This is a genomic window from Nocardia cyriacigeorgica (assembly GCF_010868145.1).
Lineage (GTDB): Bacteria > Actinomycetota > Actinomycetes > Mycobacteriales > Mycobacteriaceae > Nocardia > Nocardia cyriacigeorgica_D.
On the sequence record NZ_JAAGUY010000016.1, the window covers coordinates 1 to 57,671 of the forward strand.

The window sequence follows — 57,671 nt, forward strand, 5'->3', positions numbered from 1 at the left end:
CCTTCCGCGATACCGATCACGCGGCGGCGCTGTTCGGGCTGGCCGAGCCCGGCAACATCTACACCCGCATCATGAACCCCACCCAGGACGTGGTCGAACAACGCATCGCAGCCCTGGAAGGCGGTGTCGCGGCACTGCTGGTCGCCTCCGGGCAGGCAGCCGAAACCTACGCGATCCTCAACCTCGCCGGCGCCGGTGATCACATCGTGTCCAGCCCCCACCTCTACGGCGGCACCTACAACCTGTTCCGCTACACCCTGCCCAAACTCGGTATCGAGGTCACCTTCGTCGACGACCCCGACGATCTCGACCAGTGGCGGGCCGCGATCCGCCCCAACACCAAAGCCTTCTACGGCGAAACCATCGCCAACCCCAGCAGCGCGGTGTTCGACATCCCCGGCATCGCCGCGGTCGCCCACACAGCCGGGGTGCCGTTGATCGTGGACAACACCGTCGCCACCCCCTACCTGATCCAACCCCTGACCCACGGCGCCGACATCGTCGTCCACTCCGCCACCAAATATTTGGGCGGGCACGGCGCGGCCGTGGCCGGGGTCATCGTCGACGGCGGCAGCTTCGACTGGACCATCCGCGACGAGAACGGCGCCCCACGGTTCCCCGGGTTCACCACCCCCGACCCCAGCTACCACGGCGCGGTCTTCGCCGACCTCGGCGCCCCCGCCTACGCGTTGAAGGCCCGCGTCCAGTTGTTGCGTGACCTCGGGTCGGCGGTGTCGCCGTTCAACGCCTTCCTCATCGCCCAAGGCATCGAAACCCTCAGCCTGCGCATCGAACGCCACGTCACCAACGCCACCGCGGTCGCCGAATACCTGCAAGGCCACCCCGACGTCGAATCCGTCGCCTACGCCGGCCTCCCCTCCTCCCCCTGGCACGAACGCGGCAAACACCTCGCCCCCAACGGCGTCGGCGCCATCGTGTCGTTCGAACTCCGCGGCGGCCTCGACGCCGGCAAGAAATTCGTCGACGCCCTCACCCTGCACTCCCACGTCGCCAACATCGGCGACGTCCGCTCCCTCGTCATCCACCCCGCCTCCACCACCCACTCCCAACTCACCCCCCAACAACAACTCACCGCAGGCGTCACCCCCGGCCTCATCCGCCTCGCCGTCGGCATCGAAAACATCACCGACATCCTCACCGACCTCCACACAGGATTCACGGCGGCGCACTAGATTCCGCGGAGGGGTTCGCGCCCGTCCAACGCGAATCCGCACCGCGGTCTGGTGATGGCGTCACCGGAAGTTGGATGCGCGCCGGTAGTTGAGGGGACCGGCACGCACAGTCAACCCTTCAGCCAATCGATCGCGATGGCAACCACGGCCACATTGAAAAAGAAGCTGAGAACGCTGTGCGCGGTGACCCGGCGGCGCATCGCGGTGCTCACGACCAACACGTCCGACACCGCGAACGAGGTGCCGATGACGAAGGAGAAGTACACGAATTCCGTCAGCCCGGGTGTCGGGCAATCCGGAAAGCGCAGACCTGCACCGGCGAAGAACGCGTGCGCGTAGATCTGCGCGAACGCCGTATGCAGCAACAGCCACGACACCAGAACGGTGGCCGCCGACACTCCTTGCGCGAGTTCGTCTCCCGCATTGGTATCGGCGACCATGACGAAACCCGCCGTCAGACCCGAGCCGCTGGCCACCAGTGCAAGCACGGTTGTGTACCAGCGGGGGCCGAACAGCTCTTCGGGGCGCGCGGCGGGCAGGTCGCGGCGAAGCAACAGCCAGCCCGTCACCATATAGACGATCGCCAGCCCGTTCCATATCACCAGCAGTTCGACCCCGGCCTCCGAGCGTATGGACGCCAGCAGCCAAGCCAGTCCCACCGCGGTCAGGCCGACCTCGAGTGCGCGGAGCAGCTTTCGGCTCACGAAACCTACCTTTACCAGGTCTGCCGCCGGAGTATCGCGGATTCGGCGAGGTTGTCGGCCGACAGGGAGGCAAGTGCCCCGGGCGGCGGTCACGCCGATTTCGGTGACATGAACTCATCGGCCTGGTCCGCGGCCAACACCGCGATTCTGGACCGAGTCCGCAGCTGATCGACCGGTTCGGCACCGCTACCATTCCCGCGTGAGCGGATACGAGCACCTCGACACCTCGACGCTGCCGCCGCGGCAGCGCAGCATCCTCGCCACCATTCAGCGCTGGGTCGTCGAGCGCGGCTATCCGCCGAGCACCCGCCAGCTCGGGGACGCGGTGGGACTGCGGTCGGCGTCCTCGGTGTCGCGGCACCTGAAGGCATTGGAGGAGAAGGGCTTTCTGCGCCGCGGCGATGCGGTGGCGCGGCCGATCGATGTGCGACTGTTCCTGCGCGACACCGAGCAGCGGGTGGCGGCCGAGGATACCGTCGCGGTGCCGGTCGTCGGTGATATCGCGGCAGGCGCGCCGATCCTCGCCGAGGAACACAGCGACGACATGCTCACGCTGTCGCGTGAACTTGTCGGACGCGGAACGGTATTCGGCCTTCGGGTGCGCGGTGACTCGATGATCGACGCCGCCATCTGTGACGGTGACATCGTGGTCGTGCGCCAACAGCAGGAGGCGCACTCTGGTGACATCGTCGCGGCCATGATCGACGATGAAGCCACCGTGAAGGTGTACCGGCGGCGCAATGGGCACGTCTACCTGGAACCGCGCAACCCGGCCTACGACGTCATCGACGGTGACCGCGCGGTAGTACTCGGCAAGGTGGTGTCGGTGATGCGGCGCATCTGAGCCGGTCAGCGCACGATGATCGTGCGGCTGTGCCAGCCTGTCGCGCCGTCGGGGAAAGGTGGTGTGCGCTGGTCGGTTTGGCGGTAGCCGGTGCGGTCGGTCGCGCGCACACGCAGGGTGTGGTTGCCCGGCTGCGCCTGCCACGGCCAGAACCATTGCCGCCAGGTGTCGGTCGAGTACTCGGTGGCGAGAGTGGCCGGCTGCCAGGGCTGGTCGTCGACCTGCACTTCGACCAGATCGATGCCAGCGTGCTGTGCCCAGGCGACTCCCGCCACCACGATCTGTCCGGCGGGCAGGGTGGCGCGGTGGCGCGGAACATCGATGCGTGAGGCGGTCTTCACCGGCGCGCGCTCGGCCCACCCGCGACGCGTCCAATAGGCCTGCGCCGCATCGAATCGGGTGACTTCGAGTTCGACGACCCATTTCGTCGCCGAGACATAGCCGTACAGACCGGGCACGACCAGCCGCGCCGGGTAGCCGTGTGCCACCGGCAGCGGTGCCCCGTTCATTCCGACCGCGAGCAGGGCGTCGCGGCCGTCGGTGAGCGCGGCCAGCGGTGTGCTCGCGGTGAAGCCGTCGGTGCTGCGGGACAGCACCATATCCGCACCGGACGCCGGGCCTGCCTCGGCGAGTAGTTCGGCCAGCGGGTATCCGGTCCACAGGGCATTACCCGCCAGATCGCCGCCGACTTCGTTGGATACGCAGGTCAGCGTGATCATCCTGGCCACCGCGTGCCTGGCGCGCAGATCGGTGAAGGTGTATTCGACCGGTCGCGCCACCATGCCGTGGATGCGCAGCCGCCAGTCGTCGCTGGTGAGGGCGGGTAGGCGCAATGCGGTGTCGACGCGGTAGAAGGTGTGGTTGGCGGTGACGAAGTCGGTGATGCCGTCGATCGGCAGCTGGGTGCCGTCGGGAACTGCGGGGGCGGGCGTCACGGGGGAGGGCACCGTGAACCCCGCCCGGTCCGCGGCAACGTCACGCAGGCGATCGCCGATCCAGTGACCGAGTGCGGCCGAGCCCGCCGCGACGGCGCCCGCGGTGGCGGCCAGTCGGAGGAATCGTCGACGCGAGGAATCGGTGTCGTCCGGCTGTCCGGGCGCCCGATCCAGTAGGAGGCGTAGTGCGCAGATGCCCGCGACCACGCCGATGAGGGTGGGTAGAGCCCAGCTGATCGTCGCGTCCGGTCGACGCACCGCCGCCCACATGACCGCCAGCCCGGCCACCGCGAGCAGCACGCTGCCGTACCTGTGGCGTCGGTCCAGCAGCCCGGCGACGGCCGCGGCGACCGTCATCACCACCGCCATTGCCAGGAACAGCACCGCCTTGTCACCACTGCCGAACTCCCGGATGGCCCATTCCTTCAGGGCATGGGGTGTGGTGTCGACGACGGTGGAACCGATCACATAGACCGGCGAAGCGTCCGGGGCGAAGAGAGCGGCAACCAGGTGTCCGATGCCGAGAACGATCGCGCCCGCCAGGATTCCCGCCAGGGCCGCGGCTGCCGGGCTCGGTGTCCGCACGGGCGAACCGAGCTCGGGTTCGGGTGTGGCCGAATGGATTCGATTGTTCATGATGGCCTCGCCCAAGGTTCGCCGATGGCCGATGGATCCGATCCTACGGACAGTACTCCCGTGCCGAACCTCCTGGCAGTGCCGGCAGAGACTCACCCGATAGGGGTAGATAGCTAATTTCGAGCAAGCGCACCTGGCGATTACTTGCGGGTGGATTTCAGGCAAAGGTTAGGCTAACCTCTTGGCTTTGGCCCGCTAGATGCAAGGTAGAGCACGATGAGATCGTCCGGCGAAGTCGGTGAGTCCCTGCCGTTGGCGTCGGCGCAGCGCGAGGTGTGGTTTGCCCAACAGCTGCTGGGTGACGTGCCACTCACGACCACCCAGTACATCGACGTCGTCGGTCCGCTGAATCGGATCGCCTATCAGGACGCGGCCCGGATCGCCGCCCGCGAGATGGGTGCCTATCTGCGATTCGACGTCGAGTTCGACGGCCAGGTCCGCCAGTGGATCGACTACGACCAGGACGACGAGATCGGCTATCTCGATCTGCGTGCCGAGCACGACCCCGAGTCGGCCGCGCGCGACTGGATGCGCGCTGACCAGTGCACACCGTTCGACCTGCGTAATGACCCGCCGCTGCAGTCGACGATCCTGCACATCGGCCCGGACCGGCACTTCATCTACAGCCGCGCGCACCACATCGCCCTCGACGGCTACGGCGCCATGCGGCTGCAGCAGCGGCACGCCGAGCTGTATGCGGCGATGGTGCGTGGCCAGGAGCTGCCCGCCGGGACGGAGCAGTCACCGGCCACCCTGGTCGACATCGATATCGCCTATCGGCAATCCTCGCGCTACGAGACCGACCGCCGCTATTGGGCGGACAAGGTCGACGACCTGCCCGAACCGGCGACGCTCGCGACCCGCCCCGGCGCCCCGGCCGCCCAGGCAACCGTCGTCGGTGACGTACTAGAGCCCCGGCTGCACGCGGCACTCGAACGAGCTGCCGCCGGCGCGGGTACCGCCGGAGTGCTGGTCGCCGCGCTGGCCGGATATCTCGCCAGGATGACCGGACTGCCCGAGGTGACGTTGAGTCTCCCGGTCACCGCACGCACCACCGCTGTGCTGCGCCGCGGCGGCGGCATGGTGACCAATGTGGTGCCGCTGCGGGTGGCCACCGGACCCGCGGCCACCACGGAGGAGATCGTCGCCGCGGCACGGCGCGAGCTGAGCGGAGCGCTGCGCCATCAGCGTTTCCGTGGCGAAGACGTCGCCCGGATCGCCCAACGCGGATCGGACGAGCGGGGATTCGGCCCGGCGGTCAACATCATGAACTTCCGCGCCGGCGTCGATCTCGGCGCAGCCACCGGCACGCTGCATCTGCTGTCCACCGGCCCGGTGGCCGATCTCGCGCTCAATATCTACCCGGCCGCCGATACCGGCCTGCGGATCGAATTCGAGGGCAACCCGAACAGGTATACCCGCGATGAGCTGATCGCTCACCACGGGCGCTTCGTGCGATTCCTCGCCGACCTCGTCACTCTGCCCGCCGACACCGTCGTGCAGTCGCTCGAGGTGCTGCGGCCGGCCGAACGCGCGCAGCTCGTGCCATGGCAGGGAACCGATGCGGTATCCAGTGTGCCGTTGGCAGAGCTGATCGCAGCCGCGGTGGCGCGCAACCCGCAGGGAACGGCGGTCGTACACGGCGACCGGCGCTGGACGTACACCGAGTTCGACGCCTGGACCGACCGGCTCGCGCGGGCCCTGATCGCCGCGGGCGCGGGGCCGGAGACCCTGGTTGCCATGGTACTCGAGCGCTCCGCCGAATCGGTGGCCGCGGTGTGGGCGATCAGCAAGGCTGGCGCCGCGTTCGTGCCGATCGATCCCGGCTATCCGCCCGAGCGCATCGCTCATATCCTCGGCGACAGCGGCGCGGATCTCGGTGTCAGTACCGAACCGTTCCGCGCCGAACTCCCCGATTCAGCGACCTGGCTGCTGCTCGACGCTCCCGCCGTCATCGCCGGTCATGCCGCCGGACCGATCACCGACGCCGACCGCCGCGCGCGGCTCGACCCTGCCCATCCGGCCTACCTCATCTACACCTCCGGCTCGACTGGCCTGCCCAAGGGCGTCCTGGTGACCCACGGCGGCCTGGCGAATCTGGCCACCGAACGTCGCGACCGCTACGACCTGCATCCGCAGGCCCGCACCCTGCACCACGCCTCGCCGGGCTTCGATATGGCGGTCGGCGAGCAGCTGTGCGCACTGGCGGGTGCGGCAACGCTCATCGTCGCGCCGCGCTATGTGGTGGCCGGTGCGGATCTGGCCGAGCTGATGCGCCGCGAAGCGGTGACCAACGCGATCATCACCCCCGCCGTGCTCGCCACGCTGGATCCTGCGGCGCTGCCGTCGCTGCGCGTGCTCGGCGTCGGCGGGGAGGCCATCCGATCTGATCTGGTCGACGCCTGGGCGCCCGGACGGCTGATGCGCAACGGCTACGGCCCCACCGAGGCCACCGATATCGCCACGATCGGCGAACTGGTCGCAGGCAATCCGGTCACCATCGGTGCCCCGCTGCGTGGCTTCCGCGCAGTCGTGCTCGACGCACTGCTGCGCCCGGTACCGCCGGGGACACCCGGTGAGCTGTATATCGGCGGGCCTGCGCTGGCGCGCGGCTACCACGGCAAGCAGGGGTTGACCGCGACCCGTTTCGTCGCCGACCCGTACCGGCCCGGCGATCGGCTGTATCGGACGGGTGATCTGGTGACCATCACCGACGGACCGGATCCGGCGCTGATCTACCACGGCCGCACCGACTTTCAGATCAAGGTGCGCGGACATCGGATCGAACCGGGGGAGATCGAGACCGTTCTGACCGCGCGCAAGGAGATCGCCCGTGCGGCGGTCACCGTTCACACCGATCCACGCACCGGAGCGCATCTGGTGGCGTACCTGGTGCCAACACCCGCCGCGCACATCGACATCGACACGATGCGCGCCGAGCTGGCCGACGCGCTGCCCGCCTATCTACGCCCGGCCGCCTACATGGTGCTCGAGGCGTTGCCGCTGACCCCCAACGGCAAGCTCGATACCCGTAAGCTGCCGGCACCGGTCTTCGGCCGCACCGGATTCCGCGCGCCTGCCACTCCCGCGGAACGGCAGGTGGCCGCGGTGTTCGCCGACGTGCTCGGCGTCGAATCGGTCGGTGCGGGCGACGACTTCTTCGCACTGGGCGGCACCTCGCTGACGGCGACTCAGCTCGCCGTGCGCCTCGGCACCGGAGTACGCACGGTCTTCGACGCACCGACCGTCGCGAGCCTGGCGCTTCGCATCGACTCCCGTCCCGGCGAATCGCTTGTCCCCACCGCAGGTCCACGCCCGGAACGCATTCCGCCGGCACCCGCCCAGTTGCGCCTCTGGTTGCTCAACCAGCTGATGCCGGAATCAGCGGCCTACCATTTGCCGGTCGCGCTCACCCTGACCGGTCCACTGGATTCGGTGGTCCTCGAAGCCGCCGTTACTGCGGTTCTCGACCGTCACGAGGTGCTGCGCACTGTCTATCCGGAGACGCCTGCCGGGCCGTATCAGCGAATGCTGCCCACCACCAGGGCTGCCGAGCTGATCGACCTCGCGCCCGTCGACATCGACCGCGCGGACCTCGGCCAGCGACTGTCCGCGATCACCAGCGCGCCGTTCGACGTCACCCGCGATCTCCCGGTGCGAGTGCGGCTGCTGCGACTCGGCGCCACCGAGCACGTCCTTGTGCTCGTCGCCCATCACATCGCCGCCGACGGTTGGTCGTTCGGGCCCCTGGTCGCAGACCTGACCACGGCCTACGCCGCACACGCCGCCGCCTTTGCGCCCGCATGGACGCCGTTGCCGGTCCAGTACACCGATTACACACTGTGGCAGCAGAATCGGCTCGGCGGCAGTGCCGACACCGGTTCGGTGGCCGCTCGTCAGCTCGCGCACTGGACCAACACCCTCGCAGGTACTCCCGGCCAGTTGGCATTGCCAGCCGACCGCCCCGGCGCGAGCGAAGGCCCCGGCGCCACGGTTGATGTCGAGATCGATCGGTCGACCGCGGCCGCGCTCACCGAACTGGCCTCCCGCAACGAGGCCACCGTCTTCATGGTCACCTACGCCGCGTACATCATGCTGCTGCACGAGTTGTGCGGCAGCAGCGATATCACCGTCGGCACGCCGGTGGCCGGTCGCGGCCATCCCGCGCTGGACCACCTGGTCGGCATGTTCGTCAACACCCTGCCCGTGCGGGTGCGGGTCGAGCCCGGCGAACCGTTCACCGCGCTGCTGGCCCGCGTCCGGGCGGCGACACTGGACGCCTTCGACAATGCTGATGTTCCGTTTCACCAGATCGTCGAGGCGGTGAATCCGCCACGCGTCGAGGGGCGTTCGCCGCTGTTCCAGACGGTGTTCTCCTTCGAGAACCTGCCCGCGCTGCCACAGCTGGAATTGGATGGGCTCCGCGTGGCAGCGCTGGACCTTCCGCGCGAGAGTACACATTTCGAACTCGCGCTCACGCTGCGTCCCCAGCCCGCAGGTGAGGGGATCACCGCCGAATTCCGTTACGCGACCGAACGGTACGACCGGGCGACCGTGGCGGGCATCGCACGGCGCTTCCAGGATGTCGTGGCTCGGATCGTCGGTGATCCGGCGAGTGTCCTCGGTGGGCAGGAGGGCTCACCGGAGCACGGGCATGCACTGCAGGATCAGGGCAGGGCCGCTGCCATCGCGGCCAACGCCCCTACCGCGAGCGACTCGAGCGCCGTACCCACCACCGAACGCGAAATCGCCGTAGCCGCGGTCTTCTCCGATGTCCTCGGTATCGACACGATCGGTCTCGACGACACCTTCTTCGATCTCGGTGGCACCTCGCTGCTCGTGTTCACCCTGCGTACCCGGCTGGCCGAAGAACTCGGCATCGAGGTCGATCCGCGCACCGTCTTCGAACAGCCGACGGTACGCGCGATCACGGCCCTCGAACCGGCCGCCGAACGTGATGACCGGTGGGTCGCGGGCCTCGTCGCCGACACGCGCCTCGACCCGGCCATCGATATCGCCGACCTGGTGCCGCCGGTGGACACCGGTGACGTCCTGCTCACCGGTGCCACCGGCTTCCTCGGCGTGCATCTGCTGCGGGAACTGCTCGACCGCACCGATTCCCGCATCTGGTGCCTGGTGCGCGGCCGTGATCGCGCAGACGGGTTGCGCCGAATCACGACCGCGCTGGCGCGCTACCAGTTGCCCAACCACGATCTGGCCGAACGGGTCGTCGCGGTGCCCGGTGACCTCGAGCAGCCGCGACTCGGGCTGAGCGAGGCCGACTTCGCCGATCTGGCCGCCCGGATCAGCGTCATCCACCACAACGGCGCCCGGGTCAATCACCTGGAGTCCTATGCCGATTTGCGCGCGGCCAATGTCGGCGGCACCACAGAGGTCCTGCGGCTGGCGACCACCGTCCGGATCAAACCGGTGCATTTCGTCTCCACCCTCAACGCCGTACTCGGCACCGAGACCAGCGGAGTAGTGCTGGAGGACAGCGATATTCCGGCGGCCGAGGTCACCAGGCACGGCTATGTGGCCGCGAAATGGGTGGCGGAGCAGTTGGTGCTCCAGGCGGGCGCGCGCGGTGTTCCCGTCGCGGTGTACCGGCCCGGTCTCATCTGCGGTTCCGTCGATACCGGCGTGATGAGTGCCGACGACTCGATGTGGACCATGGTGCGCGCCGCCGCGCTGCTCGGTGTCACGCCGGATCTCGGGGACACCGCGGTCTCGCTCGCCCCGGTCGACTACGTGGCTCGTGCCCTGGTTGCCATCGCCAACACCGGTCTTCCCGATGCCGACCGCTATCACCTGGTGAACACCACGCCGACCCGGGTGGCCGACATCGTGGCCGGGCTGGTCCGGATGGGCTATCGCATCGACACCGTCGATCTGGACGAAGCGAAGCAACGCCTGACCGAACAGGCCGTCGGCCATGACGACCTGATGCGCGCGACCCTGCTGCTCGGCAACTACGCCGACCTGGGCGATCCTGGTGTCGCCGATGTGATTCTCGACGACAGCGCGGCGCGTTCCGCCCTCGATCCGGCGGGGATCGTCTGCCCGGCGATCACCTCCGAGGTCATCGACCGGTACCTCGCCGCGTTCCGCGCGGACGGAGTGCTGCCGGAGCCGCGGGACGCCGAGCGCGCCACGACGTAGCCGACCGGTGTGCGGGTAGCGGGCCTACTCGCACACCGGATGCTCAGGCGCTTCGATCGGCCGTCAATGATTCGGCGCCCGGTTCCGCGGATGCCTGTTCGGTCCGCGACCGCGCGAACATCACGGTCGCCACGCCCGCAGGAATATTCATCAGGAAACCGTAGACGGCGGCGGGCACGGCCATCGTGTCGTTGTTCAGCACCGTCGCCGCGACCGCGATGGCCAATGCCGCATTGTGCACACCGATTTCCATACTCGAGGCGATCGCATCCCCGTGGCGCACACCGAACAGCCGCGGCACTCCGTAACCGATGCCGAGCCCGATCGTGCACAGCAGCAGCGCGATTGCCCCGAGCTCGCCCACATGGTCGGTGAAGGCGTCGAATTCGGAGAACAGCGCGGCGCAGACCACCAGGACGAGTACGACGCCCGAACCGATCTTCACTGTGCGCTGCCTACGGAGCGCCCACTCGGTCCACCGGCGGCGCACCCACATACCGAGCGCGACGGGCACCAGCACGATGGCGAAGACCTGCAAGAACTTGGCCGGTTGCAACCCGAGACCCGCGCCGTCGTCGAGAAAGACCGCATACGACAGGCCGACCACAACCGGAAGCGTGAACACCGCGAGCACCGAATTGATCGCGGTGAGCGTCACGTTCAGCGCCACATTGCCGCCCGCGATATGGCTGAACAGGTTCGCCGACGAGCCGCCGGGTGAGGCGGCAAGCAGCATCATGCCGACAGCGAGTGCGCCGTCGAGCCCGAAGGCCTTCACCAAGCCGAAACAGATGATCGGCATCACGACCAACTGGCAGGTCAACGCCACCAGCGCCGCCTTGGGATATTTCACCACCCTGGCGAAATCCTCGACGGTCAGCGTCAACCCGAGACCGAACATGACGATGCCGAGTGCGACCGGTAGCGCGACCGCGAAAACAGTTGAGCCCATGCGCATCCTTCCGCCCGCCGATCGTGTCGGCCCGCCGATCGTGTCATATCGCGGTGACCGACGCCGAACGGCGGCCATTGCCACCATGGGCGAAACCCTGTGACCCACCCCATGTCACGTCACTGTGATTGGAATCACGTTCCACCGTCGATTCGCAGGTCGGCGTGGCGGTTCGTAGGGGTGGTCGGGGTAGCGGAATGTTTACTACCGAGCAGAAGCGGGTATCGAAGTTCTTCGTGTCGAGCCCTCGGCCACAGCTGTGGCCGATGGGCTGAACGAATCAGTGCCGGTCGAGCCAGCAGGGGTGGTTCGGCGGGCCGGAGAGGACGTGCTCGTGACGGACCGAACACCGGAAGCCGGGCGAATCAAGAGATCGGTCGCCGCGTCGGCGATGGGAAATGCCACCGAGTGGTTCGACTACGGTGTCTACGCCGCGACGGCCACCTACCTCACCGACGCCTTCTTCCCCGGCGAACTCGGGACGCTCGGCACCATGCTCGGCTTCGCCATCTCCTTCGTGCTGCGGCCGCTCGGCGGCATGGTGTGGGGTCCGCTCGGCGACCGCGTCGGGCGTAAAGCCGTCCTCGCGACGACGATTCTGTTGATGGCCGCCGCGACCGGTCTGATCGGTGTGCTGCCCACGCACGGTCAGGTCGGTGTGCTCGCGCCGATCCTGCTGATCCTGCTGCGCGTGATCCAGGGCTTCTCCACCGGCGGCGAATACGGTGGTGCCGCGACCTACCTGGCCGAATGCGCCAACGACAAAAGGCGCGGTTTCCTCGGTAGCTTCTTGGAGTTCGGCACCCTCGGCGGGTTCGTCGGCGGCTCGGCCGTCGTGCTGGCCTGCCAGCTGGCCATCGGTTCGGATGCCATGCACGACTGGGGCTGGCGGATCCCGTTCCTGCTGGCCGTCCCGCTCGGCCTGATCGGCTGGTACCTGCGGGCCCGGCTCGACGAGTCGCCGGTCTTCACCGAGGTCTCGGAGAACCCGCACCCGCCGACCGGTCTGCGTGAGCTGGTGACCTCCTACCGGCGCGAACTGCTCACCCTCGCCGGGCTCGTCGTCGCGTTGAACGTGGTCAATTACACCCTGCTCACCTACCAGCCGACGTATCTGCAGAAGACGATCGGCCTGGACGAATCGACCACCACCACGATGATGCTGATCGGCCAGCTGGTGATGATGGTGTGCATCCCGTTCTTCGGCGGGCTCTCCGACCGGGTCGGGCGGCGGCCGCTGTGGCTGGTGTCGCTGGTCGGGCTCGCCGTGCTCGCGGTGCCGATGTACTGGCTGATGGGTGTGGGCACCGCATGGGCCGTGCTCGGCTTCGTGGTGCTCGGACTGTTCTATATCCCGCAGCTGGCCACCATCTCCGCGACGTTCCCCGCCATCTTCCCGACTCATGTGCGCTACGCCGGCTTCGCCCTCGCCTACAACGTGTCGACGGCGGTGTTCGGCGGTACCGCGCCACTGGTCAACGAGGCGGTCATCGAATCGACCGGCTGGTCGTTGTTCCCTGCTTTCTACATGATCGGCGCCGCACTGATCGGCCTGGTCGCCTGGGCGTTCCTGCGAGAGACGGCAGGCACCTCGATCCGTGGTACCGAGGTGCCCGATGCCAGCACCGACGAGATTCCGGCGACACCGAAGGCTGTGGTCGCCTGACCCGGTCAAGGGCCGGAGGCGGTAGCGCAGCGTCACCACGCAGGCCCTCCGGGGCAGGCGAATTCGACACCGCCTGACCTGGTCAAGGGCCGGAGGCGGTAGCGCAGCGTCACCACGCAGGCCCTCCGGGGCAGGCGAATTCGATACCGCCTGAGTGGTCAGTGGGCGAGCTTCAGCCCGACCACACCCCCGACGATCAGCACCAACAGGGCGATCTTCAGCACCGACACGCTCTCCGAGCCGGTGGCCATCGCGTAGAGGACGGTGAGTGCGGCGCCGATGCCGACCCACACCGCGTACGAGGTGCCCACCGGCAGGGTGCGCATCGCGTAGGCGAGGCCTGCCATGGACAGCACCAGCGCGACACCGAACACCGCCGACGGTGCGAGTCGGGTGAACCCTTCGGATTTGCCGAGTGCGGTGGCCCAGACGGCTTCCAGAATGCCGGACGCAACCAAAATTGCCCATGCCATGGCGGTTATTCCTTTCGGGAATACCGTCTTGTCGCTGCCCGGGTACGGTTTCGATCGTCCGGTCGGCCGCGGGAATGGGCGACCTCGATACAGATGATAGCCGTCTTTCGCGGACAGCTCAGCCGTGCCAGTATTGGCGATGTGCCAATATCGGGCTCGTTCCGAGGGCACGCCCATTGTCCGGCTGTCGCCGGACGCTCGAATCTGTTGAAAGGACGGTTTGCCCATGGGCGACGTTGAAACGCCACCCTTCACCGAGATCGTGAACGGGGCGATGGAATACACCATCCCCATCGCGCACACGATGGGCGTGCAGGCGGTCGAGGTGCGGCGCGGGTATGCGGCCACCTCGGTGCCCGCGGAGGGCAACGGCAATCACTTCGGGGTGATGTACGCAGGGGTGCTGTTCACCGTCGCCGAGATCCTCGGCGGTGCGATCGCGATCGCCACCTTCGACAATTCGGAGTTCTATCCGCTGGTCAAGGATCTGCACATCTACTTCCGCAAACCGGCCAAGACCGATGTGCGCGCCGAGGCGACCCTCTCCGAGGAGGAGATCGCCAGGATCGTCGATGAAGCCGCCGCCGCGGGCAAGTCCGATTTCACACTGAAGGCGGTCGTCACCGACACCAACGGTGTGGTGGTCGCGGAGACCGAGGGGCTCTATCAGCTACGCGCGCACGGCAAGTAGCCGAGGCGAGGGCCGCCTGACCCGGGTGCCTGCGTGGTGACGCTGTGCTGCTGTCAGTTGTCCTGGCTCAACCGGATGCGCAGGACGTCGCCGCCCTCGGTGCCCGCGAACACCGTGGCATCCGGGCCGGGCGATACGGCCAGAGCGGTGATCGGCTGGGTCGCGGCCACCGTGCAGGTGCTGCCCGTGGCGGCATCGACACGAGCCAACCGGCCGGTCGCCGTGCTCACATAGAGCATGCCGTCGGGGCCGACGGTCAGATCGTCGGGCAGCGCAGGGGGATTCGACTGAGGAGACAGATCGGTCACCACACTCGGATGCGCGGGGTCGGCGATCGGGACGCGCAGGATCCGCGCCGTCGGGCTCGACAGCAGCGTCACATACAGCGCGTCGCCCTGCACCACGATGCCGTTGAGGCCGAAGTCCTGTGGCGCGGCGGCGGTCCACTCACGGTCGATGCTGCCGTCGCGGCGCACCCGGATGATGCCGCCGCCGGTATCGGTGATGTAGAGGTAGCCGTCGTCGTCGAAAGCAGCGCCGTTGGCCATGCCGATGTTGTCGACGAAGACCTCGGGCACCGGGTTCGGCGCGGACGGGTCGAAACGGACGACACCACCGGTCTTCATGATCGTGCTCGTGGTGATGTTGCCGAAGTTGACGTACAACAGCCCGTCCGGGCCAGGGCGTACCGCACCGGGAAAGGTGACCGGGACGGTGGCGGTGAGGTTGCCCGCCCTGTCATAACGCTCCACCACATTGCGGAAGATGCGCGAGACCCAGAGGTTTCCGTCGGCATCGAAACCGACGTTCTCCGACCAATCCAGCAGCGGTACCCGCGCGGCCGTTGCGGTGGACACCGCGGCGGGCGGGCAGGACGCGGGGTCGGCGAGTGCGGGAGCCGGTGCCAGGAAACCCGCGGCGACCGCGACCAATGCGGCGGCGGGTGCGCCGAGGAAACGGCGGCCGGTGAAGCGGCGGCGCGGACTGTGGTGTCCCGGATGCGCGTTCGGCAAGACAATCCCGTCTCTGCTGGTGTTCGGTGGGCCGAGCGGGATCGTAGGATGCCGAGCGATGCCCCCGCAACCCGTCGGTGCGAGCGAGCGGGCGGACGCGGAGTTCGCGGAAAGGTTGCCGCCGTGCCGATTTGCGCACCGCCCGGACCTGCTCCCCCCTCTCGGAACAGGTCCGGCCGGCACCGATGACGATGCCGTCGTGATCTTGACGCGGCCTTAAGGCGGACTTAAAGGGTTGTTCGGCTCCGGCTCAGAGCACGGCTTGGGTCTGGGTCACTTTCGCGACGAGTTTGTCGGCGTCGTCGTGGATTTCGGTTTCCACCACGATGAACCGACGACCGGGGTGCAGTGCCGTGCTCGAGGCGACCGCGTGACCCGACCGGATGGCGCGCAGGAAGTTCGACTTGGACTCCACTGTCGTCGTGCCGGTCGCGCCCTCGGGCAGGTTGAGGAACGCACACACCGCGGCCGTCGCATCCGCCAGCGACATGAGCACGCCGCCGTGCATCGCCCCGCCGAGGGTGCACAGCGACTCGTCCCATGCCAGTCTGCTGCGAACCAGCCTCGGACCGTGCTCGAGTACTTCGACGCCGAGCCGTTCGGTGAACGGCATCGTCTGGTGGAACAACCTGGTGCCCTCGGTATCGATCATGATCACGAGTCTGCCCGAAAGCGATCAGCTGAACTTGGCGATCACCGCACGCGGAAGCCGGGGTAACACGAGATCGAACAGCCGCCACGGCCATCCGGGGACGCACGCGCGCACCCGCTCGGCCTCGATCGCCTCGACCATCGCGCCGACACCCTGCTCGAGCGGGGCGACCAGCCGAGTGTCGCCGGAGGTGGCCACCATATCGGTGGCGATGAAGCCGGGCAGCAGGGTCGTTACCGCGATCGGTGATCTCCTCAGCTCGACGGCCAGCCCGTCGCCGAGTGCGGCCAATCCGGCCTTGCTCGCCGAATAGGCGGCCCTCGTGCCGGGGAACCCGCGGACCGCGCTCATTGAGGAGACCAGGACCAGATGGCCGGAGTTCTGTTCCCGGAAGATCGCCAGCGCGGCCTCGGTTTGCGCCAGTGCGCTGACGAAGTTGGTGGTGGCGGTGGCGAGGTTGGCATCCGCGCGCCCGGTGCCGATCTTGGTGCCCTTGCCGATGCCCGCGTTCACGATCACCCGGTCGAGGCCGCCGAGTTCATCACGCAGTTCGCCGAACACGCGGGGAACCGCGTCGTGATCGTCGACGTCCAGCGCGCGCACCGTGACCGTGATGCCGGGGTAGGCGGCGGTCAGCTCGTCGCGTAATGCTTCGAGCGCGTCGAGGCGCCTGGCGCACAGCGCCAGATCGCGGCCCTTCGCGGCGAATGCCCGCGCCATACCCGCGCCGAGCCCCGCGCTCGCGCCGGTGATCAGAATCTTGGTCCTCGTCATGGTCCGACCCTAATGCTGTTGAACGGCGCTCGATAGCGCGTGATCGGGGCAGCGGCTCACGATGTGGGCCGGCCGCTTCGGTCAGCCGCGGGTCGGCAGGGTGCCGGCGGAGCCGCTGTTCGGCGGCGTGGGCAGCTGGCGCCATGGCCCGCAATTCACCGTCCGGAACGCCACATCGTGCGCTTCGATGAGGACTCGGACCGGGGTATCGCGGGTGTAGTTGTTGGCCCGGACATAGCGCATATCGGTGTTGTCACCCTCGACCTTCCACAGCCGCCGCCAATCACAACCATGCGCTTGATCCGGCGTTCCCGGTGCTTCCCACAGTCCGGGGGAGATATCGACACCGACGATATAGACGCCGTCCTGCGGCATCACCGGGGCTGGTGCGGCGGCAGCGGTACCACCGCCGAGCAATGTGGTGACCGATGCAATGGCCCCGGCAATGACCAGCGTGCCTGCCCGCATGACGATGTCTCCTCGAATCCCGCTTATTCGCCGCACGGCGCGGCCTGTCTCGAGAGATCCCCGAATCTCCCTGCGCAGATCTACCAGAATGGTGTGCGCCATTCGGTCGAATCGGGGATTTCTGTCGATTCGCACAAATCAATGTCGTGAGAGTGATGTCACTGAGACTCTCGGCTGCGATAACTCTTACATGACAGGTTGTCGCTCGGCTCGAATGGTTTCCGGATCCGCGTGCGCGGCAGGCTGTGCCCGATTGTGCACCGATGACGGACTTGCGTCCGTGCTGGCCGAGGATCGCGCACTATTGCACTGGCGGGCGATGCACGCGCTGGGCGATCAGGGGCTGGCCGAGCAGGCCGTACAGGAGACGCTGCTGCGGGCCTGGCGATCATGTGCCCGCTTCGATGAACGCAAGGGCAGCATCCGGACCTGGCTGCTGGCCATCGAGCGCAACGTCATGATCGATATGGCACGGGCGCGTGCGAGCAGGCCAGGCGACACCGGCTGGGAAGAGGTGTCCGAACTCAGCGACGTCCGTTACTCCCATCCCGACTTCGCCGATGGCCTCGTCGACGGTTTGCTGGTCGACGATCTGCTGGCCCGGCTGCCCGATTCGCAACGCGCGGCGGTCGTCGAAGTGATCCTGCGTGACCGGGCCTATCAAGAGGTCGCGGCCGATTTCGGGATCCCGGTCGGCACGGTCAAGACCCGGGTCCACTATGCGCTGCGCGCCCTGCGGCAATTGCCGCGAGTGGCCTGACCTGCGCTGACGTCTCTTCCTTCGGCACTGACGGTAAACAGTCATGTCTCAGATCACACTTCGATAACGGGGGTTGCGCTGCGGTTGCCGCTGTGACCAGAGTGAACCACTGGGTTTGGTGTTGCTAGTGGGAAGCTAGTGGGAAGGGAGGGGCGCTCCGTCCCGGGGCGCCGACCGCACATGAAGCCGAACATCGTCAAGGCCGGTATCTGCGCCGCCGTCAGCGCGGCGATGACGGTCACCCTGTCCGGTGTCACCGCGTCCGCCGAACCGATTTCGCCGGACATGGCCACCAAGCTGGCGGGCAAGACCGTTTTCCTCGATCCCGGCCATCAGGGTCCGAACCACACCGAGAACTTGTCCCGCCAGGTCAGCGATGGCCGCGGCGGCACCAAGGACTGTCAGACCACCGGCATGACCTCACTCAACGGGGTCGCCGAACACACCATCAACTGGAATGTCGCCCAGTTGGTCAAGACCTCGCTGGAAAGCCTCGGTGCCGAGGTGCTGCTCAGCCGTCAGGACGACAGCGGCTGGGGCGGCTGTATCGATGAGCGGGCCAGGGCCGCCAACGAATCCGGTGCGGCCGTCGCGGTCAGCATCCACGCCGACGGAGCTCCCGCGCAGTATCGCGGATTCCATGTCATCGTGCCGCAGCTGCCGATTCCGGATGCCGCTGCCGACCGGGCGCAGTCGACCGGCGGTCTGGCGGCGTCGAAGTCGATGCGCGATGCCTACCTGTCGTCGGGGTTCCCGTCGGCGAACTACGCGGGCGTGGTCGATGGTCTGCAAACCCGCGCCGATGTGGCCGGACCGGCATTGACCACCGTGCCCGATGTGTTCATCGAAATGGGCAACGGCGCCAACCCGGAGGACGCCGCACTGCTCGAAAGTGACGATGGTCAGCTGAAGCACGCCATTGCCATCACCACCGGCCTGGTCGGCTACCTGCTCGGTGCGCCCCCGGCGGGCGACACCCCGGTGGCGGCGCCCGAGAGCGGTGTCGACAGTCCGGCGGTCGCGCCGGCTCCGGCGCCGCAGACACCCGCGGCCGCACCCGAGAGCCCGGCGCCGTCGACGACCACGACGCCGTCGACGACCACGGCGCCGACGACCGAACCCGCTCCGGCCGGGGCGCCTGCGCCGTCCACCTCCCAAGCGCCGACCACCACGACCACCACCACGGCTCCGGCCGCGCCAGCGCAGCGACCGGGCATCAACAACTCCCGGACCGCTCCCGGCGCGAACGCACCGCAGTCGACGCCCTCGACCACTACGCCGAAGGCGACGCCGGGCACCACCACACCGCCGAGCGGATCGAGCAGTAAGACGCCCGAGCCGGAGTCCGACAACGGTGTGGTCGGCACGGTGATGGAGTTGCTGATGCCGCTGGCCAAGGCGCTCGGCATGGACGACACCGCGATCACCGCGGAACTGATCAACCTCGCCTACACCCTGGCCGCCGCGCTGTTCTCACCGACAGACTGAATCCACGGCCTACCCGGATGCCCACCTGCCCGTAGCCGGTGGGCATCCGGCTGTGCGGAAGGTGTCGGCCGGTGCCAGTAGGGTGTCCGGGTGGCCCAGTCGATTCCTGTCGTGATCGTCGCCGGGTTTCTAGGGTCCGGCAAAACGACGTTGCTCAATCATCTGCTCCGCGACAACCGCGGCACCCGGATCGGAGTCGTTGTCAACGACTTCGGCGCGATCAATATCGATGCGATGCTGGTGGCGGGCCAGGTCGATGCCATGGTCTCGCTCGGTAACGGCTGCGTGTGCTGCGCGGTCGACGTCAGCGAGCTGGATGAGCTCTTCGATCGCCTGGCCCAGCCCAGTGCCCGAATCGATGTCATCGTGGTCGAGGCCAGCGGCCTCGCCGAACCGCGCAACCTCATCCGGATGGTGGTCGGCAGCGATAATCCGCGTATCCGCTACGGCGGGCTGGTGGAAGTGGTCGACGCCGAACAGTTCCCGGACAACCGTGCGCGGCATCCGGAACTGGCCGACCATCTGCGCCTGGCCGATCTGGTGGTGGTCAATAAGGCCGATCGCGTCGATCAGTCCCGGCTGATGAGTCTGCGCGAAGAGATCGCCGCACTCATCGACCCGGCACCGGTATATGCGACTACGCACGGCCGGATCGAACCCGGGCTGCTCTTCGACGAACCGTTGCGCGAAGCGCCGCGGGCGGCGCAGCAATTGAGTTTCGACGAATTGCTCGCCGAACATCACCACGATCCCGCCGACGGGCATCGTCATCTGCACGACGAATACGACACGGCCTCGTTCACCAGTGCAGGCGATCTCGATCCGCGATTGCTGGCTCGTTTTCTGGAGGATCCGCCGGCCGGTCTGTTCCGTGCGAAGGGTTTCGTATCATTCGCAGTCGCGGGCGAACACCGAAAGTTCGTGCTGCATATGGTAGGTCGGCATATCGTGTGTGGGCCGACGAATTGGCGCCGCGGTGAGGAACGCACCACCCGGTTGGTGCTCATCGGTTCGGGTCTGGATACCGAGCTGGCCCTCGAGCGTTTGGGCGAGGCCGTGCACGCAGGCGATGAATTGCTCGACGCACAATCAATGCTGCCGATCTGGCGTCACGTGCCGCACTGAATCCGAAATTGGCGCGTTTATCACTAATCTGGCGCAATAGGCGCTGGCGTCGCCGCACTCATCGCACAAAACTCGAAACATGTTCGCTGTGTCGCCGCGCTAGGCGTGTCGCCTAGCGATAGCCCCGGTGCAATGCGGACAGTACCGAGTTCGCTCGACGAGGGGAGAGTGCCATGTACGCCACCAGGGAGACCGCCACCGCCTATGTGATTGCCGCGCTGGAAGCCAAGGGAACGGCGACCCGCTACGATTTCGACGTACCCGCCATCGTCGCCGCCTCGCACGCTGCCGCCAGAAGCTGGGACTTCCGGTCCATCGAGGGTGGAACCTTCTGGCGCATCGCCGCCCGTTTCCTGAAGTAGCGCCCACGGCCGAACGCCGCCGGCCGGCCGGCGGCGTTCAGTCCAACTGCTCGCAGCGGCGGTGTGCCGGGGTGACCGACCAGCGCTGTGCCGCACGCCGAATCGAACCCGGATCGGTGTAGCCGAGCAACTGGGCCTGGCGGGCTCGGGTGAGGGGACCGGTCGCGGTGGCCTCCGCCAATCGGATCGCGCGCGCCCGGTCCACCTCTTGACGCCACGTCGTCCCGGCCTCCATCAGTCTCCGCTGCAAGGTCCGTGGGCTGGTGGCCATCCGCCGGGCGACGGCCTCGAGCGATATCTCACCGACCTCCAGCGCCTTGGCCAGGGTTGTCGCGACCTGGTCCGCCCAGGTGGTGGCCAGCGGGGGCGGCGGCGGCAGCGCGTCGGCCAGTGGTCGCAGCACCGTGGCAAGCGATGGGTCGGTGGACGTCAGCGGCAGATTCATATCGGCCGCCCGGAACGTGACCGTATCGACGGACGCGTTGAACTGGATATCGGTTGTGCCGAATACTTCGACAAACGTGTCCAGCGACCTCGGTGCCGCCTGGCGCAGCCGAACTCGGACCGGGATCACCGGTGCCGCGATCACCAGGCGGCTGCGGGTCACGGCCGCCGCCAGTGCCCACAGATGGATTTGCTGACGGCTGTGGCCGTCGGTATCGACCATCTCGATGGAGAGGGTGATTTCGTCGTCGCCCTCGGGGACCAGGCCCCAGCGGTGATTGGTGGTCACCGCGGTGACGTACGGTCCGAGGGTGTGTAGGCCGGAGCCGAGGTCGGGCGCCGTGGAGAACAAGTAGTCGTAGAGGCCCAGGCAGCCAAGGCTGTATCTGTTCGCCACTCGTAGTGGGACATTCGGATCACCGAGTTCGTGTTCGGCGACTTCCCACAGCCGTGCGAAGATCTCGCTCGGAACATGTGCCTCCGGGCTGGCCAGTGCCCACCCGGGAAGGCCGATGTCGCGGATCAGCTTGTCGCGGTCGAGTCCGGCCGCGGTGAGCTCGCCGATGACGAAGCGATGCAATGAGATCTGGTCAGTTCGCAATGCCCCTCTCCTGTTCGGGAGACCGTTCAGCGCCTGGGGGCAACCGTATACGGACATCCCACGATTCGTCATGAAAAAGGGCGCAAAGTTTACCCGATGGAATCTCGGGGTAAACATGGAAAAACTGTCGCGTGTGCGACATCTCGAGCTATGGGCGAGTGTCGCGCCGTTGACATCGTCAGCCGCAGGCGTTGACCCACTCCGACAGTCCGTCGGCGAACAGCTGCCGCTTCCAGATCGGCACCTCGTGTTTGATGCGGTCCACCAGCTCGGCGCAGGCAGTGAATGCCTCGGCCCGATGCGGTGCCGCGACCGCGACGACGATGGCCAGATCGCCGACCGTCAGATCGCCCACCCGATGAACGGCGGCCACCGGAAGTCCCGACGATGCGGCCTGCTCGGCGCAGCACCGATGCAGGAATCGTTGGGCTTCGGGGTGGGCCGAATATTCGAGCGCCGAAACCGCCTGCCCACCATCATGGTTGCGCACCACGCCGGTGAACACGACGACCGCGCCGTGCTCGGGACCGGCAACGGCGGCATCCACCGCGACCGGATCGAGCGGTTGATCACTGATCTCGGCCAATCGCACCAGATCATCCGTTGTCATGGTCACCGCCTCCTGCGACCTGTGCGAGCAGATGCTCGAGCAGCGGCTCGAGCACTGCGATACCGTCCTTGACGCCGCCGGGTGAGCCCGGCAGATTCACCACGACCGTCCGCCCGGCCAGACCCGCGACACCTCGGCTGAGCGCCGCGAGCGGGAACTTCGCGGTGCCACGCTGCCGGATGGCTTCGGCCACGCCGGGCAGTTCCCGATCCAGCACGGCAAGGGTGGCTTCCGGAGTGGAATCGGTGGGGGACGCGCCGGTGCCGCCGGTGCTGAGGACCAGGGCGGGGGCTTCCCGCAAGGCATCGGCAAGCCCAGCCGCGATATCGGCGTCGGCGTAGATCAGTGGACCGCGCACCGAGAAGCCGAGTGCGGTCAACCATTCGGCGAGCGCGGGTCCGGTGGTGTCGGTGCGGGTGCCTGCGGCGGCTCCGGTCGAGGCAACCAATACGACGGCCGATCGATTCGGAAGCGCGGGTGTCGGCTCTGGCGCCGCGGCAGTAGTGACCGATTCCGAGGCGGTGACCTGACCATCCGGTGCCGCTGTTTCGACTAGGCTGGTGCCTGTCCGCGACTCCGGTCGCTCCCAATGTCCACGTTTGCCACCCTCTTTGGTGAGCAGCCTGACCCCGGTGAGCACGGCAGCCGGATCGACGGCCTTGACCATGTCGTGCAGCGTCAGCCCGGCGACCGCCACAGCGGTCAGCGCCTCCATCTCGACACCGGTGGGGCCCTTGGTCTTCGCTGTCGCCTCGATGGTGATCGCGTCCTCGGTGAATCCGAACGCCACCTTCACCGACGACAAGGCCAGCTGATGGCAGAGTGGGATCAGTTCGGAGGTCTTCTTCGCACCCGCGATACCGGCGATCCGCGCGGTGGAGAGCACATCGGCCTTGGGCAGATCATCGGCCCGCACCAAGGCGACCACATCGGCGGTGGTGCGCAATTCACCCGCCGCGACCGCGACCCGTGTGGTCTCGGCCTTGGCACTCACATCAACCATATGGGCGCGACCCTCGGCGTCCACATGCGACAACTCGTTCACAGCGACCACACTCGCACAGGCGCACCGACCGGCAGGGCACCGACCTCGGCGGGCACATCGATGAGCACGTCGGCCGCTGCCATGCTCGCCACCAGATGCGAACCCGGTCCGGACACCACCTCCACCGCGCGCGGCCCGCCCGCCGTGTGCGCCAGACGCCCGCGCAGGAACTGCCGCCTGCCCTGCGGTGATCGGATCGCGGTCAACAGCGGCAGCTCGAACACCTCGATCTCCGGCAGCCCCGCGAGACGACGCAGTATCGGCCGCGCGAACACCTCGAACGACACCATCGCGCTCACCGGATTTCCTGGGAAGCTGAGCACCGGAACACCGTCGACGACGGTCAGGCCCTGCGGCCCACCCGGCTGCACGGCGACCGAGCCGAAGTGCCCGCCCATCGGTTCCAGCACATCCTTGACCACCTCGAAGTCCCCCTTGGAGACTCCTCCGGTGGTGAAGACCACGTCCGCGGAACCGGTTGCGGCGGTCAGTGTTCGGCGGAACTGGGCGGGCTGATCGCCACTGTGCTCGACGGCGGTGACGGTGACGCCGTTGGCGGTGAGCGCCGCGGCCAAGGCGATGCCGTTGGAGTTATAGATCTGTCCGGGCCGCAGTGCGGTGCCCGCGGGTACGAGTTCGTCACCGCTGGTGATCACCGTGGCGCGAACCGGCTGGAACACCCGTACGGTCGGCAGTCCCACGGCAGCGAGGGCCGCGATATGCCGGGCAGCCAGCGTGGTGCCCGCGCCGACCAGCTCCTCGCCCGCGCGGACATCGGTGCCCGGCTCGCGCACGTATTCGCCTCGGCTGCGGCCTCGCTCGATGGTGACCGAGCCGGCCTCACCGCCGGCGTCCTCCACCGGGACCACGCAATCGGCGCCCGGCGGAATCGGCGCCCCGGTCATGACTTTGCGCGCGGTCCCCGGCGCCAGCGGCTCCAGACCGGGATCGCCTGCCGCGACGACACCGGACAGTGGCAGCGTCACCGGTGTGACGGCGACGTCGTCGGAGCGCACCGCATAGCCATCCATCGCGGAATTGCGGAAGACAGGTAGATCCAGGGGTGCGCGCACCGTATCGGCCAACTGCCTGCCCAACGCGGCGGACACGGCGACGGTCTCGACCGGCCGCGCCGCGAGCGGACGCAGCAGCGCTTCGATGCTGTCGCGGTACTCGTCGACGGACCGGACAGCGACGGTGGCGGACCGGATAGTCATGCGATCAGCCTAATCGCAGGTCGCGGGCATGGTCACCGCCCTCATCTCACCTGCGCGCATTGGAGTTCGTGAGGTCGGAAGACGGCGACGGCACCGCGGCCCCGCCGGGTGCAAGGGTCATAATGGAGGGGTGACGCTGGTCGAGATGGGTATCCCCGCCGTGCGGTCAGGGCGTCCCTCGCTCGAAGGCCGCCCCGAAACGCCGCTGCTCGTGGACCGATTCGGCCGCGTCGCGCGCGATTTGCGGGTCTCCATCACCGAGAAATGCTCGCTGCGCTGCACCTATTGCATGCCAGAAGAGGGCCTGCCCGCGATCCCGCGCGACGAACTGCTCACCGCCGCCGAGATCGTGCGTTTGGTCACCCTCGCGGTGCGGGAGCTCGGCGTGCACGAGGTCCGCTTCACCGGTGGCGAGCCCCTGATGCGCCGGGACCTGGAAAGCATCATCGCGGGCTGCCATGAGCAGGTCCCCGATACGCCGCTGGCCATGACCACCAACGGCGTCGGCCTCGAGCACCGGGCCCGTGGCTTGGCGCGGGCCGGGCTCGGCCGGGTCAATGTCTCCCTCGACACCGTTGACCGCTTCGGGTTCGCGACGCTCACCCGTCGCGACCGGCTCGATTCGGTGCTCGCCGGTATCCGCGCCGCCAGGGATGCCGGATTGGCGCCGATGAAGGTCAATGCGGTGTTGATGCGCCAGACCCTGGCAGGTGCGCCCGATCTGCTGCGCTGGTGCCTCGACGAGGACTGCGAGCTGCGGTTCATCGAGGAGATGCCGCTGGACGCCGACCACGAATGGGCGCGGACCAATATGGTCACCGCCGCCGAACTGCTCGATGTGCTCGGCACCCGATTCGAACTGACTCCCGCCGGACGATCCGACCCCTCGGCCCCTGCCGAACGGTGGCTTGTCGATGGTGGCCCCGCGACTGTCGGCATCATCGCCTCGGTGACCCGCAAGTTCTGCGACACCTGTGACCGCACCCGGCTCACCGCCGACGGCATGCTGCGTTCCTGTCTGTTCAGCGATCAGGAGTTCGACCTGCGTGCGGTACTGCGCGCCGGGGCGGACGATACCGAGATCGCCGAACTGTGGCGCGGCGCGATGTGGAACAAATGGGCAGGCCACGGCATCGACGCGGCCGGTTTCATCCCACCCGAACGGACGATGGGAGCCATCGGTGGTTGAGGTCCGCTATTTCGCCGCCATCGCCGACGCGGTCGGCAAGGACACCGAATCGCTCGACCTACCCTCCGGCGCCACCATCGGCGACCTGCGCACGGCGCTGGCCCGCGCCTACGGCCCCGGTCTGGACAAGATGCTCGACGTCTGCGCCTATCTGGTCGGCGACGAACTCACCCGCGACGCCGCCGCGGCGCTGACACCGCGAGTCGACGTGCTGCCGCCGTTCGCGGGTGGCTGACACCGCGCTGTCGAGAAATGCGATCCCCATCCGTCGTGCTGATGAGAGGGGTATCGGGCTCCTCCGATTCGAGGAAGGAAGACGCCATGCATTACCTGGCATTGCTCGTCGGGCGCGATGACGATCCGGAGGCCCTTCCGGGCAGCCCCGAGTTCGATGCGGAAGTCGAACGCTACGCGGAGTTCGACCAGCGGGTCGCCACAGCGATCGCCGGCGGCGCCGCACTGTATCCGTCGAGCACGGCGGTGCACCTCACCCGCGATGGCGACACCACACTGGTGACGGACGGTCCATTCGCCGAAGGCGCCGAAGTGGTCGGCGGGTTCTACGTCTTTTATGTCGCCGACCTGGACGAGGCCATCCAGCTCGCCCGGCAACTACCCGCGGTCGAGTCGGGCGCGATCGAACTCCGTCCGCTGGTGCAGTGGATGCCGCACGGCACACCGGCCGCCGATTGGTGGATGGCGCTGCTGTGGGATCGCGCCGACGCGGTGATCGAGCCGGACACACCCGAATGGGAAGCCATGGCCACCGAGCATCAGCGGTTCGCCGAGCACGCTGGTGCGGCGATCCGTGGCGGCGGCGCGCTGCGTCCGCCCTCGACCGCGACGACCTTGCGCGGGCGCGATGGCGAGTTGCTGATCACCGACGGCCCATTCGGAGAGACCGCTGAGGTCGTCGACGGGCTGTACCTGTTCTCGGCGTCCGATCGCGCCGCCGCCGCCGAGATCGCCGCGCTGATTCCGATGGGCGACAAGGGCCGCACCGAACTGCGGCAGGTTGTCGACCTCGGCGAATGACGCGCCGACCATGACCGATCCGGCCGGACTCGATGACGTCTACCGCGCCGAGTTCGGCCGGGCGGTCGCCACACTGGTGCGGTTGACCGGCGATATCGGGCTCGCCGAGGACGCGGTGCAGGAGGCGTTCGCCGACGCGCTACGCACGTGGGGGCGTGCCGGCAGACCCGACAACGCAGGCGCGTGGATCACCACCGCCGCCCGCCATCGGGCCCTCGATCGTCTGCGGCGGGAATCCTCGCGGGACGCACGGGAACTGGCCGCCGCCCAGCTCGTGCCGGACAACGAGGAGCCGGACGTGTCCAGTATCGCCGACGATCAGCTGCGGATGATCTTCACCTGCTGTCATCCGGCGCTGGCACCCGAGTCCCGGGTCGCGCTGACGCTGCGGTTGGTGTGCGGGTTGCGCACTGCCGAGATCGCCAGGGCGTTTCTGCAATCCGAATCCACTGTCGCGCAACGACTCAGCCGGGCGAAGGCCAAGATCCGCAATGCCGCGATCCCACTGCGTGTGCCACCAGAACACCTACTGCCCGAGCGCACCCCGGCGGTGCTGTCGTGCATCTATCTGGTGTTCACCGAGGGCTACTTCGCCACGTCCGGACCCGACGCGGTGCGTGATGAATTGTGCGACGAGGCGATTCGGCTCGGCACACTGCTGTGCGCGCTGCTACCGGGCGAGCCGCAGGCGCGGGCCTTGTTGGCGTTGATGCTGCTCACCGATAGCCGTCGCAGCGCGCGTCACGGCCGCGATGGCGAATTGCTACCGCTCGAGGAGCAGGACCGCGGTCGCTGGAATCGGACGGCCATCAGGGCGGGCCTGTCCTGTCTGGTATCCGCCGCCGAGAACGGTGGTGCCGGAAAGTATCTCGCCCAGGCTCGGATCGCGGCGGCGCATGCCATCGCGCCGAGCTGGGAGCGGACCGACTGGGCCGTGGTCGTCGCCGCTTACGATGACCTGAGCGTCTGTGCGTGGACACCGGCGGTCATGGTCAATCGTGCAGTCGCCGTCGGATTCCGTGACGGTCCGGACGCGGGACTCGAGGCATTGGACGAGATCGCCGACCATCCTCGGCTGGCCGGCGGGCATCTGGTTCCCGCTACCCGTGCCGATCTGTTGCGCCGGTCCGGACGCTGCCGAGAAGCGGCCGTGCACTATCGCACCGCACTTGCTTCCGTCGGCAACGATCCAGCCGCCCGGTTCCTGCGCCGCCGCCTGGCCGAAGTGCTCGCGGCCGGTGGAGCGGACACAGACGAGGAGCCGGAGCGATCGCGCCAGTGACCGGGACTGCCGCCGATCTCGCGAGCGCCCGCTGTGGCGCCGCAGTGCCGCTTCAGCGCCACCAGTCGTCGAGAGGAGTGACTGGAACGGTGCGCTTGTGGCGGGTCCTGGTGTAGATGGCTTCCACCCGCTCGGCGACCTCCGCGGTGACCTCTTTGCCCTCGAGGTAGTCGTCGATCTCGCTGTAGCGCAGGCCGAGTGCTTCCTCGTCGGGAAGGGCCGGGCGATCGTCTTCCAGATCAGCGGTCGGGACCTTCGACCAGATGGACGCGGGTGCGCCGAGCTCCTGGAGCAGTGCCGCGCCCTGGCGCTTGGTCAGGCCGGTGAGCGGAGTCAGGTCGACGCCGCCGTCGCCGAATTTGGTGAAGAATCCGGTGACCGCCTCCGCGGCGTGATCGGTGCCGACCACCAGCAGGTTCTCCTGTCCGGCGACGGCGTATTGGATCACCATGCGTTCGCGGGCCTTGATGTTGCCGCGCACGAAATCACGCAGCTTGTCGGTCTTCAGGCCCGAGGCGACTTCCGCCGCAACGGCATTGGCGCCCGGCCTGACATTGACCACCACCGACCGCTGCGGTGCGACGAAGGTCATCGCGACTCGGGCGTCGGCCTCATCGGACTGGACACCGTAGGGTAGTCGGACCGCGATGAAGGTGGCGTCGACCCCGTCGGCCTGCAATTCCTCGGTCGCCAACTGGCACAGCCGCCCGGCAAGGGCGCTGTCCTGGCCGCCACTGATGCCGAGGACATATCCCTTGGTATGGGTGGCGCGCAGGTAATCCTTGAGGAAATCGATCCGGCGCCGGACCTCGGTTTTCGGCTCGATGGACGGCTGGACGCCGAGCTCGGCGATGATCTGTGCACGCAGGTTCCCCATAGCCGCTCACTCTACTGGCGCTGGTGGCCCCGCCACACGACGAACGAGCCCTTCCCAATGATCTCCGATCTGATCTCTGGTGTAGCCGAGGGCGCGGATCTGGTGCAGCACCAGCGTCGCGCTCAAGGCGGCGAGCAGAGAATCGGCCAGGAGCGGGATATCGCCGGGGGTTCCCGCCTCGCGCAGCAGCATCGACACGTGGGTTTTGAGAAGGTTGTAGGGCAGCCCGCCGTAGCGCTCGTCGGCCGGCCCCATCTCGGCCGCCCGGTGCAGCTCGCCCTCGACCTCGATATCGAGCAGCCGTGCCCGTCCGAAGGCCACCAACCGCTCCACCGGCGGTGCGCCGGGACCCAGCGGGGGTGGCCCGAACATGAACGCTTCCTGGGATTTGCGTTCGGAGTGGTCGAGTAGCGCCAGCATGAGCCCGGTCCGATTGCCGAACCGGCGGAACACCGTCCCCTTACCGACGCCCGCGCGTTTGGCCAGCGCGTCCATGGTCAGGCTGTCCACCCCGTGCTCGCGCACCAGCTGTTGCGCCGCGTCCAACAGCAGCTGACGGTTGCGCGCGGCATCGGCGCGTTCGGTGGGTACGGAGGTGCCGGGCAGCGGTGCCCCGATCGACAGCAGCGGTCGGGGGTCACCGGTGCGACCGGACGCGACGGGGTCGGTCATAGGGGTGTTGTAGCTCACTGGGGGCTCGCCTACTCCGATTGGAATGATTCGGACCGTGGTCCGGTTATTACTCGGTAGCTTACATCGGCAGTCATATCCAGTAGACCAGGAGAAGTCATGAGCAAGACCCGCATCCTCACCCTCGTTGGGAGCCTTCGCGCAGGATCGATCAACCGGCAGCTTGCCGAGGCCGCGGTGCAGATCGCGCCCGAGGGCGTCGAGATCGCCATCTATCAGGGACTCGCCGACATCCCCTTCTACAACGAGGACGTCGACGTCGAAGGTTCGGTGCCCGCCGCCGCGCGGCAGTTGCGTGCCGCCGCGGCCGAGGCCGACGCCCTGCTGCTGGTGACCCCCGAGTACAACGGCACCCTGCCTGCCGTTCTGAAGAACGCCATCGACTGGCTGTCGCGGCCGTACGGCGCCGGTGCCATCAAGGCCAAGCCCGTGGCGGTGGTGAGCGCCTCCATCAGCCCCAACGCAGCCAAGTGGGCGCACGGTGACGCGGTGAAGTCGGTCGGCGTGGCCGGTGGGCGTGTCGTGGAGACCGCGCATCTGCACTTCGGCACGATCGGCGAGCGGTTCGGTGCGGCACATCCGCGCGAGGATGCCGAGGCGCTGATCGAGCTGGGCGCCACGATCACCGAGCTTGTCGGGTCGGCGCGTGCGGAGCTCGTATCGGCCTGATCTCTGGACTGCCTCCGGTGCCGCCCTCATCCCTGCCGGGATGAGGGCGGCACTGCTGTGTGCCGGGGGCGGTGAGTGGCCCGCCGGACGTGGTGGCGGTGGGGCTCGATAGACGCAGGAGGCGCTCGAGGCGCTTGTGGCCGGCGTGATGCAAGGGTTTGCTGGGGAAGCGCCACAGCGCCAAATCGTGATCTGTGCCACTGCTGTGTCGGCTTGCGAATCGAGTGTCCAGGGACTTACGGCAAAGGAATTTCATCTTTGTGACTCGCAACATGTCGTGTTGTTCCAATGTGTCGGCCACTAGGTGTAGTGTCTTCGGTACTGGAGCAGGGCAAGCGCGAGTACCTCGCCCGACCCAGTGAGGACCGGCCCGAGCAGGGGATTTCGGGCCAGATCCAAGAGTTTGCGCAGCAACATCGGATCTTGCTGTCACAGGCACTGCATACGGATCACCGGCTGTGGATCAGGCATAGGAGAGAGGGACATCAATTGACCATCACCGTGTACACCAAGCCCGCTTGCGTCCAGTGCAACGCCACCTACAAGGCCCTCGACAAGGCTGGGGTGGATTACGAGATCATCGACATCTCCGAGAACACCGAGGCGCGTGACTACGTCATGGCGCTTGGCTACCTGCAGGCCCCCGTCGTCGTCGCGGGCGAGGTGCACTGGTCCGGCTTCCGGCCCGACCGCATCAAGTCGCTGGCCGTCGCGGCCTGAGTAGCCGCATCCGGCCTTCCGGTGGAGAAGGGAGGTGGCCATGTCCGAATCACCGGACTATGCGCTGGTCTACTTCTCCAGCGCATCGGAGAACACACATCGTTTCGTCGAGAAGCTGGGTATCCCGGCGACTCGCATACCACTGCACACCGCCGATTCGCTGCGCGTCGACGAACCCTACGTGCTGATCGTTCCCACCTACGGGGGCGGTCGGCACGTTCTCGGGGGGAGCCGGTCCGATAAGGACTTCGTACCGCGGCAGGTCGCCAAGTTCCTCAACGATCCGCACAACCGCGCTCTGTTGCGCGGCGTCATCGCGGCCGGTAACACGAACTTCGGCGAGACCTTCTGCTATGCGGGAGAGGTGATCTCGCGTAAATGCGGAGTGCCGTACCTGTATCGCTTCGAACTCATGGGAACCGCGGAGGACGTCGAGCGCGTCCGAGAGGGATTGGGATTGTTTTGGCAGCAACAACGACAGCACCGTCCGGTAAGACGGCCCGCCTAGAGCAGGCCCCGATCCGGGGCGCGGAGGGCGGCGAGGTACTCGACTACCACGCTCTCAACGCGATGCTGAACCTGTACGGACCGGACGGTGCGATCCAGTTCGACAAGGATCGTGAAGCCGCCCACCAGTACTTCCTGCAGCACGTCAATCAGAACACCGTCTTCTTCCACAATCTGGACGAGAAGCTGGACTATCTGATCGACGAGAACTACTACGAGTCCGAGGTGCTGGACCAGTACAGCCGGGAGTTCATCAAGAGCCTGTTCCAGCAGGCCTACGCCAAGAAGTTCCGGTTCCCGACCTTCCTCGGCGCGTTCAAGTACTACACCTCGTACACACTCAAGACCTTCGACGGCAAGCGCTACCTGGAGCGGTTCGAGGACCGGGTGTGCATGGTCGCGCTGACCCTGGCAGCCGGTGACGAAGTGCTGGCCCGCGAGCTGGTCGAGGAGGTCATCGACGGTCGCTTCCAGCCCGCGACCCCGACCTTCCTCAACTCCGGTAAGAAGCAGCGCGGCGAGCCGGTCTCCTGCTTCCTGCTCCGTATCGAGGACAACATGGAGTCCATCGGGCGCTCCATCAATTCCGCACTGCAGCTGTCCAAGCGTGGTGGCGGTGTGGCGTTGCTGCTCAGTAATATTCGTGAGCACGGCGCACCGATCAAGAAGATCGAGAACCAGTCCTCCGGCGTCATCCCGATCATGAAGCTGCTCGAGGATTCGTTCTCCTACGCCAATCAGCTCGGCGCACGTCAGGGCGCGGGCGCGGTGTACCTGCATGCGCACCACCCCGATATCTACCGCTTCCTCGATACCAAGCGGGAGAACGCGGACGAGAAGATCCGCATCAAGACCCTCTCGCTCGGTGTGGTGATCCCAGACATCACCTTCGAGCTGGCGAAGAAGAACGAGGACATGTACCTGTTCTCGCCGTACGACGTGGAACGCATCTACGGTAAGCCGTTCGCCGATATCGACGTCACCGAGAAGTACTACGAGATGGTCGACGACAAGCGCATCCGTAAGTCGAAGATCAAGGCGCGCGAATTCTTCCAGACCATCGCCGAGCTGCAGTTCGAATCGGGCTACCCGTACATCATGTTCGAGGACACGGTGAACCGGGCCAACCCGATCGCGGGCAAGATCACCCACTCCAACCTGTGCTCGGAGATCCTGCAGGTCTCCACACCGTCGGAGTTCAACGACGACCTGTCCTACGCCAAGGTCGGCAAGGACATCTCCTGCAACCTTGGTTCGCTCAACATCGCCAAGTCGATGGACTCGCCGGACTTCGCCAAGACCATCGAGACTTCCATCCGGGCGCTGACCGCGGTCTCGGACCAGACCCACATCTACTCGGTGCCCTCGATCGAACAGGGCAACAACCAGTCGCATGCGATCGGTCTCGGGCAGATGAACCTGCACGGGTACCTGGCGCGTGAGCGGATCCATTACGGATCCGCTGAGGGCATCGACTTCACCAACATCTACTTCTACACCGTGGTCTACCACGCGATCCGGGCGTCGAACCGCATCGCCATCGAGCGCGGTAGCTACTTCGGTGGTTTCCCGGAGTCGAAGTACGCAAGCGGTGAATACTTCGACAAGTACACCGATCAGGTGTGGGAACCCACGACCGACCGGGTACGTCAGCTGTTCGACGATGCGGGCGTGCACATTCCGACCCAGGAGGATTGGCGCGAGCTGAAAGCCTCGGTCATGGAGCACGGCATCTACAACCAGAACCTGCAGGCGGTGCCGCCGACCGGCTCGATCTCCTACATCAACCACTCCACCAGCTCCATCCACCCGGTGGCGTCGAAGATCGAGATCCGTAAGGAAGGCAAGATCGGCCGCGTCTACTACCCGGCGCCCTATATGGACAACGACAACCTCGAGTACTACGAGGACGCCTACGAGATCGGCTACGAGAAGATCATCGACACCTACGCCGCGGCCACTCAGCATGTGGACCAGGGTCTGTCGCTGACGCTGTTCTTCAAGGACACCGCCACCACCCGCGATCTCAATCGGGCCCAGATCTACGCCTGGCGCAAGGGCATCAAGACCCTGTACTACATCCGCCTGCGTCAGATGGCACTGGAAGGCACCGAGGTCGAGGGCTGCGTGAGCTGCATGCTCTGATGCGCAATCCCACCTAGAACGTGGCGCGGGCCGGTGAACGCCGGTCCGCGCCATCTCTTTTGGACGGCCTGTCGGTGGACGGCGCTATTGTGGACACATAGGGAGTGTGTGACGCACAAGGGGCGGTGGCCATGGGTGATGTCGTGTTCGTGATCGATGGTGGTTCGCGCCGAGGGCCGGACTGGCTCGACCAGGTGACCGGCGAGCTGCGTGCCGACCTGGAGGAGATCCGCGGCCTCAGCGTGCGACAGGTTTCCGGCGTGGCCGTCGACGGTGCGAAATCCGGTGTGGTGGAACAGATCGGACAGCTTGCGGTGTCCGGCGGCGCACTCGGCACAGCGGCCTGGGTGGTTCGCGATATCGTCGCCAAGTTCATCGACCGGGCGGGCGCGCGGTCGATCACCATCAAAAAGGGCAAGAAAGAGGTCACCATCACCGCGGCCTCGGCCGCGCAGATAGACCGGCTGCTGGAGCTGCTCAGCGATGAGTAGCCCGGCAGGGCAACGCATCGCGTTGTTCATCGCCAACGACACCTACCATTTCGACGGGCTGTCGCGGCTCTACGCGCCGGTCTCGGATGCCGAACAGTTGCGAGAGTTGTTGCGTGATCCGGAGATCGGCGGGTTTCGCCCCACCGATTTGCTGGTCAACGAATCCAAGGCCGAGATCGAGCGCAGCATCGAACGATTGTTCCGCGGCGCCTGCCCCGACGATGTTGTGCTGCTCTACTTCTCCGGACACGGCCTGCGTACTCGGCAGAATCTGTATCTGGCCACCAGCAACACCGATCCGCAGCTGCTGTCGAGCACCGGGATCTCGGCCACCTTCATCCGCGAACTGATCAAGGATTCGGCGGCCGCGGCGAAGGTCATCCTGCTCGATTGCTGCTACAGCGGCGCCTTTCTCGGTGCCGACGTCATGAAGTCGACGCCGACGATCGACGACGTCGGCCAGGAACTCGCCGCAGGTGACGGCATCTGTGTGCTGACCGCGACCAGCGCGGTGGAAACCGCCGAGGACGGCCGCGGCGCCGCCGACCAGTCCGCGCCGCTGTCGATCTTCACCGCCGCCATGGTCAAGGGCATCGGTACCGGGCTCGCCGACAACGGTAGCGGTCGTATCAGTGCCCACGATCTGTGGACCTACACCCTGGCCGAAGTGCGCAGCCGCACCAGCAGGCAGACACCGAACCACTACGGCCTGCTCAAGGACGAGGTCTATATCGCCAAGGTGCGGCGCAGACATCCGGGCAACGCCGAGGTGGGCGATCGGGTCCAGCTCGGGGGTCTGCTCGGTCGGCTGGAGCAGGACTCCGCGCTCGGCCTGCGCGCCGAAGCCTGGTGGGGCACAGGACGTTTGAAGGTGCCGATCGGTCAGGAACGCCGGACCGATGGTGCGGCGGGGGAGACGGTGTGGCTGGATCTGGCAGGCCCGGACGGCAATCTGCTCGTCATCGGACGCGCAGGCGCGGGTAAGAGCACCCTGCTGCGCACCCTCGCCGGATCGCTCGCGCTCACCCACGCGCCCGACGAGGCGCAGATCTACGTCCTCGAATCGAGCAACCGCCTCGGCTCGATGGGTGCGCTGCCGCATATCGCCGGAGTCGCGGGCGACGACGAACCCGAACAGGTGCTGTCGCTGTTGCAGACGCTCGTGGCCGAGATCCGGGCCAGGAAGAAGATGTATCGCGCCAACAACATCGACTCGCCCGCCAGCCTGCGCGCGGCACGCTCGGTGCTGGTCGGCGGGCCTGCCGCCGACATCTTCCTGCTGCTGGATCGGTGGGGTGATTTCTGCGAGCAGATACCGGACTTCGCCGCCATCCTGCGTCACGTGGCCAGCGCAGGCCCCGAATACGGCGTCCATGTGGTGGCCACGGCGCGTGACTGGACCGAGGCGCCGGACTGGCTGGCCGATCTGCTCCCCGCACATATCGAACTGCGGCTGCATCGTCCGCACGAATCCAGGATCCATTCCGAGCGGGCGGGGCGACTGCCCGACGGTCCCGGGTGGGCGCTGTATCGGGGACGGCCGTTCCGCGTCGCGATGCCCGACCTGCGTGAGCTGCCGCCGGACAAGATGGTGCTGCCCGATCTTGCCGATGGCGCGGCCGAGCTGGTCAGCCGGGTGGCTGGTGCGTGGCCGACCCGACCCGCCGACGGTGAGGTCCGGCGCCCGTCCTTCGGCGGCAACGTCGATTTCGCCGACCTGTTCGGTATCGGCGCCGATGACCGGCTCGACCTCGAGGTGGCCTGGCAGCACCGGTCCAAACACGAGCGGCTGCGCATCCCGATCGGTGTCACCCATCAGGGCGAGACGGTGGAGCTGGACCTCAAGCAGGTCGGCGAATCGGGGATGGGGCAGTACGGGCTGCTGGTCGGCGCCACCGGGTCGGGTAAATCGATGTTGCTCAAGGACATCGTGCTCGGACTGGCCGTCACCCATCCGCCGGAAGCGGTGAACTTTCTGCTCGTCGATTTCCGCGGCAGCGAGACCTTCGACGGGCTGCAACCACTCCCGCATGTCTCGGCGGTGGTGAATGCGCTGGCCGCCGAGCTGCCCCTGGTCGACCGGCTCATGGCCACGCTCGCGGGTGAGATCGAACGGCGCAGGCAAGCGCTGCGGCGGCACAACTGCGCCGATCTCGCGGCCTACGAGTCGGCCCGCCGCCGCGGCCGGGATCTGGAAGCGCTCCCCGCGCTGGTGCTCGTCATCGACGAGTTCACCGAACTGCTCGCGCAGAAACCGGATTTCGGCGACACGCTGGTCGCCATCGCGCGCCGTGGCCGTGCGCTCGGGCTACACCTGCTGCTGGCGTCGGCTCGGCTGGAGGGGTATCGGCTTGGACCGTTCGAGGCCTATTTATCGTTCCGGATCGGCCTGCGGATGTTCTCCGCCGCCGAATCGCGGATGGTGCTCGGCGTACCGGACGCCTACGAGCTGCCGAGCACGCCCGGATTCGCGTACCTGAAAGCCGATGCCGCCGCACCGATCCGGTTCAAGACCGCCTACCTCGCCCGCCCGGAGCGCCGCCACGATCAGGACAGCGAGACACGGGGCGTGCAACGTACTCTGCTGGATTCGCTGGTGTCACAGGTGCGGGCCGCGGGGGAACAGGCCCGCCGGATCTGGTTGCCGCCGCTGTCGGAACCGGTGACGGTCGCCGAGCTGCTGAGTGACCGGCGGTGGGCGCCGGGCGGATTCGGCAAGCTGGAACTGCCGGTCGGCATCGTCGACGATCCATTCGAGCAAGCGCAGCGGGCACTGGTGCTGTCACTGGGCGGTGACGACGGCAATGTCGCGGTCGTCGGTGGAACGCGTGCGGGGAAATCGACGGCATTGGCCACGATCGTGCTGTCGGCGGCCGCTTCCCATACACCCGAACAAGTTCAGTTCTACCTGCTCGATATCGGTGGCTCACTGGCCGATCTCGACACGGTGCCGCATGTGGGTGCGGTGGTGGGGCGCAACGAACCGGATCGGATGCGGCGCACCGTCGCGGAGGTCGCCACGGTGCTGAGCACCAGGCGTCGCCGGTTCCAGGAATGGGGTGTCGGCTCGATGGCCGAATTCCGGCGGCGCCGCGACATAGCCTCGGATCCGGTGCGGTCGGACGAATTCGGTGATGTGTTCCTCGTCGTGGACGACTGGGGCTATGCGCGACGCCACGACGAAACGCTCGAACAGCAGCTCATCGACCTCACCGCCGACGGCCTCGGCTACGGAGTGCACGTCATCGTCTCGGCGGTGCGGTGGGCGCATCTGCGACCGGTGTTCCGGGAGCGATTCGGCACCAAACTCGAACTGCGCCTCGATGATCCGGGCGAATCGGAGTTCACCAGAAATGATGCCGCCAGGGTTCCCGGCACACCGGGACGCGGTGTGATCCGCGCCGGAACGGCGGTCAAAGCGATGATGATGGCCCTGCCGCGGCTGGAACCGGAGCCGGATCCGGGCGCCGCACCCCATGCCGCTCTCGCCTCGGCCCGCATGCTCGCCCAGCGATATCCGGACCGGCGCGCGCCCGAAGTGCGCGCGTTGCCGACGCGTGTCGCCCGGGAGAACGTGCTGGCGATCGCGGCGGCGGAGGGGATCGAGCAGACGGCGGGCCATCTGGTGGTAGGCCTGCGGGCCACCGACCTCGCCCCGCTGGTACTGGATTTTACGAAGCAACCACATCTGCTGGTCTTCGGTGACGCCGATTCCGGGAAGACGACGCTGCTCGCCAATATCGTCGACGGTATCGGCCGCTCGGCTACCACCGACGACGCGGCGATCGTCATCATCGATCCGGCGCGCAAACTGCTGGATGTGTCGGCTGGGCTGCCACATGTCGTCCGGTACTCGCCGTCGGCGCAGGGGATCAGCGGATCGGTCGACACCATCACCCAGTACATCGAGAAGCGGGCGGCTGGGCCGGATGTCTCACCGCAGCAGTTACGTGACCGCAGCTGGTGGCATGGGCCCGAATTGTTCGTGATCATCGACGACTACGAGCGGGTCTGCGCCGCGTCCACCGGTAATCCGCTCGCGCCGCTGGCCGAACATCTCGCGCATGGCCACGATATCGGGCTGCACGTGATCATCGCGCGATCCAGTTCCGGCGCCGGCCTCGCGCTGCACGACCCCGTCCTCGGCCGTATGCGTGATCTCGGCGTCGATGGTGTGGTCCTGAGTGGTTCACCCGAGGAGGGCGCGCTGCTCGGCGCCGTCCGCCCCGCCACCCAGCCGCCCGGCCGAGGCACCTACGTCACCCGTTCTCGTCCTCCGGAACTGGTCCAGATCAGCTATCTGCCGCAGCTCTGAGCTACCGACACGCCCGGGAAGCAAAACGCCGTGTGACGACCGTGTCGATGCGCGACCGGCGAAGATGGGATGTATCCTGCACACGAATGCGTTTGCATGAGTACCGGTGGTCGACCGTCCGCCGGTAGGTGCCTGCCAGCGGTGTGACGCGGCGGCGAATCCGGAGGAGGTGGTGTTGCGATGCGCAGCGAACCTCCCAGTCGAAGGCCGCGCGGCGCCGCGCCTTCGCATACCCGGTAGCAGGTTCTTCCGGCGGTAGCGACTGGCGTGAGCGCCCGCGGTGTGACGTCGTTTTCCCGATTCACTCGCAACTCACTGCTGTGCCGAGGACGTGCCATGTCGCAGACCGAACTGATCCACGAGCGCCCCACGCTGTCGGAATCCTTGCAGGATGTCGTCGAACGCCATCGCGTCGACGCCACCCTGCACTGGCTCGACACCCATCCGCCGCATGTCATCGCCGATGAGATCGCCCGCATGGACGCCGTCGGTGCCGGTGTCGCGTTCCGGCTGCTGGACAAAGACCTCGCATTGGCGGTGTTCGAGGAACTCGAACCGGTCGATCAGCAGCAGATCCTGCAGGGCATGCGCGACCAGAGTTTCCGCGAGCTGGTCGAGGCGATGGCACCCGACGACCGTGCCCGCATGCTGCGCGAGGCGCCGGCGAAGGTCGCCAAGAAAGCCCTTGCCGGGCTGAGCCCGCGCGAACGGCGCATGACCGCCGCCCTGCTCGGCTATCCGGAGGGCTCGGTCGGGCGGTACATGACGCCGGAAGTCGTTGCGCTGCCGGGGAATCTGACCGTTGCCGAAGCGCTGCGCACCGTGCAGCTCAAGGGCACCGGCGCCGAAACCGTGTACACCCTGCCGGTGGTCGACGCCGGGCGCCGACTGCGCGGCATCGTGGAACTGCGTGAGCTGGTGCTCAGTAGTCCCGAAACAATGGTCGCCGACCTGGTCGTCACCGAGCCGGCGTTCGTGCGTGCCACCGATTCCGCGGAGAAGGCGGCGCGGTTGATGCGCGAGACCAACGACCTCAACCTGCCCGTCGTCGACAGCGAGGACCGCCTGGTAGGGCTGCTGACCTTCGACGACGCGGTGGAGGTCATCGAGGCCGCCGACAGCGAGGACGTCGCCAAGCAGTCCGGTTCGGCACCGTGGGAAGGCCACTACATGGCCGCCGGGGTGTTCCAGCTCGCGCGCTACCGCGCGCTGTGGCTGCTGCTGTTACTGCTCGCGGCGACCTTGACGGTCAGCGTCACCGACTTCTTCGAAGGCACGCTCGCACAGGCTGCGCAGCTGGCGCTGTTCATCCCGCTGCTCATCGGCGCGGGCGGCAATGCGGGTGCGCAGGCCGCCACCGCCTGCGTGCGCGCGCTCGCGGTGGGTGAAGTGCGTGGCGGCGATCTGTTGAAGGTGATCTGGCGCGAATGCCGGGTGGGGCTGGTCCTCGGGTCCATGCTGGCCGGCGCAGGCGTGGTCATCGGGGCGTTCTTCGTCGGGCCACGGATCGCCGTGGTCGTCGGCGTCACGCTGATCATCATCTGTGCCTGGGCCGCCACCATCGGCGGCACGATGCCGCTGCTGGCCAAGCGGTTGCGTATCGACCCGGCGGTCGTGTCGGCGCCGATGGTGACCACTCTGGTCGATGCCACGGGGCTGATCATCTACTTCACGACCGCAAAACTGGTACTCGGGATCTGAGCTCCGGGCCGCGATCAGGGGATCGGGAACATCGTCATCAGCTGATCGCGGGTCCGCTCGACTTCCTGCTGGTTCTTGCCCAACACGGTGATGACGGGTAGCGCACCGCCCGGAAGTTCCGGGCCCACCGCGAAGGTGTAGCCGATGAACTGTCCACCCCCGATCCGGCCGACATAGACCGGGCGGTCGTCGACGGTGATGGTGTCGTCGCGGCGGATCTGGTCCTCGGTCTGATACCCGTACTCGATGGCCGTCGGTGCATCGGCACTACCGAACCGGCAGATCTGTGCGACTTGATAGTCATGCACCGGTAGCGGCGTGGCGCCGAGTTTGGGCAGCGCTTCGCACGGATCGGCACCGGTGAGCACTGTGCGCACCGCATCCGGTGACGTGCCGAAGGCCGGGCTGGTCGGCAGTTGCTCGATCGCGGTATCGATCAATGCGTTTCCGATCGCGCAGGTGTCGACCGGCGACGTCGCCTCGACATCGAGGAAGACCTGTGCCATGGACGGGAATTCCGCGGTCACCCAGCAGTTCTTCGGTTCCGCGGTCGACCCGAGATCCTCCGGGGAGAGCACCTCGACCTTGACCTCGCCGACCCTGCGGGTCTCGTCGACCGCACTGGCCTGCGGTGCCCACACCAGCGACCACGTCACGTCGACCGGCGACCCACCGGCATCGAGGCCGGCCCGGCAACCATTGATCGTCTGTCCCCCGACCCGCACCTCACCGATCTTTCCCTGCTCCTCCAGCACCGACCGCGGCACCAGTGCGCACGCGTCGACATTCCGAATGCGCTGGAAAACGTCGGAGATCTGTGCTTCCGATGTCGCAGGCTTGGACCAGATCTCATCGACAGACGTGGAAGGGCTCTGCTGCTGACAGCCGACGCCGCCCACCAACACTGCGGCAATGATCGTCAGGCGACGCAACAACGAAACTCCCTCGGGTGGATGCCGACCCACCGATGGGGGACCGGTCTCCCGACAAAATATCTCGAGCCCGATGCCACGATCGAATCGTGGGCACCGGGCTCGAGACGCTCGGAAGCGGGCTAGAACTCCCAGTCCTCGTCTTCGGTGTTGACGGCCTTGCCGATGACGTAGCTCGAGCCGGAACCGGAGAAGAAGTCGTGGTTCTCGTCGGCGTTGGGGGACAGCGCCGACAGGATGGCCGGGTTGACCTCGGTCTCGTCCTTCGGGAACAGGCCTTCGTAGCCGAGGTTCATCAGGGCCTTGTTGGCGTTGTAGCGCAAGAACTTCTTGACGTCCTCGGTGAGGCCGACCTCGTCGTAGAGGTCCTGGGTGTATTCGACCTCGTTGTCGTAGAGCTCGAACAACAGCTCGAAGGTGTAGTTCTTCAGCTCGTCGCGTTCGGGCTGGCTGAGCTGCTCGAGGCCCTTCTGATACTTGTACCCGATGTAGTACCCGTGCACCGCCTCGTCGCGGATGATCAACCGGATCATGTCCGCGGTGTTGGTGAGCTTGGCACGCGAGGACCAGTGCATCGGCAGGTAGAAGCCGGAGTAGAACAGGAAGCTCTCCAGCAGGGTGGAGGCGACCTTGCGCTTGAGCGGATCATCGCCTCGGTAGTAGTCCAGCACGATCTCGGCCTTGCGCTGGAGGTTGCGGTTCTCCTCCGACCAGCGGAAGGCGTCGTCGATCTCGCGGGTCGAGCACAGCGTCGAGAAGATCGAGCTGTAGCTCTTGGCGTGCACCGACTCCATGAACGCGATGTTGGTGAGCACCGCTTCCTCGTGCGGCGTGACAGCGTCCGGGATCAGGCTCACCGCGCCGACGGTGCCCTGGATGGTGTCGAGCAGGGTCAGGCCGGTGAAGACCCGCATGGTCAATTGCTTCTCGTCGGCAGTGAGGGTGTTCCACGACGGGATGTCGTTGGACACCGGCACCTTCTCCGGCAGCCAGAAGTTGCCGGTCAGCCGGTCCCAGACCTCGGCATCCTTCTCGTCGGGCACCCGATTCCAGTTGATGGCCGACACCCGATCGATCAGTTTCATCCTGCCTCCACGCCTTTCCCGCGCACATCCGAGCACGCTGCTGTCACGGAATTCTCTACACCCAGAACACTACTCCTAGTGGGTGACAACTCCGAGCAGCACAACACCTTGTGTTGTAGCGACTATTCTCACCATCCGCTGGTGTGCGGACGGCGGTCGCCCGCGTGCGCCCCATTGTCCGCCATGGTCGGCGTGGGCGGTGCAGCGGCACGGCCCTCTCGTCGATGTTCGCGGGTGATTTGCCGGAAAGCCGAGGTGGGGCTACGCGCGAGACCGAGCGCCGGCCGGGTGTTGTCAGGATCCGGTCGTACCGGGCCTGGACAGGCAGACCCGGATGGCGGCTCCGCAGCGTGCGGCGTTGCGCACCATGGTGGCGAGTTCGGATGTACGAACTCAGTCTCCGGGCCGATCGGTGTCCTCGCTCGTGGAATCACCGGAGTCGGACTTCGATGTCGATGAGAACGCGACCCCGAGGGCGAGACCGATAGCCATGCCGAAACCGATACCGAGGGCGAGATTGTCGAAAACGGTGAGGCCGAACACGGTGCCGATCGACAGGCCGAGGCTGAGACCAATAGCGATGCCATTGCTCAGGGAGCGGTCGGGTGTGGAAGCCATGATTCGATGCTAACTACCGCCTGCTGGCGCGGCGGTACCCAATGGTGGCCGGTACCGCGAAGAGCACGATCGCCGCGGCCGACCAGGCCAGGGTGAGGGTGAGCGGCCGGGCCAGCGGGCCGCCGTGGGCGAGGGCGCGCATGGTGTCGACGGCGGTCGACATGGGCTGGTTGTGCACGATCGGTTGCAGCCATTGCGGAAATGCGGCCAGCGGCACGAAACCGGTGCTGAAGAACATCATCAGCGAGGTGAGGATCGCAATGCCTTCCACCAGGGTCGCTTTGGCCGTGTAGACGGCGACAGCGGTGACGACGGTCGCGAAGGCCAGGCCGAACAGCGTTGGAACGAGCAGGAACCCGACGGTCGCGACCACCCCCTCATGGAAACGGAACCCGAGCAGGTATCCGACGATGACCACGGTGATCGTCCCGGCGAAGATCCGGCAGCCCTCCGCCACGATTCGGGATGCCAGGCCCGACGCGCGATGCACCGGCAGGACCCAGAACCGTGCGAGCAGACCGGCGTCGCGTTCGCGTCCGAGCAGCACACCGCCTGCGACCGCGCCGGACAGCGCGCCGACGAGCGCGACCATCGGCACCGAACCGTAGAGCGCGTCCTCGCCGGTGAATTTCTGGATCTGGCCGCCGACCACGATGTCGAGCATGAGCAGCAGCAGACAGGGGATGAGCAGTGTCTCGAGCAGGGTGACCGGGTTGCGGACCCAGCGCAGTAGCAGGCGCTGAGTCTGGATGACGGTGTGGCGGACCAGCGCGGACGGCGAGGTTTCGGGGCCGGTGCGCAGATCGGCGGGGCGGCCGGCGGGCAATGTCGTCATCATCGGCTCCGTGCACTCAGTCGCACGGCCACCGGCACGCACACCGCGAGGATGCCGAATGCCCATGCCAGCGGCGGACCCATCAGCGACCAGGACACCTCGCCCGCATTGCCAAGGGTGTCGCCGGCCAGCGCGCGCAACGCGATGACGAACTGGGAGATCGGCTGGTTGCGGACGAACGGCTGCACCCATTCGGGGAACTGCTCGGCGGGCGCGAGCCCGGTCGAGAGCATGCCGAGGATCAATGGCGGTAGCACCAGCACCTGGGTGGTGGCTTCCGGGCTCTTCGACAGGGTGCCGATCACGTCGGCGGCGAGCGTCAATGTGATGCCGATGAGCAGTGCGAACAACAGGAATCCGAGCGTGTGCCAGCCGTCCAGACAAAACCGGAACCCGATGACGTGTCCGCAGGCCAGTGCTGTCGTCAGGGCGATGGCCAGCCGGAAGACATTGCCCGACATACGCGCCGCGACCGGAACGAACGGGTTGATCGGCATGGCACCGAAACGCCGGTTGAGCCCGGCGACGGCATCGGTGGCCGAACGGAATGCGGCCGATATGGCCGTGAACGCCGCCGCCTGCAGGATCACGATCGGCATCATGAACTGGGCGTAGCTGCTGAATCCGGTGCCCGCGAACATCATCACCGTCTTCAGCGGCAGGTAGAAGCTCGCGGTGAAGGCGATCGGCGCGAGGACCGAGGCCAGTACCTCGCCCGATTTCACCGACGGCACGATGAACCTCGTGGTGAGCACCCACCATTGGGCGGTGGTGACGGGGGCAGCCCGTGCGCTGGTCATCCAGATGCCTGCGGTCATGACAGTGCCTGTGCGGCGGCCGGTTCCGGCTCCGCCTCGGGTTCGTCGGAGGCCAGATGCCCGGTGAGCTGGAGGAACACATCGTCGAGAGAGGGACGGCGCAGGGCGATGTCGACCAATTCGATCTCGGCGGCGTCCAACCGCCGCAACGCCTCCGCGAGGGTTTTCGCACCTTCCGGTGCGGGTATCGCGATGCGGTCGGATTCGGTGGTGAACATCGCCCGATTGCCTTCCGGCAGTAGCGCACCGAGCGCGGCCGCGATGGCAGGGAGATCGCCGAGGTCGAGTGGGACGACCTCGCAGTAGCTGCCGCCGGTGCGGGCCTTGAGCTCGTCGGCGGTGCCCGATGCGATCACCACACCGTGATCGATCACGATGATCCGGTCGCTGAGCGCATCGGCCTCTTCCAGATATTGGGTGGTGAGCAGGGTGGTGATGCCCGCGCGCTGGAACCCGCCGACCAGATCCCATACGCCTTGGCGGCTCCGTGGATCGAGCCCGGTGGTCGGTTCATCGAGGAACACCACGTCCGGGCGCACGACCAGCCCGCACGCGATATCGATACGGCGCCGCATACCGCCGGAATAGGTCCCGACCCGACGGCCCGCCGCCGCGACCAGATCGAATCCGGTTATCAGTTCATCGGCGCGGGCGCGGGCGGCGCGTTTGCGCAGACCCATCAGCCTGCCGAACATGACGAGGTTCTCGTAGCCGCTGAGCATATCGTCGAGCGCGGCGTACTGCCCGGTCAACATGATGGATCGGCGGACCGCGGCCGGATCGGTGACCACATCGTGCCCGGCGACCAGTGCACGGCCGCGGTCCGGCGTGATCAGGGTGGACAGGACGTTCACCATCGTGGTCTTGCCTGCCCCGTTCGGGCCGAGGATGCCGAGCACCTCACCGGGTGCGGCGCTGAAATCCACACCGCGCAGGGCGTGTACCGCACCGAACGATTTCTCGATGCCTTCGACGACGACGCCGTGTTCGGGATTCATTGTGGGCCTCCCAATTGGGTATCGAGCACCTGCGCGATGATCGAGAGCGCATACGGTGTGGTCATTTCGTCGTGGGTGATCTCGACGTCGTGGTTGGCGATCGTCCCGGTCACATAAGGTCGCCAGCCGTCCGGGCCGAAGATGTCGGAGCTGTCGACGGTGGCGCTGAAGTAGAGGATGTCGCCGTCGTAGCGCGGACGGCGATAGCCGGTGCGGGTGCGGGCGGAGGCGTTGTAGGACCCGGCCATGCGTTCGATGGTGTCGGCGTCGATGATCGAAATGCCGCCGAACCGTTCCCGGATCAGCTCGGCCGCTTCCCGAGCGGTGGCGTCGGCGGGCACGTTGTCGATTCCGAATACGCTGCCGAAGCTGTTGACGAACCCGCCGGGGGTGAGTCGCTCGATCGAATCACCGTCGATATCGGCGGTGTCGGCGTCGAGCAGTGCGACCACGCCGACGGTCTGGCCCGCGGTGCGCAGTTTCGCTGCCATCGCGTGCGCGATCAGTCCGCCGAAGGACCAGCCCAACAGGTGGTAGGGCCCGTCCGGCTGGACGGCGCGGATCTCGCGGATGTAGCGGTCGGCGAATTCGTCGATGGAGCGCGCCGAGGGTTCTCGGCCCGACAGGTCGGGTGCCTGAAGTCCGTAGATGGGTCTGCCGGGGCGCAGGCGTTCGGCCAGACCGAGGTAGCTCCACGCCATCCCGGAGGAGGGGTGCACGCAGAAGAGTGCGGGTTCGGTGCCGTCGGGACGGATCGGCAAGAGCACGTCGAGGCCGAGTCCCGAGGTGGGTGCGGCCGCACTCGGTGCCGCTTCGGTGAGCTGCGCTTCGGGCGACTGCGCATAGGCGGCGGCGGCGCCCAGCGCATCGACCCACAGCGCGGCCAGTTCCTCGACCTCGGCCCGGTCCAGCAGGGCGCCGGGGTAGCCGAATACGGCATGTAGCCGGTCACCGATGACGACGGCGTCGACCGCGAGCGTCGACATCAGCGGAACATCGGGGTGCTCGGCAGCGGGCAGCTCGCCGAGATCGTCGGTGGGCAGCCAGCCCAATCCCTCCAACCCCGCCGGAATGTCGGCGGTCGAATAGCGGCCGAGGTAGTTGAAGGCGATCTGGCCGGGCAGTGTCTGCGGCAGTTGTGCTGCCGTGGTGGAATTCAGGTAACGCAGCAGCCCGAACCCGATGCCTTTATCGGGGACCGCGTGGAGTGTGCGGTCGACCGCGCGCAGGGCGGCACCCATGGCGGGTCCACCCGCGAACGCGTCGTCGACATCGATACCGGTGAGCGTGACGCGGACGGGGTAGAGGCTGGTGAACCAGCCGACCGTCCGGGAAAGGTCGGCGCCGGGAACGACTTCCTCTTGCCGCCCATGGCCTTCGAGCCGGATCAGCGCGGTGTCCTCGATGGTCCCGCGCCGGGCGCGCCGGCGCACCAGCGCCAGTGCGAGAGCGGCGAGCAGGGCGTCGTTGACACCACCGCCCGACAACCGCGGCAGCGTGCTGAGCAAACCGCCCGTGACCTCGGCGGACACCTCGACCTCGACAGTGCGCAACGTGTCGGTCCGGTCGATCTCCGGATCCAGCTCGCGCGGCCCGATCAACGGATCGGGGGCGGCGAGAACCCCACGCCAGTAATCGAGTTCGGCAACCCGCCGCTCGGCATGCGCCTCCTCGGTCATCGCATGCGACCAGCGCCGCATGGAGGTGCCGGTATCGGCGAGCACCGGCGCGGTACCCGCCCGGACCTGCGCCCAGGCCGCGATCAGGTCCGGCACCAGGATGCGCCAGGACACCGCATCGATCGCGAGATGGTGCAGGACGACGATCAGGCGGCCGGGCGCGGTGCGGGCCCCGGCGTCACCGACCGGATCGAGCCAGAGGAACTGCGCTACGACACCGGCCGCAGGATCGAGTCGGTGCAGTGCGGAATCCAGTTCGGTGACGGCGAATTCGTGCACATCGACGGCATCGGTGACGGCGTTGTGCTCGATCCGGTGCACCAGCGCCCCGACATCGATCGTCCCGGCGTCGGCGACGCTCAACTGCCAGTCCTCGCCGTGCCTGCGCAGCCGGCACCGCAGCATGTCGTGCCGATCGATGACGGCGGTGAGGGTCGCGACGAGCTGATCGCGATCGATTCCTTCCGGAAGTTCTAGCACCGCGGTCTGGGCGAACCGGTCGAAATCGCCTCCGCGCTCGATCATGTACCGCACGATCGGGGTGAGCGCCAGCTCGCCGACACCACCGCCGGGCAGCTCTTCCAGCGCCACCGCGGGACCGGTGGCGTCGGCGGCCGCAGCCAATGCGGCGACGGTGCGGTGCTCGAACACCTGCAAGGGTGTGCAGGCGATTCCGTGCAGTTTCGCGCGTGAGACGAGCTGGATGGCGAGAATGCTGTCTCCGCCGAGTGCGAAGAACGAATCGTCGGCACCGACCCGCTCGCGGCCGAGCAGTTCGGCGAAGACGTCGGCCAAGGCCTGCTCGGTCGGTGTGCTCGGCGGCCGGTACGCGGTGTCGTCTACGGCGAATACCGGGGCGGGCAGCGCATCGCGGTCCAATTTGCCCACTGCGGTGCGCGGGATCTCATCCAGGATGACGAACGCGGCGGGCACCATGTACGAGGGCAGGATGTCGGCGGCGAAGGCCCGGACCTGTGCGATATCGATCTCGGTGCCCGGCGCGCGCACGAGGTAGGCGGCGAGCGCTGTCGATCCCGTCGGGCCCGCGACACCGAGTGTGACCGCGACATCGACACCGTCGGCGCGGGTGAGCACGGCATCGATCTCGCCCAACTCCACCCGCTGACCACGCACTTTGATCTGGAAATCGGTGCGGCCCACATACTCCAGCTCGAGCGTCCCCGCCGTGTCCCGCACCCAGCGCGCGAGGTCGCCGGTGCGGTACAGCCGTGACCCCGGCGCACCGAACGGATCGGCGACGAAACGTGCGGCCGTGAGATCGGGCCTGCGGTGGTAACCGCGAGCCAGGGCAGAACCACTCAGATACAGCTCGCCCGCGACCCCCGCCGGGACCGGACGCAGGCGATCATCGAGTACCAGCACGGCCGCGCCGCCGATCGGGCCACCGATGGTGACCGGCCGGTCCGGTCGCAGCGCTGCGGACGAGGTCGCCCAGATGGTGAACTCGGCGGGCCCGTACAGGTTCAGCATGCGACGGCCCGAGGTGGCGCACCATCGATCGACGAGTTCGGCGCCCACCGCCTCACCCGCGACCGCGAGCACCCGCACGCTCGATACCGCGGTCGCGTCGACGGTGGCCAGCGCCGATGGTGTGATCACCAGATGGGTGACCTGCTCGGCGTCGATCAACTCGGCCAGCGGGCTGCCGGCGTAGACGTCCGGTGGCGCGACCACGGCGGCCGCACCTGACCCGAATGCCATCAGTGCCTCGAAGATCGAGGCGTCGAAACTCGGTGACGCCACCTGGAGGACACGCGACTGTTCGTCCAGTGCCAGGATCTCGCGTTGGACTTCGACGAGGTCGGCGAGCCCATGGTGGGTGACGGTGACGCCCTTGGGCTTTCCGGTCGACCCGGAGGTGTAGATCACCCAGGCCGGGTGGTCGGGCCGGGGTTCGGCCGTGGTCGAGATCGCCCCCGGCGGTTCGTTCACCGGGAAGTCGTCCAGGACCAGCCACTCCGTGCTGTCGGGCAGCGATGGCCGGTGCGCGGCGACGGTGACGCCGAGGCATGCCCGGGAATCGGCGAGCATGTGCTCGATCCTGTCGACCGGATGTTTGGGATCGACCGGAAGGAACGCGGCGCCGGTCTTCGCGGTCGCCCAGATCGCGGTGAGAAGTGCCGACGACCTCGGCATGCCCAGGGCGACAATGGTTTCCGGTCCTGCGCCCGCGGCGGCGAGTAGTTGAGCCAACCGGTCGGAGTCGGCGTCGAGTTCCTGATACGTGCGGGTCTGTCCATCGGCCACCACCGCGGGTCGGTCCGGATACCGTCGCGCCGACTCGGTGAGGATCCTTGCGAGCGTAGTGGTGCCCGAGCTCGTGGGACCACGCATCGGCACCAGCGCGGTGCGTTCGGCATCGTCGAGGATGTCGATATCGGCCGGTGCGACAGCGGGATCGGCGACGATGGCCGCGAGCAGGCGCAGCCACCGACGGGCCAGCGTGGCCGCGGTCTCGGCGTCGAACAGGTCGGTCGCATACGTCAGCAGACCGTGCACACCGTCCTGTCCGCCCTCGCCGAGGCGTTCGCGCAGGTCCAGCATGAGATCGAACTGGGCGGTGTCGCGCTGGAAATCCTGCACCTCGACCCGCAGCCCCGGCAGTTCGAGCACCGGTTCCACGAAATTCTGCAAGGACAGCGACACCTGGAAAACCGGATGATGTGCGGTCGACCGTGCGGGGTCGAGGATCTGCACCAGCCGCTCGAACGGCACATCGGCGGCAGCGAACGCATCCAGATCCGTTGCCCGCACCGAGGCGAGGACCTCACCGAACCCAGCGCTCAGGTCAACCGGTGTGCGCAGCGCGAGGGTATTGACGAACATGCCGACGAGCCGGTCCAAGGCCTGTTCACCGCGACCGGCGACGGGGGTACCGATCACCACGTCCTCGTTACCGCCGAGCCGGGCGAGCAATGCCGCGAGCGCCGCATGCAACACCATGAACAAGCTCGACTCGTGGCTCGCCGCCAGGTGGGTGAGCCCGCGGTGCAGCGCGGCGTCGATGCGCACCTCGACATCCGCGCTGTGCATCGACTGCACCGCAGGCCGCGGCCGGTCGGCAGGGAGATCGAGTACATCGGGGGCGCCGGCGAGCGCGTCGGTCCAGTACCGGATCTGTTGTGCCGCCAACGACTCCGGATCGGATTCCGCTCCGAGCAGTTCCCGATGCCAGAGTGCGAAATCGGCGTATTGCACATCGAGCGGGGCCTGCCCGGTATCCGGTGTGCTCATGGCCGGTCCGCCCACCGGGACCGATCGATGCCGGGAGTAGGCGGCGACCAGGTCGGTCGCCAGCGGAGCCATCGAAAAACCGTCGGCGCTGATGTGATGCACCACCAGAACCAGCACATGCACCGGCTCGGCCGTGCCGGTGAGCCGGAACAGGCCAAGCCGCAGCGGCGGTTGCTCGGTGATGTCGAATCCGACTCCGGTGAGTTCGCCGATCCGGATACGCAGGGCCGCGCCGTCATCGGTATCGGTGACCGCGAGCGCCGGTGTGGCGGCCTCGGCGCTGATGATCACCTGACGCGGTCCCTCGGCGTCCGCGGGATAGAGCGTACGCAGGCTTTCGTGTCGTTCCACCACATCGGCGAGCGCCTTCCGCATGGCCGTCAGGTCGAGTTCGCCGGTGAGGCGCAACGCGACGGCGATGTTGTAGGCCGATGAGGAGGGGTCCATCCGGTTGAGCACCCACATGCGCTGCTGGGCGGGGGAGAGCGGCACCCGGTCCGGGCGGATCCGTGGTGCGAGCACGAATCGCCCGCCCGCACCGTCGGTGGCGGGCACCACACGCGCCGACAGCTGGGCGACGGTCGGCGCGTCGAACAGGTCACGCAGAGCGATCGTCGAGCCGAGCGACGAATTGACCCGCGCCACCACCCGCGTCGCGCTGAGCGAATTGCCGCCGAGTTCGAAGAAGGATTCGTCGGCGCCGATACGGTCGTTGCCGAGCACCTCGGCGAATACCTCGGCGACAGCCTGCTCCACCGGTCCACGTGGGGCGAGATAGGGGCGCCGGCCCGCGGCGAAGTCCGGTACCGGCAGCGCCGCCCGGTCCAGCTTGCCGACCGGGGTCAACGGAACCTCGTCCAACACGACGATGTAGCCGGGCACCATATAGCCGGGTAGCTCCGCCGCGACCCCCGCCCGCAACTGTTCGACGTCGAGGGTGGACCCCGCGACGGGCAGCACATACGACACCAGCACGGTGGTACCGGCGGGCCCGGTGCGGCCGATCGTGACCGCGTACTCGACATCATCGATGGCCGACAGCACCGCATCGATCTCACCGAGTTCGATGCGCAAACCGCGGATCTTCACCTGGAAATCGCTGCGGCCCAGGTATTCCAGTACCAAGGTCGAGTCCACACCGCGCACCCAGCGCACCATGTCCCCGGTCCGGTACATCCGTTCACCCGGCCCACCGGACGGGTCCGCGACGAAACGCGCGGCGGTCAAGGCGAACCGGTTGAAGTAGCCACGAGCCAGTGCGGGTCCGGCCAGATACAGCTCACCTGCCACACCCACCGGGACCGGCCGTAACCAGGTATCCAGCACCAGCGCCGACGCTCCACGGATCGGCCCGCCGATGGTGATCGGTTCACCCATGACGAGTTCGGCGGGCCCGGTGGCCCACACACTGAACTCGGTCGGCCCGTACACGTTCACCATCCGCCGACCCGGCGACCATCGCTGCACCAGCTCCGGAGTCGCCGCCTCACCGGCCACGGCCAACAGCCGCAGCTCGGGCAGGCCGGTGGGTTCCATGGTCGCAAGGGCGGAGGGTGTGATCACCGCATGGGTCACCGCCTGCGTGCGCAGCAGACGCTGGAGTTCGCTGCCGCCGTACACATCCGGCGGCGAGACGACCAGCCTGGCACCGGCACTGTGTGCCATCACCAGTTCCGATACCGACGCGTCGAAGCTCGGCGACGCGACCTGCAACACCGAGGCGGACGGGTCGATGCCGAGCGATTCCCGTTTGCCCGCCGCGAGATTCGCGATGCCGCGATGGCTGACGAGGACCGCCTTTGGCTTGCCGGTCGAGCCGGAGGTATAGATCAGATACGCGGTCTGGTCCAGGTCGATCGGGCCGCCGCGCTCCGCATCGGTGATGGGTGCGGCGGAGACGGTCATGGCGCGCCGCATGGTGTTGAGATCGTCGAGCAGCAGCCAGTCGATGCTGGCGGGCAATGTCGCACCGATCTCGGTCACGGTCACGCCGATCGGCGCTTTCGAATCGGTGAGCATGTGCTCGATCCGTTCCACCGGATGGCTCGGATCCAACGGCACGAACGCCGCACCGGTTTTCGCCAGCGCCCACACCGCGACCACCGATTCCAGGGACCGTGTGAGGGCGAGGACCACGAACACCTCGCGGCCGATCCCGCGCCGCAGCAGTACCCGTGCGAACCGATTCGACCAGGCATCCAGATCGCCGTAGGTCATGGTGAGCTCACCGGCATCGACCGCGACGGCGGCACTGTCGAGGCGGGCGCCGTCGGCGAGGATCGCCGGCAGTGGCCGCTGCGGCGCCGACGGCGGGCCCGATACCGGTGCGAGTTCGGCCAGTTCGGCGTCATCGCAGTAGCCCAGCCGTGCCACCGGCATCTGCGGATCGTCGGCGAGCTGGGTGAGCAGCCGCACGAAACGACCCAGCAGCGGACGGGCGGCGCTCGCATCGAGTTGATCGGCGAGGTACTTCAGGGTGATGCGCAGCGAATCGCGTCCGTCGATCCCACGCAACGGGATCACCATCAGATTCAGCGGATAGGGCGTGGCATCGGTCCCCGCCACATCGAGCACCCGCATCCCGGCGATGTCGAGGGCCTGCGACAGCGCCTCCCGATCGATCGGATAGGACTCGAAGACCGCGAGCGTGTCGAACAGTTCCGGCAGGCCGACGGCCTGGTGGATCGCGGCGAGCCCGACGTGCTGATGGTCGAGCAGACGCGCCTGATCGGATTGCACGCGGGCGAGCAACCCGGCCACGGACTCACCGGGCTCGAACCGGACCCGGACGGGCAGGGTGTTGATGAACAACCCCACCATGTCCTCGACCCCCGCGAGTTCGGGCGGCCTGCCCGACACCGTCCCGCCGAACACCACATCCGTGCGCCCGGTGAGCATGGCGAGCAGCATCGCCCACGCCGCCTGCACCATGGTGTTCACCGTCGCTCCGCAGGCACGGGCCGACGACTCCAGGTGCGCGAGGGTCCGCGCGGTGAGTTCGATGGAGATCTCGGCGGTGTCGGTGGATTCGATATCGGCCAGCGACGCGACAGCGCGAGTCGGCGTATCGACGCCTGCGAGATAGTCCGACCATGCGGCGACCGATGCGTCCTGGTCCTGATCGGCCAGCCAGGCCAGGAATTCGCGGTAGGAATGCGCGGGCGGCAACGCGGTGGTGTCGCCGGAGGTGACATAGAGCGTCAGCAGTTCGCGCACCAGCAGCGGGGTCGACCAGCCGTCCAGCACCAGGTGGTGATTGGTCATGATCAGGCGGTAGGCGTCGGGTGCGGTATGGATCAGAGTGAAACGCAGCAGCGGTGGGCTGGTGAGGTCGAAGCGGGTGTTCGCGTCGAGGGCGATGAGCCGATGCAATTCCCGGTGCAGTTCGGTGTCCTCGGTGGTTCCGGTGAGATCGACCTCCTGCCAACCGATCTCGGCGGCGCCGAGCACGAGCTGACGCGGGCCGTCGTCGGTTTCGGTGAACGCCACCCGCAGGTTCTCGTGCCGATCGACCAGCGCTTGCGCCGCACTACGCAATCGGGCGGCGTCGACGGTGCCCGCGAGGGTGAGCAGCGACTGCACGGTGTAGCCGTCGGCGGTATCGGAGTCGTATCTGGCGTGGAAGAGCAGACCGTATTGCAGCGGCGACAACGGCCATACGTCGACCAGGTCGGGATAGCGCCGCTCCCATGTGTCGATCTGCGATTGCGTGACGACGGCGAGGTCGAAATCCGACGGCGAACGCCCACCGGAGCCCGCGGTCTCGGCGTGGGCGACCAGAGCCCGCAGCGCGGCGGTCCAGTGTTCGGCGAGCTCCCCAACGTCGTCCGCGTCCAGCAGGCGGGTGGCGTAATCCCAGGTCACCTCGAGTCCGCTGTCGGTCATGACGGCATTGATGTCGACCACGGCGGGCAGTGGTGCGCGGTCGTCCTGAGTTGCGGCGAATCGGCGCGGCAACCATGGGCCCGTGTCGCCGGAGGCGGCCCGGCCGAGGTAGTTGAAGCCGAACTGCGGTTGCGGCGCCGGCTCGAGCACTATCGCGGCCTCGGGATTCAGATGGCGCAGCATCCCGTAGCCGACACCCTTGTCCGGTATGGCTCGCAACTGTTCCTTGGTGGTCTTCACGGCCGCACCGGCCGCCGCACCACCGGCGAACGCGTCGTCGAGATCGATACCGGCCAACTCGATGGCGACCGGATAGATGGTGGTGAACCAACCGACCGTGCGCGCGACATCGGCGCCCGGCAGGACCTGCTCGACCCGGCCGTGCCCTTCCAGGGTGATCAGCGTGCCGGTCCTGGCCCGCCAGCGGCACACGGCCATCGTGAGCGCGGCGAGCAGTACATCGTCGGCGCCGCAATGGAAACGGTCGGGCACGGTGGTCAGCGCCGGGTCGGCGATCTCGCTGGGGACGGTCGTCTGCCATCGGCCCTGTGATGCGACGACGTCGAGGACCGGGTCGAGTGCTCGACTGCCGATCACCGGGTCGGAAGTCGACAGAATGCGTTGCCATACGGGCAATTCGGCCGCCCGATGCACGGCCTGCTCGGTGTGCGCGTGGGCCCAGCGCCGGAACGAGGTCCCGACCGGTGCCAGCTCACCGCCCGCGGCGGCGATCGCCAGATCCGGCAGCAGGATCCGCCAGGAGATGCCGTCGGTGACGAGGTGGTGCAGCACCAGCCAGCACAACGGATCAGCATCCTCACCTTCGATGAGGACGAAACGCGCGACGACACCCGCTTCGGGATCGAGCTGATCGGCCGCATGCTGGAGTGATCCCTCGCAGGCGGCTTCCGGATTCGGCCCGGCATCGACGACCTCGATCAGCGCATCGACGTCGACCGAACCAGGCTCGGAGACAACCCATTCCCACGTCGCGCCATCGGAACGCAGCGACGACCGGAGCACATCGTGCCGATCGATGACGGCCCGCACGGCAGAACGCAGCTGTTCTCGCGCGAACCCGGCAGGTAGTCCGATGAGTACGGCCTGCGCGAAGCGGCCCCAGGTCGGTCCCTGGGCGAGCATCTCCCGCACGATCGGCGTGAGTTCCACCGCCCCGACCCCGCCACCGGGCAGCTCCTGCACCGCCTCCGCCCGCACATCCGTGGCCACGGCGGCCAACGCGGCCACCGTTTTTCGTTCGAACACATCGCGCGCGCTGAAACCAAGTCCCGCGGCCTTGGCCCGCGATACCAGCTGGATCGACACGATGCTGTCGCCACCGAGGGCGAAGAAACTGTCGTCGACCCCCACGGCGTCCAGCCCGAGCACCTCGGCGAACAATGCCGCGAGGGTGTACTCCGCCGGTGTGGACGGCTCCCTTCCTGCCGTCACCCCGGCACTGAAATCCGGTGCGGGCAGCGCCTTTCGATCAACCTTGCCCAACGGGGTGAGCGGAACACGGTCGAGAACCATGATTACCGCGGGCACCATATAGGCGGGAAGTGTCCGGCCAACGGCCGCACGTAGGGCCTCCGGATGGGTGTCGGCATTCGGCGCCATCACCACATACGCCACCAGTGCGGTAGCTCCGGAAGGGGTTTCGGAGCCGAGGGTCAGCGCGAACTCGACATCGGGTTGCCGTTGCAGCGCGTCGTCGATCTCACCGAGCTCGATCCGGAACCCGCGGATCTTGACCTGGAAATCGCTGCGGCCCTGATACTCCAGCGCATACCGCCCCGCCACCTCGATCCACCGCACCAGATCACCGGTGCGGTACATCCGCTCGCCGGAGGAATAGGGATCGGCGACGAACCGGCTCGCCGTCAGACCGGTACGACGGTGATAGCCCCGCGCCACACCCGGACCCGCGAGATACAACTCGCCGACCGCGCCCGGCGCGACCGGACGCAGCCAGGGATCGAGCACCACCGCGCGGACCGCGCGCGCCGGGGCGCCGATGGTGACCGGCGCGCCCGGTGTCATCGGTTCGGTGAGAGTCGCGGTGATAGTGGTTTCGGTCGGCCCGTAACCATTGATGAGGGCGCGGCCCGTCCAGGCCTGCGCCAGCTCCGGCGGGCAGGCGTCACCGCCGACAACGACGGTGCGCAGCTGGGGCAGGGTAGCCGGGTCCAGCGATCCGACCACCGTCGGTGTCACATTGAGATGGGTGACCCCGTGCGTACGCAACACCTCGGCCAGCTCCTCGCCGGCGAACGCCGAGGGTGGCACGACCACGAGCGTCGCACCCGCGGCGTAGGCGATGAGGATCTCCTCGACCGAAATATCGAAGCTCGGCGAGACAGCGTGCGCCACCACAGCATCCGGGCCGACGCTGAATCCCGCGCCGGACCCTGCGGCCAGGTCGGCGAGGCCGCGATGGGAGACCAGCACACCTTTGGGCAACCCGGTGGATCCCGAGGTGTAGATGACGTAGGCGATCTGATCCGGGTGGATGGATGCATGGCGTTCGGCATCGTCGACCGGCGCGGGGGCCTGCCCGGCCACCGATTCGGCCGTGGCCGCATCATCGAGCACAAGCCAGTCCACCTGATCGGGCAACCCATCCCGTGCTGCCGCCATCGTGACCCCCGCGACCACGCCGCTGTCGTCGAGCATGTGCTCGATGCGGTCGACCGGATAGGTCGGGTCGACCGGCACGAACGGTGCGCCGGTTTTCGCGATGGCGAACGTCGCGAGCACCGATTCGACCGAACGCGCGATAGCCGTCGCGACACCATGTTCCGGGCCCGCACCCGCCGCGATCAGTACCCGCGCCAGCCGGTTGGTGTACTCGTCGACCTCGCGGTAGGTCATGCGCGTCGCGCCGCCGACGAGCGCCACGGCGTCCGGATCACGCATTACGGCGAGCAGCTCGGGGAGCGTGCGGGTCCGCCCACCCGCCGGGCCGCGCGCGGGCGCGAGCCTGCCGCGCTCGGAATGGGACAGCGCCTGGATCGAGGCCAACCTCGCCTCGGTTCCTGCCGCGAGGAACCGCTGCAGGAACAGCAGGAACCGTTCGTGCTGGTCCGCCAACTCGGAATCGCTGTACAGGTTCGCATTGGCCTGGAAA

The 57,671-nt window shown here is 67.3% G+C and carries 41 protein-coding genes and 1 riboswitch (1 of these 42 running past the window's edge); of the genes, 20 read left to right on the forward strand and 21 right to left on the reverse strand.

Annotated elements, in window-relative coordinates:
- On the forward strand, positions 1-1,193 hold a 1,193-nt coding region (locus GV792_RS18730; protein WP_163825448.1), incomplete at its 5' end, for a bifunctional o-acetylhomoserine/o-acetylserine sulfhydrylase.
- A gap of 110 nt (positions 1,194-1,303) precedes the next feature.
- On the opposite strand, the gene GV792_RS18735 is transcribed toward GV792_RS18730, so the two are convergent.
- Positions 1,304-1,897 carry a DUF1345 domain-containing protein gene (locus tag GV792_RS18735; RefSeq protein WP_163825449.1) on the reverse strand — a complete coding sequence of 198 codons (594 nt, stop codon included), beginning with the start codon at positions 1,895-1,897 and terminating at the stop codon, positions 1,304-1,306.
- A gap of 199 nt (positions 1,898-2,096) precedes the next feature.
- Here GV792_RS18735 and lexA point away from each other — a divergent pair, with 199 nt between their 5' ends.
- Positions 2,097-2,741, forward strand: a complete 645-nt coding sequence (lexA, locus tag GV792_RS18740; protein WP_163825450.1) for a transcriptional repressor LexA — start codon at positions 2,097-2,099, stop codon at positions 2,739-2,741.
- 5 nt (positions 2,742-2,746) lie between these two features.
- Here lexA and GV792_RS18745 read toward each other — a convergent pair whose 3' ends face one another.
- Positions 2,747-4,312 (reverse strand): molybdopterin-dependent oxidoreductase, encoded by a 1,566-nt coding sequence (locus GV792_RS18745; RefSeq protein ID WP_163825451.1) that lies wholly within the window; start codon positions 4,310-4,312, stop codon positions 2,747-2,749.
- Positions 4,313-4,528: 216 nt separating this feature from the next.
- Here GV792_RS18745 and GV792_RS18750 point away from each other — a divergent pair, with 216 nt between their 5' ends.
- Positions 4,529-10,474 carry a non-ribosomal peptide synthetase gene (locus GV792_RS18750; protein WP_163825452.1) on the forward strand — a complete coding sequence of 1,982 codons (5,946 nt, stop codon included), beginning with the start codon at positions 4,529-4,531 and terminating at the stop codon, positions 10,472-10,474.
- Between the two features lie 43 nt (positions 10,475-10,517).
- On the opposite strand, the gene GV792_RS18755 is transcribed toward GV792_RS18750, so the two are convergent.
- Positions 10,518-11,426 (reverse strand): bile acid:sodium symporter family protein, encoded by a 909-nt coding sequence (locus tag GV792_RS18755; protein WP_163825453.1) that lies wholly within the window; start codon positions 11,424-11,426, stop codon positions 10,518-10,520.
- A 391-nt stretch (positions 11,427-11,817) separates the two neighbouring features.
- Here GV792_RS18755 and GV792_RS18760 point away from each other — a divergent pair, with 391 nt between their 5' ends.
- On the forward strand, positions 11,818-13,092 hold the full coding sequence (locus tag GV792_RS18760) for an MFS transporter (protein WP_163825542.1): 1,275 nt from the start codon (positions 11,818-11,820) through the stop codon (positions 13,090-13,092).
- A 158-nt stretch (positions 13,093-13,250) separates the two neighbouring features.
- On the opposite strand, the gene GV792_RS18765 is transcribed toward GV792_RS18760, so the two are convergent.
- Positions 13,251-13,565 (reverse strand): DMT family transporter, encoded by a 315-nt coding sequence (locus tag GV792_RS18765; RefSeq protein ID WP_163825454.1) that lies wholly within the window; start codon positions 13,563-13,565, stop codon positions 13,251-13,253.
- A 17-nt stretch (positions 13,566-13,582) separates the two neighbouring features.
- A riboswitch (guanidine-III (ykkC-III) riboswitch) is annotated at positions 13,583-13,650 on the reverse strand.
- Between the two features lie 141 nt (positions 13,651-13,791).
- Here GV792_RS18765 and GV792_RS18770 point away from each other — a divergent pair.
- Entirely contained in the window at positions 13,792-14,256 is a 465-nt protein-coding gene (locus GV792_RS18770; RefSeq protein ID WP_163825455.1) for a PaaI family thioesterase, read from the forward strand.
- 53 nt (positions 14,257-14,309) lie between these two features.
- On the opposite strand, the gene GV792_RS18775 is transcribed toward GV792_RS18770, so the two are convergent.
- From GV792_RS18775 to GV792_RS18790, 4 genes are all read right to left on the reverse strand, one after another.
- Positions 14,310-15,269, reverse strand: coding sequence for an SMP-30/gluconolactonase/LRE family protein (locus GV792_RS18775; RefSeq protein ID WP_163825456.1), 960 nt, complete (start codon positions 15,267-15,269; stop codon positions 14,310-14,312).
- 250 nt (positions 15,270-15,519) lie between these two features.
- A complete protein-coding gene (locus GV792_RS18780; protein WP_163825457.1) occupies positions 15,520-15,921 on the reverse strand; it encodes a PaaI family thioesterase in 402 nt (133 codons plus the stop codon).
- Between the two features lie 24 nt (positions 15,922-15,945).
- Positions 15,946-16,695 carry an SDR family oxidoreductase gene (locus GV792_RS18785; RefSeq protein WP_163825458.1) on the reverse strand — a complete coding sequence of 250 codons (750 nt, stop codon included), beginning with the start codon at positions 16,693-16,695 and terminating at the stop codon, positions 15,946-15,948.
- Positions 16,696-16,776: 81 nt separating this feature from the next.
- On the reverse strand, positions 16,777-17,163 hold the full coding sequence (locus GV792_RS18790; RefSeq protein WP_163825459.1) for a hypothetical protein: 387 nt from the start codon (positions 17,161-17,163) through the stop codon (positions 16,777-16,779).
- A 214-nt stretch (positions 17,164-17,377) separates the two neighbouring features.
- On the opposite strand from GV792_RS18790, the gene GV792_RS18795 reads away from it, so the two are divergent.
- From GV792_RS18795 to GV792_RS18810, 4 genes are all read left to right on the forward strand, one after another.
- The gene (locus tag GV792_RS18795) at positions 17,378-17,923 is read left to right on the forward strand and encodes a sigma-70 family RNA polymerase sigma factor (protein WP_163825460.1); all 546 of its coding nucleotides are present in this window, start codon (positions 17,378-17,380) and stop codon (positions 17,921-17,923) included.
- A 180-nt stretch (positions 17,924-18,103) separates the two neighbouring features.
- A complete protein-coding gene (locus GV792_RS18800) occupies positions 18,104-19,411 on the forward strand; it encodes an N-acetylmuramoyl-L-alanine amidase (RefSeq protein WP_163825461.1) in 1,308 nt (435 codons plus the stop codon).
- 90 nt (positions 19,412-19,501) lie between these two features.
- Positions 19,502-20,536: a CobW family GTP-binding protein gene (locus GV792_RS18805; RefSeq protein WP_163825462.1), complete on the forward strand. Its 1,035-nt coding sequence runs from the start codon at positions 19,502-19,504 to the stop codon at positions 20,534-20,536.
- 173 nt (positions 20,537-20,709) lie between these two features.
- Positions 20,710-20,898: a hypothetical protein gene (locus GV792_RS18810; protein WP_036538696.1), complete on the forward strand. Its 189-nt coding sequence runs from the start codon at positions 20,710-20,712 to the stop codon at positions 20,896-20,898.
- Positions 20,899-20,935: 37 nt separating this feature from the next.
- On the opposite strand, the gene GV792_RS18815 is transcribed toward GV792_RS18810, so the two are convergent.
- The 4 genes from GV792_RS18815 to GV792_RS18830 all read right to left on the reverse strand — a co-directional run bounded on the left by GV792_RS18815 (position 20,936) and on the right by GV792_RS18830 (position 24,815).
- The gene (locus tag GV792_RS18815) at positions 20,936-21,943 is read right to left on the reverse strand and encodes an AraC family transcriptional regulator (protein ID WP_163825463.1); all 1,008 of its coding nucleotides are present in this window, start codon (positions 21,941-21,943) and stop codon (positions 20,936-20,938) included.
- 178 nt (positions 21,944-22,121) lie between these two features.
- Positions 22,122-22,553: a molybdenum cofactor biosynthesis protein MoaE gene (locus GV792_RS18820; protein ID WP_163825464.1), complete on the reverse strand. Its 432-nt coding sequence runs from the start codon at positions 22,551-22,553 to the stop codon at positions 22,122-22,124.
- The gene (moaCB, locus tag GV792_RS18825; protein ID WP_163825465.1) at positions 22,540-23,598 is read right to left on the reverse strand and encodes a bifunctional molybdenum cofactor biosynthesis protein MoaC/MoaB; all 1,059 of its coding nucleotides are present in this window, start codon (positions 23,596-23,598) and stop codon (positions 22,540-22,542) included. The genes GV792_RS18820 and moaCB overlap by 14 nt, the downstream gene beginning before the upstream one ends.
- On the reverse strand, positions 23,595-24,815 hold the full coding sequence (locus GV792_RS18830) for a molybdopterin molybdotransferase MoeA (RefSeq protein WP_163825466.1): 1,221 nt from the start codon (positions 24,813-24,815) through the stop codon (positions 23,595-23,597). Before GV792_RS18830 ends, moaCB begins: the two co-directional genes overlap by 4 nt.
- Before the next feature lie 130 nt (positions 24,816-24,945).
- Here GV792_RS18830 and moaA point away from each other — a divergent pair, with 130 nt between their 5' ends.
- From moaA to GV792_RS18850, 4 genes are all read left to right on the forward strand, one after another.
- Entirely contained in the window at positions 24,946-26,004 is a 1,059-nt protein-coding gene (moaA, locus tag GV792_RS18835) for a GTP 3',8-cyclase MoaA (RefSeq protein WP_175583143.1), read from the forward strand.
- Positions 25,997-26,239: a MoaD/ThiS family protein gene (locus GV792_RS18840; protein ID WP_163825467.1), complete on the forward strand. Its 243-nt coding sequence runs from the start codon at positions 25,997-25,999 to the stop codon at positions 26,237-26,239. The genes moaA and GV792_RS18840 overlap by 8 nt, the downstream gene beginning before the upstream one ends.
- Positions 26,240-26,325: 86 nt before the next feature.
- Entirely contained in the window at positions 26,326-27,039 is a 714-nt protein-coding gene (locus GV792_RS18845) for a YciI family protein (protein WP_163825468.1), read from the forward strand.
- 10 nt (positions 27,040-27,049) lie between these two features.
- Positions 27,050-28,321 (forward strand): RNA polymerase sigma factor, encoded by a 1,272-nt coding sequence (locus tag GV792_RS18850; RefSeq protein ID WP_163825469.1) that lies wholly within the window; start codon positions 27,050-27,052, stop codon positions 28,319-28,321.
- Positions 28,322-28,373: 52 nt separating this feature from the next.
- Here the strand turns inward: GV792_RS18850 and nadE are convergent, their stop codons facing one another.
- Both nadE and GV792_RS18860 read right to left on the reverse strand, forming a co-directional pair.
- Positions 28,374-29,198, reverse strand: a complete 825-nt coding sequence (gene nadE, locus GV792_RS18855; RefSeq protein WP_163825470.1) for an ammonia-dependent NAD(+) synthetase — start codon at positions 29,196-29,198, stop codon at positions 28,374-28,376.
- 6 nt (positions 29,199-29,204) lie between these two features.
- Complete coding sequence (locus GV792_RS18860; RefSeq protein ID WP_256668368.1) at positions 29,205-29,870, reverse strand: TetR/AcrR family transcriptional regulator; 666 nt, start codon at positions 29,868-29,870, stop codon at positions 29,205-29,207.
- Between the two features lie 117 nt (positions 29,871-29,987).
- Here GV792_RS18860 and GV792_RS18865 point away from each other — a divergent pair, with 117 nt between their 5' ends.
- The 7 genes from GV792_RS18865 (at position 29,988) to mgtE (ending at position 40,436) form a co-directional block, all read left to right on the forward strand.
- Positions 29,988-30,557, forward strand: coding sequence for an NAD(P)H-dependent oxidoreductase (locus tag GV792_RS18865; RefSeq protein WP_163825471.1), 570 nt, complete (start codon positions 29,988-29,990; stop codon positions 30,555-30,557).
- Positions 30,558-31,046: 489 nt separating this feature from the next.
- Entirely contained in the window at positions 31,047-31,277 is a 231-nt protein-coding gene (locus GV792_RS18870; protein ID WP_163825472.1) for a redoxin NrdH, read from the forward strand.
- 40 nt (positions 31,278-31,317) lie between these two features.
- Positions 31,318-31,785, forward strand: coding sequence for a class Ib ribonucleoside-diphosphate reductase assembly flavoprotein NrdI (gene nrdI / locus GV792_RS18875; RefSeq protein ID WP_163825473.1), 468 nt, complete (start codon positions 31,318-31,320; stop codon positions 31,783-31,785).
- 62 nt (positions 31,786-31,847) lie between these two features.
- Positions 31,848-33,929: a class 1b ribonucleoside-diphosphate reductase subunit alpha gene (gene nrdE, locus GV792_RS18880; RefSeq protein ID WP_256668369.1), complete on the forward strand. Its 2,082-nt coding sequence runs from the start codon at positions 31,848-31,850 to the stop codon at positions 33,927-33,929.
- A 131-nt stretch (positions 33,930-34,060) separates the two neighbouring features.
- Positions 34,061-34,420, forward strand: coding sequence for a hypothetical protein (locus tag GV792_RS18885; RefSeq protein WP_163825474.1), 360 nt, complete (start codon positions 34,061-34,063; stop codon positions 34,418-34,420).
- Positions 34,413-38,735, forward strand: coding sequence for a type VII secretion protein EccCb (gene eccCb, locus GV792_RS18890; RefSeq protein WP_163825475.1), 4,323 nt, complete (start codon positions 34,413-34,415; stop codon positions 38,733-38,735). Before GV792_RS18885 ends, eccCb begins: the two co-directional genes overlap by 8 nt.
- A 336-nt stretch (positions 38,736-39,071) precedes the next feature.
- Entirely contained in the window at positions 39,072-40,436 is a 1,365-nt protein-coding gene (gene mgtE, locus GV792_RS18895; protein ID WP_163825476.1) for a magnesium transporter, read from the forward strand.
- A 14-nt stretch (positions 40,437-40,450) separates the two neighbouring features.
- On the opposite strand, the gene GV792_RS18900 is transcribed toward mgtE, so the two are convergent.
- The 7 genes from GV792_RS18900 to GV792_RS18930 form a co-directional block, all read right to left on the reverse strand.
- On the reverse strand, positions 40,451-41,371 hold the full coding sequence (locus tag GV792_RS18900; RefSeq protein WP_163825477.1) for a hypothetical protein: 921 nt from the start codon (positions 41,369-41,371) through the stop codon (positions 40,451-40,453).
- Between the two features lie 119 nt (positions 41,372-41,490).
- Complete coding sequence (gene nrdF, locus GV792_RS18905) at positions 41,491-42,453, reverse strand: class 1b ribonucleoside-diphosphate reductase subunit beta (RefSeq protein ID WP_163825478.1); 963 nt, start codon at positions 42,451-42,453, stop codon at positions 41,491-41,493.
- Positions 42,454-42,846: 393 nt separating this feature from the next.
- Entirely contained in the window at positions 42,847-43,071 is a 225-nt protein-coding gene (locus GV792_RS18910; RefSeq protein WP_163825447.1) for a hypothetical protein, read from the reverse strand.
- A gap of 13 nt (positions 43,072-43,084) precedes the next feature.
- Positions 43,085-43,906, reverse strand: coding sequence for an ABC transporter permease (locus GV792_RS18915; RefSeq protein WP_163825479.1), 822 nt, complete (start codon positions 43,904-43,906; stop codon positions 43,085-43,087).
- A complete protein-coding gene (locus tag GV792_RS18920; RefSeq protein WP_163825480.1) occupies positions 43,906-44,724 on the reverse strand; it encodes an ABC transporter permease in 819 nt (272 codons plus the stop codon). Before GV792_RS18920 ends, GV792_RS18915 begins: the two co-directional genes overlap by 1 nt.
- Positions 44,721-45,722, reverse strand: coding sequence for an ATP-binding cassette domain-containing protein (locus GV792_RS18925; RefSeq protein ID WP_163825481.1), 1,002 nt, complete (start codon positions 45,720-45,722; stop codon positions 44,721-44,723). Before GV792_RS18925 ends, GV792_RS18920 begins: the two co-directional genes overlap by 4 nt.
- A protein-coding gene (locus tag GV792_RS18930; RefSeq protein ID WP_163825482.1) for a non-ribosomal peptide synthetase crosses the window boundary here: on the reverse strand, positions 45,719-57,671 show its 3' portion. It continues 1,220 nt past the right edge of the window; the window shows 11,953 of its 13,173 coding nt (coding positions 1,221-13,173); the start codon falls outside the window, past its right edge — the gene reads right to left on this strand; it ends in the stop codon at positions 45,719-45,721. The genes GV792_RS18925 and GV792_RS18930 overlap by 4 nt, the downstream gene beginning before the upstream one ends.

Excerpts from the sequence above, each read along its gene's own strand:
- GV792_RS18845 (WP_163825468.1), top strand. The coding sequence starts at position 26,326 with ATGCATTACCTGGCATTGCTCGTCGGGCGCGATGACGATCCGGAGGCC.
- GV792_RS18780 (WP_163825457.1), bottom strand. The coding sequence starts at position 15,921 with ATGATCGATACCGAGGGCACCAGGTTGTTCCACCAGACGATGCCGTTC.
- GV792_RS18800 (WP_163825461.1), top strand. The coding sequence starts at position 18,104 with ATGAAGCCGAACATCGTCAAGGCCGGTATCTGCGCCGCCGTCAGCGCG.
- nrdI (WP_163825473.1), top strand. The coding sequence starts at position 31,318 with ATGTCCGAATCACCGGACTATGCGCTGGTCTACTTCTCCAGCGCATCG.
- GV792_RS18750 (WP_163825452.1), top strand. The coding sequence starts at position 4,529 with ATGAGATCGTCCGGCGAAGTCGGTGAGTCCCTGCCGTTGGCGTCGGCG.
- GV792_RS18755 (WP_163825453.1), bottom strand. The coding sequence starts at position 11,426 with ATGGGCTCAACTGTTTTCGCGGTCGCGCTACCGGTCGCACTCGGCATC.
- GV792_RS18795 (WP_163825460.1), top strand. The coding sequence starts at position 17,378 with ATGGTTTCCGGATCCGCGTGCGCGGCAGGCTGTGCCCGATTGTGCACC.
- nrdE (WP_256668369.1), top strand. The coding sequence starts at position 31,848 with ATGCTGAACCTGTACGGACCGGACGGTGCGATCCAGTTCGACAAGGAT.
- GV792_RS18810 (WP_036538696.1), top strand. The coding sequence starts at position 20,710 with ATGTACGCCACCAGGGAGACCGCCACCGCCTATGTGATTGCCGCGCTG.
- GV792_RS18820 (WP_163825464.1), bottom strand. The coding sequence starts at position 22,553 with ATGACAACGGATGATCTGGTGCGATTGGCCGAGATCAGTGATCAACCG.
- GV792_RS18830 (WP_163825466.1), bottom strand. The coding sequence starts at position 24,815 with ATGACTATCCGGTCCGCCACCGTCGCTGTCCGGTCCGTCGACGAGTAC.
- GV792_RS18915 (WP_163825479.1), bottom strand. The coding sequence starts at position 43,906 with ATGACGACATTGCCCGCCGGCCGCCCCGCCGATCTGCGCACCGGCCCC.
- GV792_RS18760 (WP_163825542.1), top strand. The coding sequence starts at position 11,818 with ATGGGAAATGCCACCGAGTGGTTCGACTACGGTGTCTACGCCGCGACG.
- GV792_RS18885 (WP_163825474.1), top strand. The coding sequence starts at position 34,061 with ATGGGTGATGTCGTGTTCGTGATCGATGGTGGTTCGCGCCGAGGGCCG.
- eccCb (WP_163825475.1), top strand. The coding sequence starts at position 34,413 with ATGAGTAGCCCGGCAGGGCAACGCATCGCGTTGTTCATCGCCAACGAC.
- GV792_RS18790 (WP_163825459.1), bottom strand. The coding sequence starts at position 17,163 with ATGCGGGCAGGCACGCTGGTCATTGCCGGGGCCATTGCATCGGTCACC.
- GV792_RS18865 (WP_163825471.1), top strand. The coding sequence starts at position 29,988 with ATGAGCAAGACCCGCATCCTCACCCTCGTTGGGAGCCTTCGCGCAGGA.
- GV792_RS18770 (WP_163825455.1), top strand. The coding sequence starts at position 13,792 with ATGGGCGACGTTGAAACGCCACCCTTCACCGAGATCGTGAACGGGGCG.
- GV792_RS18925 (WP_163825481.1), bottom strand. The coding sequence starts at position 45,722 with ATGAATCCCGAACACGGCGTCGTCGTCGAAGGCATCGAGAAATCGTTC.
- GV792_RS18785 (WP_163825458.1), bottom strand. The coding sequence starts at position 16,695 with ATGACGAGGACCAAGATTCTGATCACCGGCGCGAGCGCGGGGCTCGGC.
- GV792_RS18850 (WP_163825469.1), top strand. The coding sequence starts at position 27,050 with ATGACCGATCCGGCCGGACTCGATGACGTCTACCGCGCCGAGTTCGGC.
- nrdF (WP_163825478.1), bottom strand. The coding sequence starts at position 42,453 with ATGAAACTGATCGATCGGGTGTCGGCCATCAACTGGAATCGGGTGCCC.
- nadE (WP_163825470.1), bottom strand. The coding sequence starts at position 29,198 with ATGGGGAACCTGCGTGCACAGATCATCGCCGAGCTCGGCGTCCAGCCG.
- mgtE (WP_163825476.1), top strand. The coding sequence starts at position 39,072 with ATGTCGCAGACCGAACTGATCCACGAGCGCCCCACGCTGTCGGAATCC.
- GV792_RS18860 (WP_256668368.1), bottom strand. The coding sequence starts at position 29,870 with ATGACCGACCCCGTCGCGTCCGGTCGCACCGGTGACCCCCGACCGCTG.
- GV792_RS18920 (WP_163825480.1), bottom strand. The coding sequence starts at position 44,724 with ATGACCGCAGGCATCTGGATGACCAGCGCACGGGCTGCCCCCGTCACC.
- GV792_RS18765 (WP_163825454.1), bottom strand. The coding sequence starts at position 13,565 with ATGGCATGGGCAATTTTGGTTGCGTCCGGCATTCTGGAAGCCGTCTGG.
- GV792_RS18745 (WP_163825451.1), bottom strand. The coding sequence starts at position 4,312 with ATGAACAATCGAATCCATTCGGCCACACCCGAACCCGAGCTCGGTTCG.
- GV792_RS18910 (WP_163825447.1), bottom strand. The coding sequence starts at position 43,071 with ATGGCTTCCACACCCGACCGCTCCCTGAGCAATGGCATCGCTATTGGT.